We start from the raw sequence: 57410 nt of genomic DNA, 5'->3' as shown, positions 1-57410 counted from the left end.
CAACGGGCCTCAATGTCGGCTTCGTGCAGGACAACCACAGCCGTAGTGCCAGGGGCGTGCTGCGCGGCTTGCATTATCAGGTCCAGCAGCCGCAGGGCAAGCTGGTCCGCGTGGTGCGTGGCGCGGTGTTTGACGTGGCCGTGGATGTTCGTCCGGCTTCGCCTCATTTCGGCCAGTGGGTCGGCGCGGAACTGAGCGAGGAAAACCAACGCCAGTTCTGGGTGCCGCCCGGTTTTGCGCATGGGTTCCTCGTGCTAAGCGAGAGTGCTGATTTCCTCTACAAGACCACCGACTATTACGCACCGCAATTCGAGCGGTGCATCGCCTGGGACGATCCTGACCTGGCCATCGCATGGCCGGGCGACGTGACGCCGATACTGTCGGCGAAAGACAAGGCTGGCAAGAGGCTCCGCGAGGCGGATGCCTGCTGACGGGACGGCTGGGCAGGGTCCGCCATGCAAGGCGACTCGGGTCCGGCCATTTTTGCGGCTATCTATGATCAAGCACACTCGGAACCTTCTCTCTCTGGTCATGATCCAGGGGTCCAATGCAGCGTTGCCGCTGCTGGTGTTCCCGTATGTGCTCGGTGTGGTGGGTGCACAGCACTATGCCGATATCGTGGTCACCGAGGCGTTTTCGGTGCTCCTCATCACGGTAATCCTGTATAGCTTCGAGATTGACGGCGTGGCAGCGGTCACCGGACTCCGGCCCGAACGTGACCGGGCACAACTCTCAAAGATCTTCTCTCGCATTCTCGTCTTGCGGATGACGCTCTTCACGGTGGCGGCGCCCATGCTCGTGGCCGGCCTGTCGCTATTTCGGCCGGAACTGACGCATATCGCGGCATGGTGGATGCTGATCCCGCTCAGCTACGCCCTGCAGCCTACCTGGCTCTATCAAGGACTGCAGGCCAACGGCATACCAGCCGTCTGCACGTTGCTGAGCCGGGCAGTGGCAGTCGTGCTGATTCTTCTGTTGGTGAAGCGCCCCGATGATTTTCTGCTGGTGCCAGCGATCATGGGCGTGATGTATGCCCTGGGGTCGGTTGCCATGCTTGCGTTCGCCATGGCCGGCCTGGGTATTCGTCCGACGCGAGTCCGTTGGGGGGAGCTCATGCAGATGATCCGCGCCGGGAAGGAAATCTTCCTGGGCAATGTCGGCGTGGCGTTGTACCGGGATTCGAACGTACTGCTGCTGGGTTTCCTGGGCTTGCACGGCGCGCCGATCGCCGCCTATTCGCTTGCCGAGAAAACTACCAAGGCGGTGCAGGCGGTTATTCGACCGCTCAACCAGTTGTTCTTTCCGAAGGCCGTACTTGTGACGCAGGCAGCGAACAGTCCCAACCGCGATGTGTTCGTACGATTGTTGAGGCTGACCTGGCCGCAACTGGGAGCGCTTGTGACGATCTGGCTCGCGCTCATGGCGGCGGTACCGATTCTCAGGCAGCACGTTCCGGCAATCGGGCAGATTCAGGAGCTGGACCAGGTCATGCTCTTCATGTCGCTGATGGCGCTGGGCACCCTGTTCGGCGTCTGCAACTTTATGTTTGGCAGTGCTGGCCTGAATACCCTGGGGCAGAAACGCGCCTTGCTGGGCGGCATTCTGTTCGCGGCAGTGGTCAGCGTGATCGCAACCGCTACGCTGGGGGGGGTGTACGGTGCCATCGGCGCGGCCATCAGCTTCACGCTGTCAGAGGGCGTGTTGTTTGCGACGATTGCCCGGAAATATTATCGGGGCGAGCGCCTCGTTAACGTGGCGTCATGATGATGGAAAAGCTCATGGCGCTCTCATTCAGCCTGATGATCCTGGGCCAGGCAATGGCCTTGCGCCTCTACGCCGGTACGTGGATTGTCCCCGGTTGCATCTTTGGGCTGTTCTGGTTCCTGTATACGTTTGTACCATTACTATTCCTGTGGGATGTTCCGGCCAACGTATATGCCGTGGCGTATATTTTTGTGGCGTGCCTGGTGTTTTCCTTGGGCGCTCTTCCGTTTCGCTGGCGCCTGGGATTTGAGATGCGGGCCAAGAACGCCGGTGCACTGAACTACGGCAGTCCGTTCATGTTGCGAGCGTTCTATGTGACCAGCATGATCACGGCCGTCAGCCTGATCATCGACCTTCACATCCAGGGCGTCTCACTTAAGCAAGTCGTCACCAATCCGCTTGCCATCGCCGGCGCGATGACAGCCAAGCGCTACGGCGCCGAACTGGTGCCCAATCTTTTTGCGCAGCTAAGTTTCGTGCTGCAGTATCCCAGTGCAATTTTGGGCGGTTTCATATATTCGACGCGTGAGGTAGGTGTCCGCCGCTGGAGCATCTTATTACTTACGTTCCTGCCGTCCATCCTGGCGATGGTGCTGCAGGGCGCCAAGGGAAATCTGTTTCTCGTACTCGTGTTGTTCTGGGCGGCCACACTGGTCTGCAAGGTCAACCGCGGCAAACTTGCCTTGTTCGGGGTGCAGGACCTGCGCCGGGCCGCACCGTATGCTGCGGTCATCTTCGGACTCGTCCTTCTGGCGATGGCCTCCCGTGGGTTGCTCGACTCCTCCGGGGACGTCAAGGCGGCGTTGGTACGCTTGGTGGCGTCCTATGCCACGGCACACATGTATGCGTTCTCCGACTGGTTCGCCCATTTGGTGGGACACGGCGGCACGCTGCCATACGTGGATAATCTTGGCGATTACGGGATCTACACTTTTACACCGGTGGCGCGGCTGCTTGGCAATGACACGCCACTGCCAGCGGGTGTGTACGAGGAGTACTTTGCCTACGGCGATGTGATCCAGACCAACATCTACACGATGTTCCGGGGTCTGATCAATGATTTTGGCCTGTCGGGTTCGCTGATCGTCATGCTTCTGGCAGGTTCGGCAATCCACGTGGCGTACTGGATTTTTCTGATGTCGAAGTCGCCGTCTTTTTCGACGTCAATATTCATCCATTCGATTGGATATTTTTACACATCGTTCATTATTAGCCTCCTGATTTGGAACAGCATATACGCGAGCATTTTGATAACAGCGTTGCTCTGCTTCTTCGGTCGGTATTTCGGGGGTGGCGAGGTACCTGCACCATGCGGCCGCGGGCCAGCTGGCGGTTGAATTTCTGAGGAATGCGATGAAATTAGGTTATGTTTGCACCAATTATAATAACAGCGCCTTTACACGGACGGCCGTGGAGACGCTGTTGCGGAATGTCGGTCATGAAATCGAGGTGATGGTTGTCGATAATAACTCCGATGCTGCCAATGTCGAGCTGCTGAAGGGCCTTCAGGCGGATTTTCCTAACATCGAGTTGCAGTTGAATCAGGACAATCTTGGATATTTCCCGGGGCTCAATGTCGGAATTCGTGCCCTGCGGCAGCGCAGGCCGGATATCGAATGGATGGTGATTGGAAATAACGATCTGGAATTTGCATCGGATTTTATCGAAAGGCTGGACAGGAATACCGAGCGTCTCAAGGCGTATCCGGTAGTATCCCCTGATGTAGTGACGCTTGATGGTGAACATCAGAATCCTCACGTGATCGCGAGTATCAGCAAGTTGCGTGAATTGTTTTACGACGCTTACTACTCGAACTATCACCTCGGCATGGCGATGTTGAAGCTGGCCATGATGTTCCGCTCGGTATCCGACCGTACGGACGAGCAGCAATGGGAGACGGCCCAGTCGATCTATCAGGGGCATGGCTCGGTGTACATCATGGGTCCGGCATTCTTCAGGGAGTTTGGCGAACTCTGGGCTCCGACTTTCATGATGTCCGAGGAGTATTTCCTCAGCAAGCAACTATCTGACGCGGGGTATCAGGTTTGGTACGATCCCTGTCTTCAGGTGGTTCACCACTACCACGGGGCGCTTGCAACACTTCCAAGCCGGCGTCGGTGGGAGATGGCGCGGGACGCGCATCGCGAATACCGCAAGTACGTCCGGGTCCTCGGCTGAAACATCGCCTGTTTTACAGAAGAATTGAGTGTCCGCGCCAGGGATGGCGCGGGAGAAACTTTAGATCGGGATTTCTTATATGCGGCAGTATCAGGTTTGCACCAATTGTGTGATGGACACGAGCGATTCGCAGATCGTGTTCGACGATAAAGGCGTGTGCGATCACTGCAACGGCTTTAAGACCGATGTTTTGCCCAACTGGCATCCGGACGATACCGGCAAGGCGATGTTTCGCGAAGTCGTCGAGAAGATCAAGGCCGAAGGCAAGGGCAAGGAATTCGACTGCATCATGGGGATGAGTGGTGGACTGGACAGCTCGTACCTGCTGCATCTGGCTGTGAGTGAATTTGGCCTGCGCCCGCTGGTGTTCCACGTCGATGGTGGGTGGAATACGGACATTGCGGTAAACAATATTCAGGTCATCGTCGACAAGCTCGGTCTGGACCTGTACACCGAAGTGATCAACTGGCAGGAAATGAAGGATTTCCAGCTGGCGTTTTTCAAATCGGGCGTCTCGCATCTCGATATTCCGCAGGACCACGCATTCGTAGCTACGCTGTATCATTTTGCGAACAAGCACAATATCAAGTACATCCTCAACGGCGGCAATTTTGCCACCGAATGCGTGCGAAACCCCAAGGAGTGGCTGTACTACGGTACGGATATGGCCCAGCTGAAGGACATTCATCGCCGTTTTGGCACGCGTGAGCTGAAGACCTATCCGTTCAGCAGCATCCTGTTCCACAAGGTCTACCTTCGTTATATCAAGGGTGTGCGCGTGGAAAAGCCGCTGAACTACCTGCCGTACACGAAGGAAATCGCCTCCAAGACCCTCGCGGATGTCTATGGCTGGCGGCCGTATCCGCAAAAGCATTTCGAATCGCGGTTTACGCGCTTCTACGAGGGTTACTGGCTTCCTACGCGCTTTGGCTACGACACCCGGCGCGTGCAGTACTCCAGCCTGATCCTCACCGGTCAAATGACGCGGGAAGAGGCCCTGTCCAAGCTGGAGAAGCCAGCGTACGACCCGGTCACGATCGATGAGGATTTCGAGTACATCGCCACCAAGCTGGGTATTTCGGTAGACGAGCTGCGGCACTATCACGAGATGCCGAAGAAAACCTATCGGGATTATCGCAACCAGGAGTGGCTGTTCGACCTCGGTGCGAAGACGCTGAAGATGCTGGGCATCGAACGGGCGGTGAAAAGATGATAGCCATCATTGACTATGGTTCCGGCAACGTCAGTGCCATTGCGAATATCTACAAGAAACTGAAGGTCGCGCACGTCATCACTGGCGACGCGGCGGAGCTTGCCGCGGCCGAGCGTTATGTTCTGCCAGGCGTCGGCGCGTTCGATACGACGATGGATTACCTGCGCGATTCGGGCATGGTGGAACTGCTCAACGAACAGGTTCTTGTGAAGAAGAAAAAGGTACTGGGTATCTGCGTTGGTATGCAGATCCTTGCCGATTCCAGCGAGGAGGGCGTGAAGCCGGGACTGGGCTGGATTCCGGGGCGCGTGCGAAAGATCGACGCGAGCACGCTCACCAGTTCACCGAAACTGCCGCACATGGGCTGGAACTCATTGTCTACGAAGTCGGCCGAAGCGCCGTTGCTGCAAGGTGTGGACCTGCAGCAGGGCTTCTATTTCCTGCATAGCTTCTACTTTGATGCGCAGGATTCTGCCGATGTATCCGCCACGGTCCGCTATGGCTCGGATCTTCCGTGCAGCGTCTTCCGCGACAACGTCTTCGGCATGCAATTCCATCCCGAGAAGAGCCATGCCAATGGTGTGGCGGTATTCCGTAATTTTGCCGAGCTTTGACCATGTTGCGCTCCCGAATCATCCCATGTCTCTTGATGCATGACGGTGGCCTCGTCAAGACCCGGCAGTTCAAGGACGCAAAGTACGTCGGCGATCCGCTGAATGCGGTCAAGATCTTCAACGAGAAGGAAGTCGACGAACTGATGTTCATCGACATCGATGCCACGGTCGAAGGCAAGGTGCCGAATTTCGAGCTGCTGCGCAGCTTGGCGGTGGAGTCGCGTATGCCACTTGCGTATGGCGGCGGGGTTTCCAGCGCCGCCCAGGCAGCAAAGATCATTGCCCTGGGGTTCGAGAAGGTGTCGATCAGCGCGGCGGCCGTAGAGCGCCCGGAGTTGATTCGGGAGGTGGCTGAAGCCATTGGCGCGCAGAGCGTGGTCGTGACGCTGGACGTTAGGAAGAACAAGCTGCTGGGCGGCTATACCGTCTATACGCACAACGGCCGGGAAAAACACAAGCTGAACCTGATCGACTTCTGCCAGAAGGTGGCGGAACTCGGTGCGGGAGAAATCACGATCAATTCCATCGATCGGGACGGCGAGATGGCTGGCTATGATCTCGCTCTCGCCAAGCAGGTGCGCTCGGCGGTGACGACACCGCTGACATTCGTGGGCGGCGCGGGGAGCACCGACGACATGCAGGTGCTGATCGATTCGGTGGGCGTGGTTGGCGCGGCGGCCGGCAGCATGTTTGTATTCAAGGGGCCGTATCGCGCGGTGCTGATCAACTACGCGCGTCCAGCCAAGGGCGCCTGAGGCGATTTCCAGGAATTTCGATGAAGCAGATTTTGCAAGACATGGGCAAGGGCGCTACCTATATCGCGGAAGCGCCCGCGCCCTCAGCAGGCCGCGATGGTCTGCTCGTCCATACCTCTGTCAGCCTGATTTCCGCTGGCACGGAGCGGATGCTGGTGGGTTTCGGCCGCGCGTCGTATCTGGAGAAAGCACGCCAGCAGCCGGAAAAGGTTCGCATGGTGCTGGAAAAAGTCCAGACGGATGGCCTGTTGACGACCGTGGATGCCGTACGCTCGAAGCTCGCCCAGCCATTGCCGCTGGGATACTGCAACGTTGGCCGTGTGGCGGAGGTGGGCGTTGGCGCAGACGGATTCAAGACCGGCGATCGCGTGGTTTCCAACGGTCCGCATGCCGATGTGGTGAAGGTGCCCAAGAATCTGTGCGCCAAGGTGCCTGACGAAGTCGATGACGAAGCGGCTTCCTTTGTCGTAGTGGCCAGCATCGGTCTGCAGGGCATGCGTCTGGCCGCGCCAACGCTGGGCGAAGCATTTGTCGTCGTTGGTGCGGGATTGATCGGTCTGTTGACGGTGCAATTGCTGCGCGCTCACGGATGCCGTGTGCTGGCAATCGATTTCGACGAGAGCAAGCTGGAACTGGCGCGTCAATTCGGTGCGCAGACCTGCAATCCCGGTGCTGGTGAAGACGCCGTTTCTGCCGGCATGGCTTTCAGCCGTGGCCATGGCGTCGACGGCGTCATCATCACGGCCTCGACCAAGTCCACCGATCCGGTGACGCAGGCCGCGCGCATGTCGCGCAAGCGTGGGCGGATCGTGCTCGTGGGCGTCACGGGCCTAGAGCTGAATCGCGCGGATTTCTACGAGAAGGAATTGTCCTTCCAGGTCTCGTGCTCGTACGGACCGGGTCGATACGACCCGAGCTACGAGGAAAAGGGCAACGACTATCCGATTGGATTCGTGCGCTGGACCGAACAACGCAATTTTGAAGCAGTGCTGGACATGATGGCCAGCGGGCAGCTCGACGTAAAGTCATTGGTAACGCGCCGTTACGCCTTTGAAGAGGCAGCGCAGGCCTACGACCAACTGACGGCCGACAAGTCGGCGTTGGGCATCCTGCTGCAATACAAGTCGGCTCCTGAAACCCGCATGTTGCGTTCGGTGCCACTCGGTCCGAAGCCGGCCTATGACACGAAGCGGCCGGTGCTTGGTTTCATTGGCGCAGGCAACTATGCATCGCGCATGTTGATCCCGGCATTTAAGGCGGCCGGCGCGCAATTTCAGAGCATTGTCACCGCGGGTGGGGTCAACGGTGTGATCCACGGCGAGAAGGCTGGTTTTGCCGAAGCGTCGACAGATCTGGCGGACATGCTGGCGAACGACCAGATCAATACCGTAGCCATCGTTACCCGGCACGACACGCATGCACGGTTTGTTGCGCAGACCCTGGCCGCAGGCAAGCACGTGTTTGTCGAAAAGCCACTCGCCATCGACATGGATGGGCTGGCTCAGGCCCAGCGCGCCTTTGACGATGCGCGGGAACGTCAGCCTGAGCGCGCGCCGCAGATCATGGTGGGATTCAACCGCCGTTTCTCGCCGCAGGTCCAGAAGATGAAGGCGCTGCTGGCTTCGGTCAAGGAGCCCAAATCGTTCATCATGACGATGAATGCTGGCGCAATCCCGCCGAATCACTGGACGCAGGACAATGCCGTGGGCGGTGGCCGCATCATCGGCGAAGCGTGCCACTTCATTGACCTGATGCGCTTTCTGGCGGATTCGCCGATCGTCTCGGTCCAGGCGCGCCGGATGGGAGATACACCCGGTGTGGCGATCACCGAGGACAAGGCATCCATTACGCTGGGCTTCGAGGATGGCTCGTTCGGCACGATCATGTATCTGGCCAATGGCGCGGCCAGTTTTCCAAAGGAGCGGGTCGAGGTGTTTGCTGCAGGCCGTGTCCTGCAGCTCGATAATTTCCGCAAGCTCAAGGGTTTTGGATGGCCAGGTTTCCGCAAGATGAGTTTGTGGCGCCAGGACAAGGGCCAGAACGCCTGTGCAGCGGCGTTCCTCTCCGCAATCGAAAGTGGCACGCCGGCGATTCCGTCGGATGAGATTTTCGAGGTGGCGCGGGTGAGCATCGAGGTGGCGGAACTGCTCCGCCGCCAATGACACGAGCGATATGAACCGGCAGTGGATCAAGGCCCGTACCGCCATCGCGCTAGGGCTACCGAACATCGGTCGCGCGGTGGGATACCGCGTGGGTGTCCGCCTTGGCGTCAACAAGGTGCGACGCCTGCATGCGGCCGTCCCTGCCGCCCCGTTCTTCGCGGCATCGTCCCTCCCGCCGCTCGATGCGCCAGTGGTTTCCAACTGGGTGCACGAGGCGAAGTGGTTCGGCCGCTGGTCGGTGGCGGTCAGTGATACGCCTCCGGACTGGTTCGCCAATCCCATCACGGGAGCGCGCGTAGCCCGCCCTGAGTTGCCGTGGTGGCAGATCCCCGATTTCGATCCCCAGGTGGGCGATATCAAGGCGATCTGGGAGGCATCGCGGATGGATTGGGTGCTGGCATTCGCACAGCGCGTGCGCCAGGGTGATGCAGCGGCTCTCGCGCGCCTGAACAGCTGGCTGGCTGACTGGAGCAAACGTAATGCTCCGTACATCGGGCCCAACTGGAAGTGCGGCCAGGAAGCGTCGATTCGTGTGATGCACCTGATTGCCGCAGCCATGATGCTGGGTCAGGTGACGGCGATGTTGCCAGGGCTGCGCGCATTGATCGAACTGCATCTGCAGCGTATCGCGCCAACCGTGTCGTATGCGATGGCGCAGGATAACAACCATGGCACGTCCGAGGCCGCAGCGTTGTTTATCGGCGGCACCCTGCTTGCTCAGTACGGTGTGGCGCGCGCGCAAGGCTGGGCAACTGTAGGCCGCAGGATGCTGGAGAACCGCGCCGCCAGATTGATCGGCGAGCAGGGAACGTTCAGCCAGTACTCGGCCAACTACCACCGGCTGATGCTGGATACATTCAGCTGGGCGGAGACATGGCGGCGGCTCGTGAAGGCACCGGCATTCAGCGATACCTGGTATGCGCGAGCGCGCGCGGCCACGGCGTGGCTGCACGCCATGACGGACCCGAAAACCGGCGACGTGCCAAATGTTGGTGCGAACGATGGCGCGCGACTGCTACCGCTGAGCGACTCGCCCTATCGTGATTTCCGGCCCAGCGTGCAACTGGCGATGGCGGTTTTCGGCGGCAAGGCGGTGTATGCAGACTGCGAGAGGGCGATAGCCATGAGCAAGTGGCTCGGCGTGCCAGCGCGTACCGAAAACGCTGCCGAGCCTGGCAACCTGCAGGCCGACGACGGTGGCTTTGCTGTGTTGCGGCAGGGGCCCGCCATGGCATTGTTGCGATACCCGAGGTTCCGCTTCCGTCCGTGCCAGGCCGATGCCCTGCACGTGGATCTCTGGCTGGACGGTGCCAGCCACTTGCGCGACGCGGGTACGTTTAGTTACAACACCGAGCCGCGCTGGCTGGATTATTTCGGCGGCGTGCGCGGTCACAATACGGTGCAGTTCGATGAACGTGAGCAGATGCCGCGCCTCTCGCGCTTTCTGTTCGGCGACTGGCTGAAGACCGAAACGCTGGAGCCGCTGCATGGCGACACCTCCAAGGTCACGATGGCGGCTTCCTATGTCGACCGGCTGGGTGCCCGGCATAACCGGCATTTGTGCCTGGATGAAGCCCAGCTCGAAGTGCGGGACCAGGTCACCGGATTTGCGAAGCGTGCCGTCCTCCGGTGGCGTTTGCGCCCAGGCCAGTGGCGGCTGGAACCCAGCGCCACCGACGCGGGATTCGTGGCGCGCGGCGACCGGGGTGAATGCCTGGCGCTGACGGCTGACGTACCCGTGGTGCGTTGCGAGCTGGTCGAAGGTTGGGAATCTCTGCACTATTTGGAGAAGACGCCGGCGCCTGTGCTGGAACTCGAGATTGATCGAGGCGGCACATTGGTGTCCCGGTACTATTGGACAACATGAAAGTTCTGTATTTCCACCAGCACTTCGTGACGCCGCGCGGCACGGGCGGGATTCGCTCCTATGCGATGGCGCGCCGTCTCGTCGAGAGCGGACACGCCGTCACCATGGTGTGTGGCAGCTTTTCCGGCGGCCACACCGGACTGGATACCCCGTTTGTCGGAGGAATGCGCCGCGGCGTGGTCGATGGCATCGACGTTATCGAACTCGATCTGGCCTATTCGAATAGCGACGGCTTTGTGCGGCGTGCCATGACCTTCCTGAAGTTTGCGATGCGCAGCATCGGGATTGCGTTCACGGAAACCTATGACGTGGTGTTTGCGACGACTACGCCGCTCACTGCCGGCATTCCGGGCATCCTGGCGCGCTGGCTGCGCCGCAAGCGCTTTGTCTTCGAGGTGCGTGACCTCTGGCCCGAGTTGCCGCGCGCGATGGGCGTGATTCGGAATCCGGTTGTGCTGTGGGCCATGGGTGTGCTGGAGTTCGCCAGCTACCGGTCTGCGCACCGGGTGATCGGCCTGTCTCCGGGAATTGTCGAAGGTATTGCACATCGTGGTGTGCCACGCGATCGCATCGCCATGGTGCCGAATGGCTGCGACCTCGGCATCTTCGGTGCTCCGGCCAAGCCCTGGCGTCCGGAGCAGGTGGGCCCCAACGATCTCATGGCTGTGTTTGCCGGCACGCACGGCATGGCAAACGGGCTCGATGCCGTGCTCAATGTCGCTGCGGAACTCAAGCGGCGGGGCCGCAACGATATCAAGATTCTGCTGATCGGGCAGGGCAGGCTAAAACCGGCCCTGGAAGCGCGGGCTGCGCGCGAGCAACTCGATAACGTCGTGTTTCATGCGCCGGTGAACAAAGGAAAGCTTGCGGAACTGATGGCGGCGACCGACATCGGCCTGCAGGTGCTGGCAAATGTGCCGGCCTTCTACTATGGGACGTCACCGAACAAGTTTTTTGACTATATCGCGTCGGGCCTGCCGGTCCTGAACAACTATCCGGGCTGGCTCGCCGAGATGATTGAGAAAAACGCGTGCGGCTTCGCTGTGCCGCCAGCAGATCCGGCTGCCTTTGCCGATGCGCTGGAGCAGGCCGCGAATGATCGTGACGCCTTGAAGAACATGGGTAAGCGTGCGCGCGCACTGGCCGAGAGCGATTTCGATCGGACGTTGCTGGCGGGTCAGTGGCTGCAAACACTGGAAAGTGCGGCACCGCACGGCAGCGTGATGGCGCGACGCTGTGATCTCACATAACGAAGGGGAAAACGTGAGAGGAAATCGCAAGACCAGGGTGATGCTCGTTTTCGGTACACGTCCGGAGGCCATCAAGATGGCCCCGCTGTACCACGCGCTGCAGGCCCTGCCTGAAGAGTTCGAGACGCATTTTTGTGTGACTGCCCAGCATCGCCAGATGCTCGACCAGGTGCTGCGCGTGTTCGACATCAAGCCCGACATCGACCTGAACGTGATGCGGTCGGGACAGGACCTGTATGACGTGACGTCGGCGGTCCTGCTGGGCATGCGCGACGTGCTGCGCGAGCACAAGCCAGATGTCCTGCTGGTGCATGGCGACACCACCACGACGCTGGCATCAGCGATGGCGGCGTTCTATGCGGGTGTTCCAGTCGGCCATGTGGAGGCCGGGCTCCGTACGCACGATGTCTACGCACCGTTCCCCGAGGAGTTCAATCGCCAAGTGGTGAGCCGTGTGACGAAGTGGCATTTTGCGCCCACGGCGTACAGCCGCGAGAACCTGCTGGCCGAGCGTGTGGACCCCGCATCGATTGCCGTGACGGGCAATACCGTCATCGATGCGCTGTTCTGGGTGCTCGACCGGATCGAACAGTCTCCGGAACGGCGCGAAGGCCTGACGGCCCAGCTCGACGCCCAACTGCCCTTTGCCTGGCGCGACGAGCGATTCGTGCTTGTCACCGGCCATCGCCGCGAGAATTTTGGCGACGGATTCCTGCAGATCTGCGATGCGCTGAAATCACTGGCCGAGCGATATCCGGATGTCCATATCGTGTATCCGGTGCATCTGAACCCCAACGTTCAGAAGCCCGTGAATACCATTCTGGCCGGCCTGACCAATGTGCATCTGATCGAGCCGCTGGACTACGAGCCCTTCGTGTACCTGCTCAAGCACGCGCATATCGTGCTGACCGACAGCGGTGGCATTCAGGAGGAAGCGCCCAGCCTTGGCAAGCCGGTGCTGGTGATGCGCGACGTGACGGAGCGCCCCGAGGCTGTGGAGGCCGGCACCGTGCGCCTGGTGGGTGCAAATCGGGATGCGATCATCGCAAACGTGACGGTACTGCTGGATAACGAGGACGAGTACAAGGCCATGGCGCGTGCGCATAATCCGTACGGCGATGGGCAGGCGTGCGAGAAGATCATCAACGTATTGAGGACCTTGCAATGACGAAGAAGACTGTGTGTGTGGTTGGCCTTGGCTATATCGGGCTGCCGACTGCAGCACTGCTGGCCAGCAACGGATTCCAGGTGGTGGGTGTGGATCTGAACGTCCATGCCGTGGAGACGATCAACCAGGGGCGCGTGCATATCGTCGAACCGGACCTGGATGCGTTCGTGCGCTCGGCCGTCACGGCGGGCCGCCTGCAGGCATTCACCACGCCGCGCGCTGCCGATGTGTACATGATCTGCGTACCCACGCCGTTCCACGAAGGCGAAGGCATTCCGCAGCCGAACATCGATTACGTGCTCGCGGCAACGCGGAGCATTGCCGGCCTCGTCAAGGCTGGCGATATGGTGATTCTGGAATCGACCTCGCCGGTCGGTACGACCCAGCGCATGGCGGATGAGCTTGCCGCGGCCGGCGTCGACGTGGCGAACGTGCATATGGCTTATTGCCCCGAGCGCGTGCTGCCCGGCAAGATCATGACCGAGCTCGTCGAGAACGATCGTGTGGTTGGCGGTCTGAAGCCCGAGGACACACACGCTGTGACGGCCTTCTACCGGAGCTTTGTGCGTGGTGCGGTTCTTGAGACCGACGCCAAGACCGCCGAAATGTGCAAGTTGACCGAAAACAGTTTCCGGGACGTGAATATCGCATTCGCCAACGAGCTGTCGATGATCTGCGCGAAGGACGGCATCAATGTCTGGAACCTGATCCAGCTGGCCAATCGTCATCCGCGCGTCAACATCCTGCAGCCGGGCGCTGGTGTTGGCGGCCATTGCATCGCTGTCGATCCCTGGTTCATTGTGTCGCGCGACCCCGAAAACGCCCGGCTGATCCGCTCCGCGCGTGAGGTCAATAACTACAAGACCGAGTGGGCGATCCAGCAGATCAAGGTGGCCGTAGCCGATGCCTCGGCGCGTGTGGCTCGCAAGCCGAAGGTTGCCTGCCTGGGGCTGGCATTCAAGCCGGACATCGACGACCTGCGTGAATCGCCCGCAGTCCATATCGCCACCGCGCTTCAGTCGCAAGGTTATGATGTCGTGGCGGTCGAGCCGAATATCGAGTCGCACGATGCATTCCCGCTGATGTCGCTGGAGGATGCCATGGCCCAGGCCGATGTGCTGGTGGTACTGGTCAAGCATCGCCAGTTCGCCGATGAAGAGGTACGTGCAGCCCTGGCCCGGGCGAATGCGCTCGATTTCTGTGGCGTGCTGATGTAACGCCATCCTGCCTGACCCCGGTGATGGAGAGCGGCCTGCAAGGTCGCCTCCAGTGCCAGTAGCCACAAAAGAATCAGAATTTCTACAAATGAAGCGCCTCTTTGACCTCGTGCTGGCCAGTTTTGCATTGGCGTTGCTCGCCGTTCCCATCCTGGTCCTGATCTGGATGGTGCGCCGCAAGCTGGGCAGTCCCGTGTTTTTCCGCCAGGTCAGGCCGGGACTGCATGGCCAGCCGTTCGAGATGGTCAAGTTTCGCAGCATGACCGATGCGCGGGATGCCGCCGGCAACCTGCTGCCGGATGCGGATCGCCTGCCGACGTTCGGCCGGTTCCTGCGCGGCTCCAGCCTAGACGAGCTTCCTGAGCTCTGGAATGTGATCAAGGGCGAGATGAGCCTTGTGGGTCCGCGTCCGTTGTTGATGGAGTACCTGCCGCTGTACTCGCCGGAGCAGGCGCGCCGCCACGATGTGCGCCCCGGAGTGACTGGATGGGCCCAGGTGAATGGCCGCAATGCGCTGAGCTGGGACGAGAAATTCGCGCTTGATGTCTGGTACGTGAACAATCGCTCGCTGTGGCTGGACATTCGGATTCTCTGGCTAACGGTGCGCAAGGTGCTGGTGCGTGAAGGCATCAGTGCCGCAGGCGAGGCAACGATGTCGAAGTTCACGGGCAACAAGCCATGAAGTCATTGGCGCTGCTTGGCGCAAGTGGCCACGGCAAGGTCGTTGCGGATGCGGCGCTTGCGGCTGGCTGGCAGGAAGTCTTCTTCTTCGATGATGCCTGGCCGTCCCGCACCAGCAACGGTCGCTGGCCCGTGGTCGGAGACAGCGCGGCACTGCTGGCAAGACTGGACGAATTCGATGGCGTCATCGTTGCCGTGGGGAATTGCGAAGCGCGCTGGAAGTTGCAGGGCTTGCTCGAAAATGCTGGTGCCCGGCTCGCCACGGTGGTGCATCCGCGCGCGTATGTGAGTCCGTTTGCAAGTCTGGGTTGTGGCACGGTCGTCATGGCCAATGCCGTGGTCAATGCCGACGCTGTGATAGGGCCAGCCGGCATCGTGAACACCGGTGCAACCGTCGATCACGACTGCACCCTCGGCCATGGGGTCCATATCAGTCCGGGCGCCCACCTGTCGGGCAACGTGACGGTCGGAGACTGTAGTTGGGTTGGCGTGGGTGCCGCAGTACGGCAAGGTATTCAGATTGGGGACAACGTCATGGTTGGTGCCGGAGCGGTGGTGGTCCGCGCGGTGGAAAACGGGGTGACCGTAACAGGCTGCCCGGCGGAACCGCTCACGCGAGCGTGAGCGCCAGGTCTTGACGACGATACTAACGATTGATTCTTCGCACACTTATGCTAAACACCCCTTTTTCCCAATGGCCGAGTTTTACCTCGGAAGAGGCCGATGCCGTTCGCCAGGTATTGTTGTCGAACAAGGTGAACTACTGGACCGGCACGGAATGCCGTGAGTTCGAGCAGGAGTTTGCCAAGTGGACCGGTACGCGCCACGCCATTGCATTGTCCAACGGCACGCTGGCCCTGGACCTGGCGCTCAAGGGACTCGGCATCGGCCCGGGTGACGAAGTTGTGGTGACGCCAAGAACGTTCATTGCCAGCACGTCCTGCGTCGTCAACGCGGGCGCCATTCCCGTGTTTGCGGACGTGGAGGCTGCAAGCGGCAACCTTTCCGCCGAAACCATCGCCCGTGTGCTGACTCCGCGTACCAAGGCCATCATCTGTGTGCATCTGGCCGGTTGGCCGTGCGACATGGACCCGATCATGGAACTTGCCGAGACACATGGACTGAAGGTGATCGAGGATTGTGCGCAGGCTCACGGCGCGTCCTATCGCGGCCGCAAGGTCGGTAGCATCGGTCACGTGGGGGCGTGGAGCTTCTGCCAGGACAAGATCATGACGACCGGCGGAGAGGGCGGCATGGTCACCACCAACGACGAACGCGTGTGGCGTGACATGTGGGCGTTCAAGGACCACGGCAAAAGCTACGAGGCCGTGTACGAACGTCAGCATCCGCCGGGCTTCCGTTGGCTGCATGAGGGATTCGGCACGAACTGGCGCATGCTTGAAATGCAGGCCGTAGTGGGACGTATCCAGTTGCGCCGCATGGCCGACTGGACCGCCCGCCGGACAGCCAATGCCGAGCGCATCTGGAAGGCCGCAGCCCAATCGCCGCTTGTCCGGGTGCCTGCAGTGCCCGACGGCAGTGTTCACGCGCAGTACAAGTGCTACGTCTATGTTCGCCCCGACATGCTCGCCGAGGGCTGGACCCGGGACCGCATCGTCGAGACCATGGTCGCCGCAGGCGTTCCCTGCTATCAAGGCTCATGCTCCGAGGTGTATCTCGAAAAGGCATTTGACGGTACGGGATGGCGTCCTGAAACGCGGCTGCCCGTCGCACGCGAACTTGGCGAGACGAGCCTGATGTTCCTGGTTCATCCGACGCTGAAGGAAAGCGAGATCGGCAAAACGTGCTCGGTGCTGACAGAGGTGTTGGGGCAAGCATGTCGCTGAGTCGGATCGCCACGCCACTGCTGGCACTGCCGCGCCCTGCCAAGCGGCTGGTGGTGGTGGCGCTGGACCTGGTCTTGTCACTCGCCTCGGTCTGGTGTGCGTTCTACCTGCGCACCGAGCAGGTGGGCATGCCGGTATTGCAGCAGCCATACGTCTATCTGATTGCCCCGCTCCTGGCATTTCCGTTTTTTGTGCGGTTCGGCCTGTATCGGGCGATCTTCCGCTATACGGGAATGGCCGCGCTGGCCACGACCGCAAAGGCGGTGGGCTTCTACGGCGTCACGTTCTTCCTTGTACTGGTGCTTTTCACCTGGGAAGGCGTGCCGCGCAGCCTCGGGTTGATCCAGCCCATCCTGTTTCTCCTGTTCGTCGGCGCAAGCCGTGCCGTCGCCAGATACTGGCTGGCCGGTTGGTCGTCGGGGTCGATTGGCGAGGGACGCCTGCTGATTTACGGGGCGGGTGAGGCGGGCGTGCAAACCGCGTCCGCACTGGCCGTGTCGAGGCAGTTTGTATTGTTCGGCTTCATCGATGATGACCGTGCGAAGATTGGCGGGACGATCAATGGCCTGGACATCATGGGCCCCGAGGATGTGGAGAGTGCGGTGGAGCGGATGGGCATCACCGACATCCTGCTGGCTATTCCGTCGATGGATCGTGGCGGGCGCAACGCGATCATCGGACGCCTGCGCGATTTGCCAGTGCATGTCCGTACGCTGCCCGGCATGGCCGATCTGGCATCCGGACGGACTACGGTGCATGATTTCCAGGAACTCGATGTCGAGGATCTGCTGGGCCGGGCACCCGTCGCGCCAAATCCGCATCTGCTGGCCCGCAATCTCGCTGGCAAGGTGGTGCTCGTCACGGGCGCAGGCGGCAGCATCGGCAGCGAATTGTGTCGTCAGATCGTGCTGGAGCGTCCGTGCCAGTTGGTGCTGGTGGAACACAATGAATTCGGGCTGTACGCGATTCATCACGAACTCGTCACACTGTGTGCGGACCATGGGCTGGAAGTGGAACTGTTGCCGCTACTCGCCAGCGTCGGCAACCATGGGCGCATGCGTGAGATTTGCGAGCTGTATCGGCCAGCCACCGTTTATCATGCGGCAGCCTACAAGCACGTACCGCTCGTGGAGTGCAATCCGTCGGAAGGCGTGATGAACAACGTCTTCGGCACGCTGACTGCCGCACGGGTGGCCATGGAGACGGGGGTGTCCCTGTTCGTCCTAGTGTCTACAGACAAGGCGGTACGCCCTACCAATGTAATGGGAGCCACCAAGCGCGTTGCGGAAATGGTGCTCCAGGCAATGTCGGACAGTCCGGTCGTGGCGTTTCCGATACCGGGGGAGGCAAGCGAGCAGGAAGTGTCGAACCAGACGCTGTTCGCCATGGTGCGTTTCGGCAATGTGCTGGGGAGCAGCGGCAGCGTAGTTCCGCTGTTCCGCAAACAGATCCGTCTGGGAGGCCCGGTCACGGTGACGCACAAGGAAGTCACGCGTTATTTCATGACGATTCCGGAGGCTGCCCAACTCGTGCTGCAGGCCGGCGCGATGGCGCACGGCGGCGATGTCTTCGTGCTGGACATGGGGTCACCTGTCAAGATCGTGGACCTGGCGCGCCGCATGGTAAAGCTGTCCGGCCTTACCGTTCGGGACGAGTCCAATCCGGACGGCGATATCGAAATCAGCGTGACGGGTTTGCGCCCGGGCGAAAAGCTCTACGAGGAACTGCTGATCGGCAATAGTCCGGGCGGTACGGAGCACGAGCGGATCATGAAGGCGCACGAGGATTTTGTACCTTGGGCGAAGCTGATGCCGATACTGGCCGAGATGCGCCAGGCGGCGCTGGACAACAATCAGGAAAAAATGAAAAGCCTGCTGCGCACCCTTGTGCAGGGCTACGCTCCGGAGCTTGCAGGTGTGCCGGCCAACGTAGTGCCCATCGAGTCCCGCAAGGCGGGGCGCGTGTAAGCAGGTAATGGGTCGACAGTATTAGTGGAGAGCAGGCATGCAGGTGAGCAAGAAGCTGATCGCGGTGTTGGTGACGACGGCGGTTGGAGCCGCCATCGGCGCCGCATTGGGCTATGGGCCGTTGATCAAGTACAAGTCGGTGGGTGTCATTCACGTGGAGATGACTACCGGCGAATACAAGCGGATCGCCGAGCTGGCGAGTGACGCCGAGACGCTGCGCGAATTCGCCTCGGTGGTGCCCCCGAAAGATGTGACAGGCTACGATCGGGAAAAGCTGGTGCGATCGGTGGTCACCAGCGATTGGCAGACGCCGGTGCCGAAGATCAGCAAGATCGATTCGCGTGAACTGCCCGATCTGATTATCCAGATGGAGCAGGAGCGTTCGCGACAGCGCCAGCGACAGCGAGACAATCCCGATCAGGAACAGGAAGATAAGATTGTAGTCCCGACCTCCTACCTCGGTGTTCGACTTGCCGCGTTGGGTCCGACTCCGACGGAAGCCGCTGCCATTGCAAACTGGCTGGGCAGCTATTTTAAGGATATCGCCACGCGAGAGGCTGTGCGTGACCAAGTGTATCGTTGGTCGGCTCAGAGCCAGGAGTTTTCCGAGCGGGCCGCCGAGCGCGCACTGCAATTCGAATTTGCGATCGAACAGGCGAAGGTGCGTGCCGCTGCGCTGAAGCGAGTGGTTGCCGAGTATCCGGAAGCCGCGCGCCGTGAAGGGTCACAGGTCGTACAGTTGCGACGCGAGAATGAGAAGTTCATTTCTCCGCTTGCACAACTGGTGGGTGCTGAGTCGGAGATCATCGACTATCAGGCCAAACTCAAGGCCCTGGATCGGGAGCAGCAGCAGCAGGCGTTCTTCCGGACGATGTTGAGTGACGTGCAGAGTTCCATTGCTTCGGCGGCCAGTGGCGCCGATAGCGTCGTCAAGCTGTCGGCAGTGCTTGCTGCCCATGCGAAGAACGCGAAGACCGACGCCGAGCGTGAGAAAGCCGCAGCGCTCTCTGCGGATATTTCGCATATCGTGGCGCGCTTCCAGTCGCAGGCACAGTTCCTCGCAAAGCCTTCGATCCCCGGGCGTCCGGAAATGCCGACGCCGCCTCTGGTTTCGTTCGCCTTCGCGGTCTTATTCGGCCTGGTCGGCGCTGCATTCTTCTGGCGCAGAGAAGTCGTTCGATTTATCTCGTCTGGAAGTTTCCGGAAAGACTGACGCATGGTGACCGCATTGCATGCATGCGTGCGGTCACTCTCATAGCTCAAGCAGTGAAAGCCACGATTCGCGAATCCGTTCCAGCGTGAAGGCCGCGGCCGTCTGATGCGCTTTTGCCGACAAGTTCTGCCGCAACGGCTGCGCGTCGGGGCTGGAGAGTTTGATTAGCGCCGTGGCCAGGGCTGTGGTGTCTTCCACGGGCACCACCCAGGAATTTTCCTGATCGCACAGCAGCACTTTCGGCCCGGTTTCACAGTTGGTTGAAATGACGGGCAGGCCGTAGGCCATGGCCTCGATCAACACCAGTCCGAATCCCTCGTATCTAGAGCTCAGGCAGAAAAGCGATGCGGCCTCGTACTCGCGGGGCATGTCATCCGTGGTGCCGGGGAAGATCACCGAACCGTCGGTGATGCCGAGTTCTGCAGCAAGCGCTTCAAGAGCGTGCCGACATTCTCCTTCGCCAACGATCCGCAACTGCCACCCGGGCATGGAACGGCGGGCACTCGCCCATGCGCGCAACAGGACATCGAAGCCTTTGGACGAAGTCAGCCGTCCAACTGCCAGTACAATGCGGCTGTCACCCCCGGGGTCCGGCAACCGAGGGGGCGGCAGCGGAAAAGGCAACGGATTCGGTATGGCCACGAGACTCGCGCGAATCCGGCCGAGGCCGGCTTGCCAGAGCGCCTTGTCCCGTTCGGTGAGCACCACGACTGCCTGCGCCGACATGCCTGCCAGGCGGCGCGCAAATCGTCGTGCCGGCTTGCCAAGATCCTCATTGAAATGACAGTGCTCCCACGCAATCCTCCGCACGTTCAGTCCGAGCGTTGCGGGTAACGTGAACAGTGTCAGCATGGTGTCTACCTCTACCAGAACATCGACGTCGAGCTGCCGAAGAAATCGTCGAATCTGCGTGACGGTGGTCAGGTAGTGTCGCTTGAACGATGGTCGGATATCGAACACGGAGTGATGCACGATATCGGGATGCAATGGAAACACGCTCGCTCGGTCCCACAGGCTCAGTATCAGCACGCGATACCCCCGTTCCGCCAGCGCATTCGCAATGACTGCCGTCATGCGCTCAGCACCGGCGAAGGCGTTCAGCGTGCCGGTCAGGAAGCAGACGGTAGGGTGGCCGGATGCTTTCATGCCGATGCCATTTCACGAGCGGGGCGGTAGCGCCACCAGAATGCCGCACCGAATATCACTGCTACGGCGTTGCCGAGTGCATAGCCGGCGATGGCGCCCCAGCTTCCCATGCGCGGGATCATCATCAGGTCCCATGCGAGGATTGTTGCCAGCACGAGCGCCCACTTGATGGCTACCCAGCGAGGCTTGCGCAAATGCACGAACAGCAGGGTCAGTGCCACATCCGCAAAGACAAGCGCGGACGCCAATGCCGCGACGCGCAGCAACCCCACCGTGGCGCCAAAGGCATGTCCGTACAGCAGCGTAACGATCCACGGTGCGCAAGCGGCGATGGCGAGTCCGCCGGCCAAGCCCAGTCCGCCCAACGCCAATGCGATGCGTCCGATGTTTGCGTGCGCATCGTCCAACCGCTGCTGCGCATAGACATAGCTCGGCGCGATACCCGCCGCGAGAATCGTTGCCAGCATCGTGAAGTTGTCGAGAATCTGCATGCATGCCGCGTAGGCGCCGAACTCGGCGGCGGGTACGGCGGGCTGCAGGATCAATTGGTCCACGCGTCGCGCGCCCATCATGACGATAAAGCTAACCCAGAATAGTGCGCCGGCGCCGAATAGTTGCCTTGCCAGTTGCGGCTCCCATTGGGCGGCGGTGGCGGGTGTCTGCCGGAGATAGTAGCCGGCGAGCAGCGCGGCGAGCACGACCGCTTCCACCGCGAATGCCACCGCGTAGCCGTCTGCGGCTGTGACGTGCATGGCGAACAATGTGCCCACGAGCACCGCCTTGATGGCCAACGCGCCTAGGCTGAACAGAGTGCCGGGCCGATTGTTCGTATGGGCCTGCATCCAGGCGGTGAACACGCCGAAGGGCTCGCGCAGAAGGACGGCGATGCCAAGCCACAGAGCAACATGCCAGCTCTCCGCCACAGGCCCGGTGACCGCGAGGTATGCGCACATCAACATGTAGCCCGCGATGCCACCGGCAAGCCGCAGCACGAATGCGTGCCACAACAGCTGATGCTGCGCAGCGGGGGCGGGTGATGCCACAAGGCGGGGGACGATCACTTCGGCACTGCAGACGAGTGCAAACGATGCGGCAACCAGCACGATCGATTGCGCGTACTGGAAGTGCGCGAAGCCTTCCGGCCCCAGGGCTCGCGCAAGCATGGCCACGACGCCGATACCGACGCTCACCTGCAGGCCGCGCTCGGCCAGCATCCAGAGCAGATTGCCTGCCACGCGCTGGCGCATCAGGCGGTCTCCGTTGCCGGCACTACGGCACCCGAAGGCAGCCGCGCGTAAAGTGCCAGCCAGCGTTGTGCAACCGTGTCGATCGAGAACGTTAAAAGAACGCGGTCCCGGCGCGCGGCTTGCTCGGCATGTGTGCCGCGGCCGTCGCGTAGCGTCTTCGCCAAGGACATGGCCAGCGCTCGTACGTCGCCACGCGGCACCACGGTTCCGAGTTCGCCGACGACTTCGGCTACGCCGGGTGCGTTTGTCGAAACGACAGGGCATCCGCAGGCCAGCGCCTCCACGAGCACCATGGGCAGCCCCTCGACGTTGGATGACAGCGCGAAGGCGTCAGCAGCGTTGAGCAGCGCGGAGATGTCATCGCGCCGCCCCAGCAGGGTCACGCTCGACGCGAGACCGAGCGATGTCACCAGTTCGGATAGCGGCTGCCGCAGCGCGCCGTCGCCGGCGATGAACAGTCTGGCGCGGACAGCGGGATCGATCTGCGCAAACGCGCGGATCAACGTCTCCTGCGACTTCTCCGGCGCCAGCCGGCCAACATTGAGAAGGAGGCGGGTGTTGCCATCGATGCCGAGTTGTGCGCGTGTCGCGTGCCGCAGCGCCGGGTCCGGTTGGAAATGATAGGTGTCGATGCCATTGGGCATCACGACGATGCGCTGCGCGGGCACGGCGCCTGTCGCGATCATGCCCTGACGGCCATCGCTGCTGACATGGGTCGTCAGGCGGGTCCAGCGATCTGTGGCGCGGTACGCCAACATGCGCAGGCGGCCGCCCTCCCGGAAGCTGTGTCCGGTGCAGACCAGTGGCGGACATCGCGTGATGCGGGTCAGCGCACGGGCGAACAGATTTGCATGCACCATGTGGGCGTGCATGACATCGGGCCGCCAGTTGTGGATCAGCGCACGTGCCTGACCCAGGGCCCGGACCATGCCGGCCGGCGTCTTGCGCATGTTGAGTTCCACGACATGCGCATCGACTGGTGGCTCGATCTCACGTCCCGGAGACAAGCTGAGAATGGCAACAGTATGGCCGAGCCGCAGGAACTCGCGGGCCAGCGCCACGACCTGATGCTCGGCGCCACCCACTTTCAATCCGGTGACAACCAGGAGGATGCGCATGGGTGAGTTTGACGAGTGCGGAACGGCTGCCATCAACGCGCGCCGTAGCCGGTCAGCAACGTCCGTACGGTCTTCACTGCGATCAGCAGATCGAGCGCGAACGAGCAATGCTTGACGTAGTACAGGTCATAGCTGAGCTTGGTGACCGTTTCTTCATGCGTGCCGACGTAGCCTTGCTGGACCTGCGCCCAACCAGACAGGCCGGGGCGGACCAGGTGCCGATAGGGGTAGTAGGAAATCGACTCGGTGAACGATTCCACCAACGGTACTTGCTCGGGACGCGGGCCAATGAAGCTCATGTCGCCAACCAGCACGTTCCATAGTTGCGGAATTTCGTCTAGTCGGTACTTGCGGATGACGCGGCCTACACGGGTCACGCGTGGATCCTGCCGTGCGGCGAACTGGGCTGGTCCATGCTTGTCCACGCCCATGCTGCGGAACTTCAGCATGGTGAACGGCTTGCCAAACAGGCCAGTGCGGCGTTGGCGGAACAGTGCGCCGCCATGGCTCTCCATACTTACGGCCACTGCCACCGCAAGGCCCACTGGCACGGCCATCGGCGCAAGCAGCAGGACGGCTACGATGTCGATCAGCCGTTTGACGTTGTCGAACAGGTAATGGTCGGCGTAGTCGTCGAAGAAGTTCTCGTCGATATGGTCCAGCCCAACGCGGCCCGTCAGCATCTCGCCGATCCGCTCCACGGAATACATCCGAAGATGACCCAGGCGATATTCGGTGAGCAGCCGTGTACGCGCGGGATCGGCGGTCATGCCGCGCTCCACCAGGATGCCGTCGCAGTGCATCGCATCCTCGATCGAGCCGATCTGTTCGAAGCGAGTCTTGGTGGGCGGTGTGGCACCGGGCATTGCGATGATGCGATTCAGGTGCTGCAGGGTTTCAGGATCGAGGTAGCCGAACACTGGCACATATTGCTGAACGAAACGGCGATAGCCGAACCAGATCCACGCCAGTGTGGTGAGGTATCCCACCAGCACGGCTCCGCGTGAATACTCGATGTGAAAACCCGCGTAGACGATCAGCAGCACCGCAAAGGGCAGGCTGGTGGCCATGCCAACGATGCTGGTGCCTTCCATGGACGGAAGATGAAGCGCGCGATGCAACAGCAGGAAGGCCGCGAGGTAAGGCAGGATCGACCACAGCAGTGTACGCGGGAACACATATGTGACAAGGCCTGCCTGATGCGCGGCTTCGGACAAGGCCGCGTTGATGCCGAACAGCACCAGCCCAATGGCAGCCCAGCCCAGCATGCGGCTGGCGCGCCGGATCGTCTCCGAGCGCGCAGGGGTGCCTGAACCATGGCGCCGCAAGGATCTGCCGTGCAGGGTATTCATGATGCGGAAACGCGAGGATCGGCACGGCGGATTCCCGCCAGCACGTGTTGATAGACGGCCCAGGTCGCGTCAGCCATGCGCTCCAGGCCATACGCTTGTTCCCACCTGCGCCGGCTGGCCTCACCCGCGACGGCGCGTGCCGACGCATTGCCGGCTGTCTGGAGAATCGCGTCGGCAAAGCCGCGCCGATCGTTGCCCTTCACAAGCACCCCGCACAACCCGTCGCCAACCTGTTCGCGAATACCCGGAAGGTCGCTGGCGATGACAGGGAGACCGGCGCGCATGGCTTCCAGGATCGAAATGGGAAATCCCTCGTGGTCGGAAGCCAACAGGAAAAGCTGCGCACTGGCGAGCAGGGCGGGGATGTTGTCGACGCCGCCCGCAAAACGCACACGCCCCGGCGCCAGTTGGCTGGCGAGTCGCTCAAGGCTGGCGCGCTGCGGTCCATCGCCAGCGATTACCAGTTCGCAGTCGGGCAATTGCGCCGCGGCAAATGCTTCGATCAGGATGTCGGGTCGCTTCGGAGATGCCAATCGCATGACGGTCACCATACGGCGAAGCGGATCGGCCGGATGCGCGCGTTCCGCCACATCGGCAATGCCATTGGGGATCACGCTGATGCGGTCTTCGCGGATCGGCAACCGGTTTGCCATGGCCCGTTCCGCCTCCGCCACGCAGATGAAGTGGCTGGTCAGGGGCGCAAGCAGCCATTCGGCAACGTGCGCGATGGTGCGCTGCTTCCATGGTGCAGCGGGCTTGAAGGCGAAGCCGTGCACCGTATAGACGACGGGTATGCCGAGGAGCCTGCCGGCGATGCGTCCCAGGGCGCTGGCCTTGGCGCTGTGCGTATGCATGAGGTCCGGGGCTGCATCGCGCAGCGCACGCACGAGTTCCCGCAGGGCAGCAACGGCCTTGACCGGCGACAGCGCATTGTCCATGGTCGCCAGCCGGATGGCAGGAATGCCCAACTCGCCAGCCAGATCGAAAAGGGGGCCGTCACCGCCCGCCAGCAGCGTGATATCGGCCTGCCCGCGCAGGGCGCGCAGCAGGTCGGCAACATGGCTCTGGGCGCCGCCAGTCTCGGAATTGGTGATCAGACAGGCGATGCGTGGCCGTTCAGTCGGCGCAATCAAGGGCAAGGGTGGAGGTCTCTGACAGGGGGCATGCGCGGCCGATGCGACGTTCGCCTTCAGCCGCCACGTGACTGGATCGGTTGTTCCGAAGTTGTCCGAAGAAACGTGCGCAGGCGGACCGAAAACCGCTTGAATGGGACGAAAAATTCCTCCAGTAGGGCGGCTGACGGCGATTATAGCGCCTGCGCCACGCGCAATCCGGCACAATACGGTTTTTTGGCGCCCTGCCCGCGCCCCGTCCCGTATTTTTCTTGCTGCGGACGGTATCGCACGATGAACTCTGTCCTCGGGAAGCCACAATGCAAATTGAACCCTCGATCTTCAAGGCCTATGACATTCGCGGCATTGTCGGCAAGACGCTGACGCCGGAAGTGGCCCGTTTCATTGGCCTGTCATTTGGCTCGGCCGCCGTAGAACTTGGCGAAAAGGCCGTCGTGGTCGGCCGCGATGGCCGGCTGTCCGGCCCCGACCTGCTGGGCGGACTGGTGGAGGGCCTGCGGGCCGCCGGGCTGGACGTGATCGATGTTGGCATGGTTGCCACGCCGATGGTGTATTTCGGCACCAACATCGAGCTCGATGGCCGTCGCGCCACATCGGGGATCATGGTCACCGGTAGCCACAATCCACCCGACTACAACGGTTTCAAGATGGTGCTTGGTGGCAAGGCCATCTATGGCGACCAGATCCAGGCACTGCGCCAGCGCATCGAGGCCGGCAATTTCACGAAGGGTGGCGGCAGCTACAAGCTCGTCGATATCCGCCAGCAGTATCTCGACCGTATCCTCGGCGACATCAAGCTGGCCCGTCCCATGAAGATCGCCCTCGATGCCGGTAACGGCGTGGCGGGTGCCTTCGTGGGCGACCTGTTCCGGGGTCTCGGTTGCGAGGTGGTGGAGTTGTTCTGCGATGTCGATGGTCATTTCCCGAACCACCATCCGGACCCGGCGCATGTGGAGAATCTGCAGGATTTGATGCAGAGCCTGCGCGAGACTGACTGCGAGCTTGGGCTGGCCTTCGATGGCGATGGCGACCGGCTGGGCGTGGTGACCAAGGATGGCCAGGTCATTTTCCCCGATCGTCAGTTGATGCTGTTCGCCGAGGAGATCCTTTCTCGCAATCCCGGTCAGCAGGTCATCTACGACGTGAAATGCACGGGCAAGCTGGCACCGTGGATTCGCGAGCATGGCGGCGAGCCGCTGATGTGGAAGACGGGCCATTCGCTGGTCAAGGCCAAGCTCAAGGAAACTGGCGCGCCAATCGCCGGCGAGATGAGCGGCCACGTGTTCTTCAAGGACCGCTGGTACGGTTTCGATGATGGCCTGTACACGGGCGCGCGCCTGCTGGAAATTCTCTCGCGCCACGCCGATCCGAGCGCTGTGCTCAATGCGCTGCCGAACTCGAACTGCACGCCTGAGTTGCAATTGAAGGTGGCCGAGGGCGAGGCGTTCACGCTGCTCGACAAGATCCGCGCCAATGCCAAGTTCGACGGTGCGAAGGAAGTCATCACCATCGATGGCGTGCGCGTGGAATATCCCGATGGCTTCGGCCTGGCCCGACCCTCCAACACAACGCCCGTGGTGGTTATGCGCTTCGAGGCGGACAACGATGCCGCGCTGGCCCGTATCCAGGCCGAATTCAAGCGCGTAATCCTTGCAGAAAAACCGGATGCAAAGCTCCCGTTCTGAGTCCGTGGGACAGACTTCGGTGACGTCGCCGGCGCCAGTGGCGCCGGTTTCGTCATTTGCCTTGCCCGCACGGCCGCGCATCCTGATCGTCAAGGTCTCGTCGCTGGGCGATGTCGTGCACAACATGCCGCTCGTGCATGACCTGCGCGCACGCTGGCCCGAGGCCGAGATCGACTGGGTGGTGGAAGAGGGCTACGTCGATCTCGTGAAGCTGTTGCCCGAAGTGCGCCGCGTGATTCCGTTCGCGCTGCGCCGCTGGCGCAAGGGTTTCTGGAAGGGTGAGACCTGGGCGGAAGTTGGTGCGATGCGCGCGGCCATTCGCGAACACGCTTATGACGCCGTGCTCGAAACCCAGGGTTTGCTGAAGACCGCCATCGTTGCGCGCAGTGCGTCGCGCACGCGTAGCGCGCCGATCGTCGGTTTGGGCAATGCGACGCAAGGCTCCGGTTACGAGCCTGCCGCGCGGCTGTTCTATACCGCCCCGGTCAAGGTTCCGCGCCAGACGCATTCCGTGCAGCGCTCGCGTTTGCTCGGCGCGGCCCTGACCGGTGCCACGCCCGCCGAACCGCCCGCGTTCTTCGGACCATCGGCGCAAACGCTGCATGTCGATGATCCGCTGTGGGCCGATCTGCCTGCGCGATTCGCGGTCTGCTTTCATGCCACGGCGGGCGCGAAGAAGCGCTGGCCCGTCGCGCATTGGCATGACCTCGGCAAAAAGCTTCACGCCGAAGGACTGACCGTGCTGCTGCCGTGGGGCAGCGAATCGGAGCGGCGCGATGCCGAGGCACTGGCCGCAGGCATGCCCGGCGCGCAGGTGCTGCCGCGTTTCTCGGTGATGCAGGGATTCGGGCTGATCAATCGGGCCGAGGTCGTAATCGGCGTGGATACGGGTCTCGTGCATATCGCGGCTGCGCTCTGCCGGCCGACCGTCGAAATCTACACCGCCACCTGGCGATGGAAGACCGAAGGCTACTGGTCCGACCGCATTGCCAATGTGGGCGACGACGGTCAGGTGCCGTCAGTCGATGATGTCTACGCCGCTGCGCGGCGCGTGCGCGGAGCGAGTGTTTGATGTTGCGCTGGATTTATACATTGCTGTGGCTGGTCATCCTGCCCGTGGCGCTGCTGCGTCTGGTCTGGCGCTCGCGCAAGGAACCCGGTTACGTGCATCACGTGGGCGAGCGGCTGGGGCAGTACGAAGGCATCCCTGCTGCAGGACCGTGGCTCTGGGTGCATGCGGTATCCGTCGGCGAGACGCGCGCCGCGCAACCGCTGATCGATTCGCTGCTGGCCGCCTATCCGGGCCACCGTCTGCTGCTCACACACATGACGCCGACGGGCCGCCAGACCGGCGCGCAACTCTATGGCGACAATCCACGCGTGCAGCAGTGCTACCTGCCTTATGACATGCCGTGGCTGGTGCGCCGTTTCCTGTCCTACTTCCGGCCCGAAGCGGGGATGATCATGGAGACCGAGGTGTGGCCGAACCTCGTTCACGTGACCCGTCGCGCTGGTGTGCCGTTGTTTCTGGTCAATGCCCGGTTGTCGCCGCGCAGCTATCGACGGACGGCCCGTTTCGGCGGCGCGGCGGCGGCGTTGTATAACGATTTCTCGATGGTGCTGGCGCAGACCGCAGGCGATGCCGAGCGGTATCGCGCGCTCGGCGTCAGGTCCGTGCAGATCACGGGCAACCTGAAGTTCGACATGCAGCCGCCGGACACCGGCATCGCGCGTGGCCAAGCGTTGCGACAGGCGCTGGGTGGCCGTCAGGTGCTCGCGGCAGCGAGTACGCGAGAGGGCGAGGAACCGTTGATTCTCGAAGCGTTCTCGCGCTGGCCCGGCAAGCAGCGGCCGCTGTTGTTGCTGATACCGCGCCATCCGCAACGGTTCGATGAAGTGGCTGGCATGGCAACGCGCTCGGGCTTCTCCGTGCAGCGACGCAGCGCCCTCCACATCGACAGCGCCGGGGCAGAAGTCAATGCAGACGTGCTGCTGGGCGACTCCATGGGCGAGATGGCGATGTACTACGCGGCATCTGACATTGCCTACATCGGCGGTAGCCTGATTCCGCTCGGCGGACAGAATTTGATTGAAGCTTGCGCCATTGGCACCCCCGTGTTGATGGGGCTGCATACGTTCAACTTCGCACAAGCTACCGAGGATGCCATTGCGGCCGGCGCCTGCCTGCGCGTGGCCAATGCCGACGAACTCATGGCCGCTGCGGCCGGCGTGCTGGACGACCCATCGCGCCTCGCGGAGATGCGCGCCAATGCCCTGACATTCGCTGGTCTGCACCGCGGTGCGACGGCCAGGACACTTGGGATGCTCGCGCGAGTGTTGCGCTAAGACCCGCTAAGTCCCGGACACATTGAGTCGATCCGCTACAATTGCCGGTCGGTGTAAATGCATCAAACATAAGACAAATGAAAATGATGGGCGGAAAGACGCTTCGTAAGCTGGTATTGACTTCCCTTTCGTTGGCGATGCTCGGCGGAGCCGAGGCAGGTGTCGGGCTCGTTAATGTCGAGCCTGCCTCGATCCGGCAAAACGGCAGCCGCGTCAGCATCGATCTGGGCAAGGTATGGTTTGGCAATATCGAGATCAATGCGGGGATCTCGAATGCGGGGCGTTCCGTGTCGCTGATCATGAAGGAAAGCAGTCAGCCGGGACCGCTTCCGAGCACCGGCCCAGAAGCCATTGGCGTGCGTTTCTTCAAGTCCGACCTTACGCTGCGTGAGGGGACGAACAAGCCAGTGCTGCGTGAAGAGGACAAGCGCCTCATGCCGCCGGAAGTGGGCGCGGTCATGCCGTTCCGGTATATCGAGATCGACGGGTGGCAGGGTGCTTTCTCGAAGGCGAATATCCAGGTCAAGGCAGCCGTAGCAGACACGTGGCAGGAACGTGGCAGGATGGTCTTTTCAGGAAGCGCCGACGCCTACTGGCTGAACCGGATCTGGAGCCTTTCGTCCCACACGATGGCGGCCACGAGTTTTGCGGACATCTTTGTCGATGGAGACCGTGAGCGCCTTCCCTACGAGGCGGATGGCTACATCAATCAGCTTGGCTGGTATGCCACTGCCGGGGAATCATCGGTGCCCCGACGTACATTCGAATGGTTGATCGAGAATCCCAACTGGCCGACCGAATGGCAGTCCCACATGATCTTCATGGCCTGGGCGGACTACATGCACACGGGGGACATCGCATTCCTCCGAAAGCACTACGACCGTCTGGGTTTTCTGACGCTGCACGACCTCATCGGCCCGAACGATCTGATCAGCACGAAGAATATTACCGAGCGCTTCAAGAAGGAGTCGCGTCTGACTTATCCGATGGGCGATATCGTCGACTGGCCCAAGAACCAGCGCGACGGTTATGTCATGGGGGACGTGAACGCGGCTACAAATGCCATGGCGTATCAGGGCTTCGTGCTCATGGCGAAAATTGCGAAGGTGCTTGATAAGTCCGAAGATGAGCAACGCTGGCAAGCCGATGCGAAGCGAATCCGAACTGGATTGGAAAGATTGAGGCTTGCAAACGGATTTTATGCGGATAGTCCGGGTACGCAGCATACCTCCGCGCATAGCATTTTCTTGCCGCTGGCCTACGGTCTCGTCGAGGGAGCAGACAAGGCGCGGTATATCCGTAGACTCAACACAGTGATCAACGGGAAATTTCGCGGTGGTTTTCCCGGTTCGGTCTATACGGCGCCATATCTCCTGGAAGCACTGTTCGAAAACGGCCAGGATGACCTGGCAGTGGCGCTCATTCTGAACAACTCGGATCGCGGATGGCGGAACATGCTCCAGAAGTACGAGGCAACCGTGGCTCACGAAGCATGGGATGTGAAATTCAAGGATAACGAAGACTGGACGCATGCCTGGGGTGCCGCGCCAGCGTACATCCTTCCGCGGTATTTGCTTGGCGTTCAGCAACTGGTGCCGGGATGGGCGCGGTGGCGCATTCGTCCGTCCAAGGCGCTCAATGCGAGCGTGGAAGCGTGGCTGCCACTGCCCCAGGGCACGGCGTACGTGAAGCTCGACAAGAACAACGGCACGGCTACTGTGCGGGTGCCTGCGGGAACGGTTGCGGAATTCGTCGACGGTGGCGAGACCCGGAACCTTACGGCAGGTGAGCACGAGGTCCGCTGGAAATCGTATCGCTGAGATTAGCACGGCGCCACGGCCATGCATCGGACTCAGTGGTTGGTGCCGCTTACCAAATCACCAGAAATCTGGGACATGACGAGGCGGGCGCCACTCACACTCAGGTGATCGGCATCGAAATACATGGAGGTTCCGCCGATCACCGCGTTGCATTCCTTCGGGTCGCAGAGGATTGCAGCGGGATCGATGAGCGTCAGGTCGCTGCCCCATGGCAGCTGCCTCAAGTGGTCGAGCACATAGCGATTGCGCTGCTCGTACCATTGGCGCGTGACGCCTGCAAAATTGCCGGTGGTCGCCATACGCGGCGAGGCCGCGATCTCCTGCTGTAGCGGGCGAGGTATTTCGGGAATTGGCGCCAGGACGAATACGTGTTTCCCCGACTTTTGCAGTTCCGTGATGGTGGCGACGAGGTCGTCCCACATCAGTTGGCGCGACTGTGCCGTGTCCAGTCCGCCAATATGCAGTGGCCGGTCTGGAATGGCTGGGTAGCCGGGCAGATGGTCACCGAACAGATGCATGCTGTAGCGGAACGCGACAAGCACGTTCTTGATATGGGGAGATTGCTCGATGCGCGTTATCGCTTCACGTTGCCACTTCGAGCATCCGGGCGCGGGACTTTCGTAACGCGCCGCAGGCGCGCACGCGCTGAAGGTCAGATGCAGCAAGCCCTGGTCACGCATCGCCAGGGCTTCAGCCAGTGCGTAGGCCGGCTCGACGGCGTGGCTGTCGCCAATGACGGCCCAAGTGACGTTGTCTTTGAAGTACGTGCATGCCGCGGAAGGTGACTTGAAGTCCTTGCCCCAGGTATGGCATGCATCGCGCTTGCTACTGAACACGGCAGTTTCCAGGAGTTTTTGCCTGGCTGCATCGAACCGGTTCGGAAAGCCGTTTGCCACGATCGTGACTGCCCCCACTGCGACCATTGTCGCAGTGCCAATCGACGTCAGCGTGACGATCCCTTTCCTGGCTACCTGACGGGAATTCCGGAAATAGGTCTCGATGTATCGCCATGTCGGATATGCGAGCACGAATGACAGAAGCACCAGCATCCAGGACATGGAATGCGCGAGTTCGGTGGTCTGGAAATGCAAGCGTGCAAATGCAAAGATCGGCTGGTGCCACAGATAGGCGCTGTACGACATCAGCCCAATGACGATCAGGACTCTATTCGACAGTATCCGCGTCACTGCGGTTTGCGAGCTCGCAAATGCCAGAATCAATCCAGCGCCGACGGTGGGCAGCAAGGCCGCTACACCGGGAAACCGGGCGTCGTGCAGGCCGAATATTGAAATAAATATCAGCAGAAGGCCGACTGCCGAAAGCATCTGTTCATGCCGGCCGATCCAGCGAGGAACATCTCCCTGAAGTTTCATGCTGGCCACTATCGCGCCCACAAGCAACTCCCAGCTTCGGGTCAGTGGTGAATAGAATGCGGATTGGGGGCTGCTATGCAACGCCCATTCGGCGTAGATCAGGGAAATTACGCCGAGAGCGAGAAATATTTCGGTTTGCCGGGATTTTCCGTAGCGCCAGATCAATGCAATGACCAGTGGGCAGACGAGATAGAACTGTTCCTCCACGCCAAGACTCCAGGTATGTACCAGGGGCTTTTCGTCTGTCGTGGAATCGAAATAACTGGTGGTCAGTCCAAAGTATATATTCGAGGAAAAAGTCGCGGCTGCCATCACGCTTTTTCCAAATGCCAGAAATTCCGCAGGCGCCATCCAGGTCCACGCCAGCGGCACGGTCCCTAGTACTACCAGGATCAATGCGGGAAAGATGCGCCGGGCACGGCGTTCGTAAAAATCCCGGATACTGAAAGTACCGTTCGCCCGTGCCTCGACCATCATGTACGTAACCAGATAACCGCTGATCACGAAAAAAATATCCACACCAGAAAAGCCACCGCCGATCCATTTGAAGCCCGCATGAAACAGAATGACGGAAACAACCGCGATTGCGCGTAGACCGTCAATCTCAGGGCGATACTTCAGGTGTTTTATCTGGTTGTTCATATCACCGAGTGACTTGGGCGACGGCTGGTACCAGTCACTTTGCGGGACGGGCTGCTCAAAGGCTGGTGATCATAACATAGCCCGTACCCGATACCGTTGGCGCTGCCCTCCCGACGATTAATTGTCAAGCGGCGGGCGTCCTATATTTTGGTCCGAAACGAATTGCGTCTAAAGGTTTACCTGCAAATTGAAACGTGTAAATTGCGGGAATCATGGCTTTAATCGAAGGAAATCCGGCATGTCGAGATATCGCTTGTCCCGTCTCCTCGCAACCTCGCTGGGCACGGTTGCAATCACCGCAGTCACAGCTTGCGCCACGGGGCCCACTTCCGACAGCCCCTCGGCGGGCGCGAGCCTGGCAGAGACGCGTTCAAGCGGCCCGAGCCGCTGGGAGCTGACGCGCTGGCAGCGGGCTGATGGTTCGTTGCGCGACATACCGCACGGTGACAATAGAGAACCGATTGTGTTCAATTTCAGCGACGGGATCGATTCGTCTCAAGGCACTGTGAGTGGTACGACCGGCTGCAACCGTTTTACCGGAGGCTACGGAAAGACAAGTACCGGTATCCGGTTCGAGAGGGTCGCCGGCACGCGGATGGCATGTCCGGGTGCCCGCATGGAGTTGGAGTCGGCCCTGCTCACGGCAATGCAGGCGCCGTTCACTACGGTGGGAACCAAGCCTTCGGCGGACAACCTCGGGCGCCAGATCATCTGGAAGACCGGAAGCGGCGAATTGCTGCAGTTTGCGGAGCGTGAAGGGGTGGGTCGTCGTGGCGACAAGGTGGACCCGGCGACAGGTAACGTGCCGGGCCGTGAGAAGGTGGTCTATATCGATTCAAAGCGGGTGGAATGTACCGGAGTTGGGAAGATGCAGTGCTACCGATGGCGCGAGTCGCCCGGCGTTCCCTGGCAACTCTGGTATGGACCGATCGAAGGGCTGGACTACGAACCTGGTGTTACCTATCAGCTACGTGTGCGTGAGTACCGTGTGCCTGATGCGCCCGCTGACGCTGGGGCGGTTCGTTGGCAATTGATGAATGTGGAGTCTCGGTCGCGGGACAATTAGGATGATCAGCTAATATGTCGGGATGATCGTCGCCAGTTTGGCGAAGGTGCGCTCCTCTTACTATGAATCGCAGCACGTTACAACTTTCGCGGGCCGCTGACGCCTTGCTTTTTGCCTTCCCCATCCTGGTTCTCTGTGTTCCACGTGGGGCCGGCGTCTTCCTCGCGGGCGTTGGAATTCTCGCAATCGTGGGCTGGCGCAGGATGGAGAGCGCATGGCGCGACCATTCCACGATTCTCCGGCCCCTTACGCTGACAGTGGTGGCCTTCCTCGCTGTCTTCTTCTTTTCCAAGTTTGTTCACCAAACACCCTGGGATGTTATCGACAACCCCTCGCGCGTCCTGCTTGCGGTGCTGACCTGCTGGGTGGTGGTGCGTGCGCGGCCCGATTCCGCATGGCTATGGCGCGGTATCAGCGTGGCATTGTTTGTGGCACTGTTCATCGTCGCGTATCAGAAAGTGATGCTGAACGAGCCGCGCCCGGGAGCATGGATTCAGGCGATTGCCTTTGCCAACATGGTGGCGGCCCTGTCGCTGATCGGGTTTGCCCGACCTGGAGATACAAGGGAAGTGCATGGCCAGGCGTGGCTGAACATTCTCTGCGGCGCGGCCATCCTGATGCTCAACGGAACGCGTGGTGCCATGGTGGCGATGATGTTGACGCTCGTGCCGATGTTGATGATTCGCTATCGACGCGTTGGGTTCAGAATGTTTGCGGCCGCGGTGGCGGGCACAATCGTTCTTGCTGCGGCTGCTTATCTTGCGCCAGGTAGTCCGGTCTCGAACCGAGTGGACCAGGCGATTAGCGAAATCCAGCAGTTCAAACAAGGGAATTACGAGACCTCGGTCGGCGTTCGCCTGAGGATCTGGGAGATAGGGACCGACTATCTGAGGGAACACCCGTGGACCGGTATCGGTGTGGGGCAGTTCGCACGCATCCTGCACGCAACACCATACTGTCATGAGCGCCCGCACTCAGCGGTCTGCGTTCTTGAGCATGCGCACAACGATATCGTCGAGGTTGCCGCGACCACCGGAGTGTTTGGACTGACCGCCTTCCTCGCGCTGTTTTTTGTGCCTGCAGTCTTGTTCTTGCGTGCGATGTTGCAGGCGAGTTCCGTTGGCAGCGCACAGGGCATCAGCCTGGGCGGCGGCGGTCTTGGTTTTGTGTTGGCCTCGTTGATTTGCGGTCTGACGCAGGTCACGATGGCACACCAGGCCAATGTGGTGTTCTACGCTGGCGTCACAGGTTTGTTGCTGGGACTCGCAAGCTGCGAATCGCTTGCAGGGCGCAAAGTCGAGCAGGGTGCGAATCCGCGTTCCGCGCCTGCCGCGAGTACGGCTTGAGCTTTTGCTCGACTCGCAATCGTTATTGCGCGGCGTCTAACACGTCGCGATCAACTGCGCGGCGTGTTGGCAGTCACCGCACTCTCGCGCCGGCCGCCTGTGCTGCGGGCCGGCGCCACTGGCGCTACGCCCATCCGCGCCTTCTCCGGCAACCGATACATCGCCCCGCTCTGCTCAGTCAGCAACGTATTGATCCGCACCACGTCCTCTTCCGACAACACGCCTGTCGATGCCTTCAGCCGCATGCCGTTCATGATCGTGTCGTAACGCGCTTTGGCCAGGTCGCGGCGTGTCGAGAACAGTTGGGCTTCGGCGTTCAGTACGTCGATGTTGATGCGCACGCCTACCTCGTAGCCGAGCTGGTTCGATTCCACCGCACTCTGGGCCGAGCGTTCGGCGGCTTCGAGGGCCTTCACCTGGGCCAGGCCGTTGAACACGCCCGAGTAGGTCTGCCGTGCCTGCTGCGCGGCAGTGCGGCGTGCGTATTCGAGATCGCTACCGGCCTTGTCGGCGAGCGCGATGGTCTCGCGTACGCGTGACTGGATCTGGCCGCCGGCGAAGATCGGAATATTCAATTGCACGCCCACCACGCCCGAGTTATAGCGGCTGCCCACATTGCTGAGCTGGGTCGCCGTGCCCTGCGCGTTGGTGTAACCGTAGGAGGCCACGAGATCGACCGACGGCAGGTGGCCGGCCTTCGCCTTGTTGGTCTCGCGCTGGGCGATCTCGAAGTTGTATCCGGCCAGGCCCACCTGCGGATTGCTCTGCTCGGCCTGTGCGGCCCAGGCATTCACATCGGCTGGCATGGGGCCGGGGATCGTCGCTGCGGGGCGCAGGCCCATCAGTTCGTCCACCGGCTTGCCGGTGATCTGCTGCAGCGTGGCGCGCACCACCTCTAGCGCGCTCTGGGCGGCAATCTCGGTGGAGGTGGCGAGGTCGTAGCGAGCCTGCGCGTCGTTGGTGTCCGTGATCGTTGCGGTGCCGACCTCGAAATTGCGTTTGGCCTGTTCGAGCTGCTCGCCGATGGCCTTCTTCTGCGCACCGGCCAGGTACAGGTTGTCTTGCGCGGCAAGTACGTCGAAGTAAGCCTGCGAGGCGCGCGTGATCAGATCGAGTTGGGCCTGCTGGAAGGTGACATCCCCGGCCAGCGTGGCCAGTTCGCCCTGCTTGTAGGTTTCCCAACGGTCCCAACGGAACAGCGGTTGCGTCAGTTGCAGGTTCCAGGTGTTCGCGTTGAAGTAGCGGGTGGTATCGACCGGCGAGCTGTAGTCGGCCATGGTGCGCTGGGCGCCCGCCGTGCCTGCCACCTGGGGCAGCAACCCCGCGCGTGCCTGCGGCAAGCGCTCGCGCGTGGCCAGCAACTGTGCACGGGCGCTGGCGAACTGGGCGTCATTGGCTTGCGCGTCGTGATAGACCTGCAACAGGTCCGCCGCCGTGGCAAACGGCATGTGGAACCAGCTCAGCAAGGCAACCGCGAGCGCCAGGGGTTTCCTGGCCCCGGCGGGGACGGCGGACAGCGCAAAACTCATGACATCTCCAGCACGGCGGCACGTTCAGCGCCAATGTTCGGTTACGGCGACAAGCGATACGGCGGGGGCGAGGTACGGCGGGTCTTACACTGCGTCGGTTTTGTGACCGGGTACTGCAGCCTAGTATTGCGGAACGGACGGATCGACCTGGGTCGACCAGGCGTGGATGCCGCCGGTCAGGTTGTAAACCCTGGCGTAACCCTGGCGCTCCAGGAAGTTCGCCACCTGCATGCTGCGCGCACCGTGGTGGCAGATGCAGACGATCTCGGCTTCCTCGTCGATGTCGTTCAGGCGGGCCGGAATCTGACCCATGGGGATATGCGTGATGCCGGGCATGGCAGCGGTGCGGATCTCGAGATCCTCGCGGACGTCCAGCAGCACCGGCTTGGCGCGGCTGGCGTCGGCCAGCCATTGCGCCAGTTCGGGGGCAGTGATTACCTGCATGGCTGGCTCCGGTTCAGAACTTGAAGCGCGACGGCTGGGCAGCGCCTTGCAGCGGGCGGGCCAGCGTCTCGAACAGGTTCACTACCTTGTATTCGGTTTCGGAGACGCGCGTCACAAGGCGGGCTTCCATGACCGGGGCGGTGCCGACGATGGCGACGATACGGCCCCCCACCTTGACTTGCGACAGGATCGAGGACGGCAGCTCCGGCACCGAACCCGAGACACAGATCACATCGTAGGGTGCGGCCACGACCCAGCCTTCGGCGGCGTTGCCTTCGGCGACTTCCACATTGGTCACGCCTGCGGCGGTCAGGTTCTGGCGAGCCAGTTCCACCAGTTCGGGACGGATGTCGACGGTCAGCACGTGGCGGGCGCGATGGGCCAGCAGTGCGGCCATGTAACCCGAACCCGCGCCGATTTCGAGAACATTTTCATGCTTGCGGACGTTCAGTTCCTGCAGCAGGCGAGCTTCCACGCGCGGGGGCAGCATGTTCTCGCCGCCGGGCAGCGGAATCTCCATGTCGACGAAAGCCAGTGCAGCGTAGGCTTTCGGTACGAACTGCTCACGCTTGACCACGGCCAGCAGGTCCAGGATTTCCTGGTCCAGCACGTCCCATGGGCGGATTTGCTGTTCGATCATGTTGAATCGGGCTTTTTCGAGATCCATCTTGCCTTTCCTTCCAGATACTTGCGGGGGTGCGATGCCGGGCGAGACTCGCCTCGCCGTCAGCGCTGTCATGTCGGTCGGTACCAGTTGCACGCCGTCCCGGGCGTGGCAGAGGCCGCCGTCTGCCGGGAAGTTGCACAAAAGCCCGCTATTTTACTCCGGCGCACCGCGTCGGCTCGTTTACAGAAAATTGGCGTTGCATCGGGACACACCCGGCCGCTGACGGCGCCATGCGCGGTCATGGCACGGCACCGTCCGCCTCGTCCTGTGAGGCTTGCGCCGCACGTTGGGCCATGAGTTCGTCGCGGATACCTTCCCAGACCCAGGGGCCTTGCTGCACCGGCAGGGGCGTATCGCGCGCCGGGCCAGTGGTCAGGCCGAATAACAGCATGTGCAGTAGCTGATCGACATAGGCGTCGGGATCGATGGCCGGCACGTTCAACTGACTGAACGACTGGCGCCACAGCATGAGGAACATCAGCGGCGCGCAGAATAGCGTGGTTGTCGGGTTGGCGGGAACGCTGCGGAATTCGCCGCGCTCCACGCCGCGCGCCAATACCCGGGCGAACAAGGCGTCGCCGGGTCCCATGACTTCGTCCTGGTAAAACTGTGCAATATCCGGAAAATTGCCGGATTCGGCGATGATCAGCTTGGTCAGGCCCGCTACCTGCGTGGCACCGATCAAGCCCCACCAGCCGAGCAGCAACTCGCGGAGCAGTGCGGGGGTGGAACCCTCGTAGGTATCGACGAGGTCTGTACCACGGGCCAGTGCGGGCACCAGATTCTCGCGCACCACCGATTTGAACAGTTCTTCCTTGTTGGCGAAATACAGGTACACCGTGCCCTTGGACACCCCGGCTGCCGTCGCCACGTCCTCCAGCCGCGTGGCGGCATAGCCGCGCTCCACGAACAGGTCCAGCGCAGCCGCTACCAGTTCCTGGGGACGGGCGGCCTTGCGCCGGCTCCATCGCCGGGTGTCGGGTTCAGTCTTGGGTGAGGCAGGGGTCACGGGATGACGGATTGCCGCCGCCAGGCAGCGACGTAATTAATAACTGGTCGGTCAGTAATGTAGAGGACTGCCTGCACGCGGTCAAGCCGCGTCCGGTGCGGCGCCAGGTTGCGCTTTGTTTCAGGTCGATCATCCGTGCTGAGGCACAATGAGCGCCTGCTTTTGGCAGTCGTGCCGTGAATGTCGGCATTCGATGATGAACCTTGATGATGTCCCGCGAGTCTGAACTCACTTGTCGGGCCGGATGTGGCGCCTGCTGCATCGCCCCGTCGATCACTTCCCCATTGCCGGGCATGCCGCAAGGCAAGGCGGCCGGCGAGCGTTGCGCCCAGTTGCTGCCCGATATGCGATGTGGCGTGTTCGGGCAGCCGGCGCGGCCGGGCTTTTGCGGCGGATTGCGGCCGTCGGCCGAGATGTGCGGCGATTCGCGCGAGGTGGCGTTGGCCTGGCTGACGCGTCTTGAGATCGCCACAGCGCCTGCTCCCCGTGTGACCGTTGTTTGATGGAGATTCACGCATGATCGCTTTGACGCGCCGGCGCTGGCTGGCCGTGGCCGCGGCAACGACTGCGGCTGCCGGGCTGGGCCTGGCGGGCTGCAGCGTATTCCGCAGTGAATATACGTTTTCCCAGGATCAGCTCCAGTCGGCGCTCGAGCGGAAGTTTCCGTTCAACAAGCGCTATATGGAACTGTTCGATATCCAGTTGGCCAATCCACGGCTGGCGCTCGATTCCGCGCGCAATCGCGTGACGGTGACGTTCGATGCCACGGTGGATAACCGGCTGTTTTTCCGGCAGCCGCTGACGGGTCAGTTCGCATTGGACAGCGCGCTTCGCTACGATCCGCCAAGCCATTCGCTGGTGCTGCAAGATCCTGAAGTGAAACAATTCGAGGTGAAGGGCGTGCCTGCCCAGTTTGCGCGGCAACTCAATGCACTGGGCGGCATTCTCTCCGAGCAACTGCTGCAGAATTATCCGCTGTATACATTCAAGCCCGAGCAGCTTCGGCTGGCTGGCAGCAGCGTCGAACCCGGTACAATCACGGTCCTGTCCGACGGTATCAACGTCAAGATCAATCGCCCGTAAATTCAGACGAACAATAATGCCGATGCGCCAATGACGCATGGCTTGCGGATCCGACATTCCGCCTTTTCGCCTCCGTGCCTACTTTTTTGAGTCCATATGGATATTGCACTCGCCCTCAAGGCTGTCATTCTCGGGATCGTTGAAGGACTGACCGAATTCCTGCCCATCTCCAGTACCGGTCACCTGATTCTTGCGGGCCAGTTACTGGATTTCAACGACGAGAAGGGCAAGATTTTCGAGATCGTGATCCAGTTCGGCGCGATCCTGGCCGTTTGCTGGGAATTCCGCAAGCGGATTGCCGCTGCGCTGGGCGGACTGGCGTCAGACCCCACGCAACAACGTTTTGCCGTCAACGTCGTGGTCGCCACCTTGCCGGCCATCGTTCTCGCGTTCGTGTTCGGCAAATGGATCAAGGCACACCTGTTCAATCCGATCACCGTGGCGATGGCATTCATCATCGGCGGCGTGGTGATCCTGCTGGCCGAATGGCGCGAGGCGCGTCGCGGCACGGTTTCGCATCCGCAAGGCAATGCGCTGCTGGAAGCGGCCAAGGCCGGTGCGCCGCGTGTCGAATCGATCGACGATCTGAACTGGCGCGATGCCCTCAAGGTCGGGTTTGCCCAGTGTTTCGCGCTCGTCCCGGGCACATCGCGCTCGGGCGCCACGATTATTGGCGGCATGCTGTTCGGGCTGTCGCGTCAGGTGGCCACCGAGTTCTCGTTCTTCCTGGCCATCCCCGTGATTTTCGGGGCGACGGTGTACGAACTCTACAAGGCGCGTGCGCTGCTGTCGGTCGATGACATCGGCATTTTCGGCATCGGATTTGTCTTTGCGTTCCTGTCGGCGTTCCTGTGCGTACGCTGGCTGCTGCGATTCGTTGCGACGCATGATTTCAAGCCGTTCGCCTGGTACCGCATTGTTTTCGGCGTGATCGTGCTGCTGACGGCTTGGACCGGCATGGTGGCGTGGCACGCTTGATTTCCTGAGCGGTAAAAGAAGAAGGGGGCCGAATCGGCCCCCTTTTTTATGCTTGCGATGCTTTGCGCTTACTGCTTGCGGAATATCACATCCCAGACGCCATGGCCGAGACGCAATCCGCGCTTCTCGAACTTGGTGACCGGACGATAATCGGGCCGCTCCGCAAAGCCGCCTTCGGCTTGCGACGTGTTCTTCAGGGTCGATTCACCGGAGAGCACCTCGATCATCTGGTGTGCGTATTCTTCCCAGTCGGTCGCGCAGTGCATATAGCCACCTGGCTTCAAACGGCTCGCCAGCAGTTTCACCAGCGGTGGTTGCACCAGGCGGCGCTTGTTATGGCGCTTCTTGTGCCACGGATCCGGGAAGAAGATATGCACGCCGTCCAGCGAATCTTCAGTCAGCATGTGCGCAATGACTTCGACGGCATCGTGATTCATGATCCGCACGTTCTGCAGGTCGCGTTCGCCGATCAGCTTGAGCAACGCGCCGACGCCCGGTTCATGGACCTCGCAACCCAGGAAATTGTCCTGCGGACGCACCCCGGCGATGTGCGCCGTGGTCTCGCCCATCCCGAAGCCGATCTCCAGAATGGATGGCGCGTCGCGCCCGAACGTCGCCGTCCAGTCGAGTGGCTGCGGCGCGTAGGGGACGATGAACTGAGGGCCCAGATCGTCGATGGCGCGCTGCTGGCCAGTGGAGGTGCGGCCCGCACGCCGCACGAACGAACGGATGCGGCGCGGATGTGCAACGTCGGCAGGGGCCGTCGCTGACGTCGCGTCGGAAGGCTGTTGCGGGTCGCCATCGGCGTCATCGCCCGGCAGCGTGTCGGTTTGGGTGTCTTGGGGAAGCATGGCAACAAAAAACCGCCCGGCGATTGCCGGTCATCGTTCGACCGGGTGCCAAAGGCGGCTTGTCAATGAAACGTGGAGCGGGCGATGGGAATCGAACCCACGTCTTTAGCTTGGGAAGCTAAGGTAATGGCCATTATACGACGCCCGCTATGGCTTACTGGGGGCGGATTGTAGCATGGGTGCGGGTGGATGCCTCCGGCGTCGCTCCCAGCCTGCTGCGGCATTTTTCCAACCGCATCTGCCCTCTCGGGTCGGTGCCGAGGGCACAATATCGCTTGCCCCCATTTCACGCCCGTCGCCCCCGTGCATCCCAATCCTGCCCAACGCTTCACTGCCGAACTGCTTCCGCGCATCATCGAGCGTTTGCACCGGCTGTCTCACGGCACGCTGCACGGCGAAGTCTTGCCACCCGAAATTCCCAACGAACCTGGGCGGCTGCGAGTCTGGGCGCCCGCGCGGGCCAATGCCGGACGATTTGCCTATCCGCTCGACATTACGCTGTCGTGGGATAGCTGGGAGGTCGATCGGCTGTTTGCGACCGGAGGCGAGACGCGCTTTGCGGAGTATCTCGACGCGCTGGCAGGCAAACTCGATGCCTGGCAGGAGCCCCGGCAGTTCGATATCAACACCCGCACGCAGGCCGATCCCACCGTGCTGATCGGTGGCCTCGATTTCGAGCATCTGATGCGCTAGGGAGGGACAGGCGTTGGCGTTATGGCGTTACCGGATGGTCAGCGTGCAGACTGCCGACTCCTCCGATCCCGCTGCGATCCATCGCAATCCCTGTCGATGGTCTACGGCATTGGGCAATCCGAGCCACGGCTCGACGCAGTAGAAATCCGAATCCTCGCGCTCGGTCCATGTTGTCACCGCATACCAGGGCACCGAGTGTGCCGCGTCGGGCGCGGTGATCTCGATCGTGCGGGCAGGGAGCGTCACGGTGACTTCGCCCGGCGCTTTCAGCACATGGAAGGTGTCCTGCAGCCGGGGATCGTCGAGCGCATAGTCGGCCTCGCCCGGCTCGGCATCGGTCAGGCTTCCGTCCTGGCGTTGCCGCATACGTGAGGCAGCCGGCAGCGTAATGTGGCTGCGTGAGCGGTCGCCATGGGGCAGGGCGAAGTAGAAGTGATGTCCGGCGTAGTAAGGCAGCGGCCGGGTGCCGGTGTTGGCGGTGCGCAGCGTGACCTCGAGCCCTGCGGCCACCAGTCGGTACGTCACCGTGAAAACGAATTCGAACGGATAGCCGGCCCGCGTGGCATCGGACGAGGCCAGTGACAGACTCACTGCATCGTCCGAAATGTCCGAGATCAGGAAGGACAGGTCGCGTGCGAAGCCGTGCTGGGGCAGGGCGTGTACCACGCTTTCCTCGTCTTGCCACTTGCCCACCTCGCCGTCCACGAAATGCCGGCCGATGAACGGAAACAGAAGTGGATTGCCGCCGCGCACCTTTGACAGACGCGACCAGTCGGCTGACGCCGGCCAGTACAGGATGTCCTCGCCCCGGTGGACCCAGCGCACCAGCCGCCCGCCATGTTCGGGAGCCAGTAGCAGATAGTCATCGTTCTGACCGATCTTGAGCAGATCCTGGTCCTGAAAGCGCTGTGTCGTGGTCATCGTGGCGAGGGTATCGGGCATGGACGTTGGGAGGCCACAGCGTAGCGCAAGTTGGCATGGCGCTTGCGAACTTGCGATGACGTGCGAGCCGGATGTACCGGACGCGCCGCGATGCACCTTGAAGGTGCGCCGCGCGGCGCAAACTGGCGAAATGCGGCGTCGCCACCGATACTGCAAGCGAACGACTCCATCCAAACATTGCGCCCGCCACCGGCGGAGGGAGGCACGTGTGGCCGAGACGACCCTGACCATCAGCAGCAAGACTTACTCCTCGTGGTCGTTGCGCGGCTGGCTTCTGACGCGCTTTGCGGGACTCGAATTCCGGGAGGTGCTCGTGCCGCCTGACGATCCCGCAGTGCGCGCGGAAATCCTGTTGCTCTCGCCCTCTTTCCTGGTGCCTTGCCTGCGTCATGAAGGCGTGACGGTCTGGGATACGCTCGCTATCGGCGAGTATCTCAACGAGATCCGGCCGCAGGCCGGCTTGCTGCCAGCCGATCTGGTGGCGCGTGCGCACTGCCGCGCCATCTGCGGCGAGATGCATTCCGGCTTCGCCGCCATGCGGGCGGCCTTGCCAATGAACCTGAAAGGACATTTCCCGGGCCTCAAGGTGTGGTCCCGTGCGCAGGCCGACATCGACCGGATCGCCACGATCTGGCGCGATTGCCTGGATCGTTACGGCGGCCCTTACCTGTTCGGCGCGCACCGCACGATGGCCGATGCGATGTATGCGCCCGTGGTTACGCGCTTCATCACCTACGGCGTGAAGCTCGATCCGCAGTTGATGGACTTCTGCAAGACCATCCTCGCCATTCCCGAGTTGCAGGAATGGATTCGCGCGGCGCGCGACGAGCGCGACGAGATCAACGAACTCGATGTCGATGCCTGAGCGGCGCGCGTAGTCGTCCCCTTCATCGCGCACGTCTCAGGCAACGCGTGACTGACGCGCCAGATAGCTGGTGGCGTAGGCGAAGTACCAGTCCAGGCAGCCTGGGTTGGCCATGGCATCGGGATTGGCAATCTTGTCCGCTGCATGGCCCAGCAACAGCTTCTTGATCGGCACCTCCATCTTCTTGCCCGATAGCGTGCGCGGCACGCCGGGCACCTGCACGATCTCGTTGGGCACGTGGCGCGAAGAAAGCCCCGAGCGAATGCGTGCGCGCATCGTGTCACGCAGTGCCTCGTCCAGTTGCAGGCCCTCTCGCAACACCACGAACAGCGGCATATAGGATTCGCGGCCAAGGTATTCGAGATCGACCACCATGCTGTCGAGCACTTCAGGCAGTTCTTCCACCACGCGATACAACTCGCTCGTGCCCATGCGGATGCCGTGCCGGTTGATCGTGGCATCCGAGCGGCCGTAGATGACCGCACCGCCGCGTGGCGTGATGCGTATCCAGTCTCCGTGGCGCCACGCGTGGGGATACACGTCGAAATAGCTGTCGCGATAGCGCTTGCCGTCAGCGTCGCCCCAAAGGAACAGCGGCATCGACGGCATGGGCTCGGTGCAGACCAGTTCGCCCACTTCGTCGATCAGCGCGTGGCCGCCATCGTCGAATGCCTCCACCTTGGCGCCGAGGCATCGGCATTGCATTTCGCCCGCATGCACGGGGAGCAGCGGACAGCCTGCGACGAACGAGCCAGCGAAGTCGGTGCCACCCGACATCGGCGCGAGCCATACATCGTGTCGCACGTGTTCGTAGATCCACGCATAGGCTTCCTCGGGCAACGGCGAACCGGTGGAGCCGATGCCGCGCAGGCGGGACACATCCGCGATCTGCGCCGGCTCCACGCCGGCCTTCATCGCATTGGTGAAGAATGCGGCGCCGGCGCCGAACATCGTGACCTTTGCCTCGTCGACGAAGCGCCAGAGCACACCGGCATCCGGCCAGGCAGGGTTGCCGTCGTAAATCGCAATCGTGGTGCCCAGCAGCAGCCCGGCGATCTGCGCGTTCCACATGATCCAGCCGCTGCTGCTGTACCAGTGGAAGACATCGTCGCGGCCCAGGTTGTTGTGGAAGGCCATGAGCTTGAGTTGCTCGATCACGATGCCGCCGTGGCCATGCACGATTGGCTTCGGCATACCCGTGGTGCCCGAGGAATAGACGATCCACAGTGGGTGGTCGAACGGCACAGGCTCCATGCGCAGCGGCACGTCATGTGCCAGTACATCGGCCCATGCATGCCGACGCACGCGTGCATCGATCTTGATGTCGGCATCAGTGTCGCCTGACGGCACGATGACGATATCGGTCAGCGAGGGCAGGGCGGCCACCAGATCGGCAATGACTGGTGCCCGGTCGTAAGCCTTGCCGCCGTAGCGATAGCCATCCACGGCGATCAGCACCTTGGGTTCGATCTGGCGGAATCGATCGATGACTGCCACTTGCCCCATGTCCGGCGCACATCCGGACCACACCGCGCCAAGGCTGGCCGTGGCGAGGAATGCAATGACCGTGGCCGGGATGTTGGGGAGATAGCCAGCCACGCGGTCGCCACGTGCCACGCCCATCTCGCGCAAGGCGTGCGCCATGGAGGCCACCCGGTGTTCGAGATCACCCCAGGAGATGTCGGCCAGCGGCAGGCCCTCGCCCGCGTGACGAATGGCCGTGCGCTGAGCGGCATCCTGCTCGCGGGCGTGGCGAAAGACCTGTTGCACGTAGTTCAGCGTGGCACCCTCGAACCATCGCGCGCCCGGCATGGTGCGCTCGGACAGTACCGAGGCAGGCGGCGTGTCGAAGCGGACATCGAAGTAATCGACGATGGACTGCCAGAACGCTTCGATCTCGGTGACGGACCACTGCCAGAGGCTGCCGTAGTCCGGGAAATCGAGCCCGCGCTCGCGGTGCAGCCAGTCCATGTAGGCGGCCAGCTGGCTCGCCTGGGCGAACGCCGGCGAAGGCGTCCTCATCAGCTTCCCTGCTTCGAGGGTCATGTTGTCTCCTCCGAGGCCCGTCTGACGCGGGCCATGAGAGTGATGGCGTGATGGATGGTCGACAGATGATAGCCGAGCGTCTGCCAGCCTGCCGGTGCCAGCCTTTACGTGCCGGCTTCGAACAGCGTGCCCCAGATCTCGTCGACGCGCGTCTTGATGGCCGGATCCATCTTGATCGGCGTACCCCACTCGCGTGTGGTCTCGCCGGGCCATTTGTCGGTGGCGTCAATGCCCATCTTCGAGCCCAGGCCCGAGACCGGCGAAGCAAAGTCGAGATAGTCGATGGGGGTGTTGTCGACCATCACGGTGTCGCGGGTCGGGTCCACGCGCGTGGTGATGGCCCAGATCACTTCCTTCCAGTCGCGGGCGTCGATATCGTCGTCCACCACGATGATGAACTTCGTATACATGAACTGCCGCAGGAAGCTCCAGACGCCAAACATCACGCGCTTGGCGTGCCCGGCGTACTGCTTCTTCATGCGGACCACCGCCATGCGGTAGCTGCACCCCTCGGGCGGCAGGTAAAAGTCAGTAATTTCGGGGAACTGCTTCTGCAGCAGCGGCACGAAGACCTCGTTCAGCGCCACGCCCAGCACGGCCGGTTCATCGGGCGGCTTGCCGGTGTAGGTGGAGTGGTAGATCGGATCACGGCGCATGCTTATGCGGTCGATCGTAAAGACCGGGAACCAGTCCTGCTCGTTGTAGTAACCGGTGTGGTCGCCATAGGGTCCTTCCAGCGCATGCTCGTAGCCCGAAGGGTGTTCGGGGTCCGGCTGGATATGGCCCTCCAGCACGAACTCCGCCGAAGCCGGCACGGAAAGCTCCGACAGGCTGGGCGTGATGCATCCCGCCAGCGCCGTGCGGCTGCCGCGCAGCAGGCCCGCAAACTGGTATTCCGAGAGCGTGTCGGGTACTGGCGTCACCGCCCCGAGGATCGTGGCGGGATCGGCGCCCAGCGCCACGGCGATCGGGAAGGGCTTGCCCGGATTGGCCAGTGCGTGCTCCCGGAAGTCGAGTGCGCCGCCCCGATGCGCGAGCCAGCGCATGATGACCTTGTTGCGGCCGATGACCTGCTGGCGATAGATGCCGAGGTTCTGGCGCTTCTTGTGCGGCCCCTTGGTGATGACCAGTCCCCAGGTGATCAACGGCGCCGCATCTCCCGGCCAACAGGTCTGGATCGGCAGGCGGGCCAGATCCACATCGTTGCCTTCCCAGACTACTTCCTGGCACGCCGGGCTGCTGACCCGCTTGGGTGCCATGTCCCAGACGGACTTGACCAGTGTGAACAGCTTGCCGGCTTCGCGCAGTCCCCGCGGTGGTTCCGGCTCCTTGAGCGCGGACAGCACGTGCCCGATATCGCGCAGATCCGACAGCGACGACGCGCCCATGCCGAGTGCCACTCTTTGTGTCGTCCCGAACAGATTTGCCAGCACTGGCACTTTATAAATATCGCCATCGTCGCGTCGCGGCTGTTCGAACAGCATGGCCGGCCCCTCGGCGCGCAGGACGCGATCGCAGATCTCGGTCATCTCGAGGTTGGGCGACACCGGCGCGTGGACGCGCTTGAGGTCGCCGCGCTGTTCCAGTTGCCCGATGAAGTCGCGTAAGTCTTTGTATTGCATGGTGAAATCCGGTCAGAATGTGGCGCCGCGCCAATCTCCGGCGAGTCGTCGCGGTGTGTGTGACGATACACATGACCCCTCATCGGCGCAAAAAAATCGTGGCAGCCCAAGCATGAAATTGTAAAGAAATTACGAATTGGCCCGAAGGGGTGGCGGCACGCGAGACTAGGCAGGGTATGCGTTTCGAGGTTCTTGGACCCCATATAAGTGTCGTAAAAAGCCTAGTTACAAATAGCTAAAAGTAGTAGGTTTTTGATTCATTATTCTTGACGGGTTATAAAAGCGTTCCTACAATCCGGTCTGCTCTGTGGGGTGTTGCGCTGCACCATGGCTTCCCTGTCTCTGTCAAGAGGCGGAAACGAAAAAAGCAGCGTCGATACTTCCACACTGATCGTCACCACGGATTCCCGGGAGGAGTCCGGTGCGGTCCCCTGGCGGGATGCCAGGTAATAGGAGTTCTTAGTGGCAGGGTGCAGCTCCCCAGGCTTGTATCCTGCTTCCCGTTGGGCGCATGGGGAGCGCCCGCCAACAGATGCTTGGACACCCCTGCTAGGTGGTCGCAGCATCCTTACTTGAGTACGTTGAGATCGGGCACGCGCAGCAAGTCTGGGCGCGCGCAACGGGGCAGCGGATGGAGGTAAGTATGAGCGGTTGGAAAACCCTTCATCTTCCCGGCATCGGGCGGGCATTGCAGGTCCGCGTCAGACAGCCGGTACCCGGTGTAAGCCGCGCACTTCAGGTGCGACTGGCCCATCCGGTGGCAGGTCGCGCCTTGTTGCGCGGCGGCCGAACGACTTTGAAGTACACCTTGAATGCACTCGGGGTGCTGTCCGTGGCCGCAGCGGTCACGCTTACGCTCAGCCCGCAGTGGCGGACGTCGCTTGCCGGTGCGCTGGCGGGGACCGAAGCGCCTGCCGTGCTGGTGGACGCTGCCGTCAGCAACGCCGTGGCCGAAGAGGCCAGCCTTGTTGGCGCCGTGCCTGCGGTGTCGGCGGATGTGGCGGCTGCTCGTCTGCTGGCTACTGTGTCGACGTCGGGCAAGGGTCTGCCGACCGTGTCGGGCGTGGACGAGTGGAGCCACACGCCGGCCGGCAAGGTGCCGTCCGTGGCCCATCTGGCCGCACAGATTCCGGTGCAGCGGGTGGCGATGGATGCGCGCTATACCAGTGCGCTGGGTTCCGCGCGTGAACAGGCTGCCGTGGCCGACTACATCGCCCGCAAGTACCGCGTGGCGACGCAGGCGACGGCACAACTGGTCAAGGCTGCATACATGACGGGCCGCGAGGTCGGTATCGACCCGCTGCTGATCCTGGGCGTGATCGCCATCGAGTCGAGCTTCAATCCGTACGCCGAGAGCGGCGTCGGTGCGCAGGGCTTGATGCAGGTGATGACCAAGGTGCATTCGGACAAGTACGAAGCAGTGGGCGGCGTGGCCGCGGCGCTGAATCCGTATGCCAACATCAAGATCGGTGCGCTGGTGCTGAAGGACTGCATCGCCCGCGCCGGTACGATCGAAGGCGGCCTGAAGTACTACGTGGGCGCCACGACGCAGACCGATGGCGGCTACGGTGCCAAGGTGCTGGCCGAACGCGGACGCCTGCGTGCGCTGCTGGGCCTCACCGGCGCGGAAACCGTCAAGGCTCCGGTGGATCGTCACCAGAACGGCGAGAAGCTGGAAGCTGCAAGCGGTACCGCGCAGGCGGCTTGAACGTCAACGCTGGTCAAACAGAAAGGGCACCCCGAGGGGTGCCCTTTCTGTTTTGGTGATAACCGGCTGGCGGTTCTTCAGCGAAGGAAATGATGCATCCGGTCCATCGCTTCCTCGATATTTGCCATCGAGGTGGCGTACGAGATGCGGATGTAGTCGCGCGCGGTATGGGGGCCAAAATCGGTGCCCGGTACCATGACCACGCCGGCGTCATGCAGGATGGCCTGTGTCAGCTTGTCCGCGTCGCCTGCGGCAGGATGGTTGACGTGGCGGCAATCGGCGTAGACATAGAACGCGCCGTCGGGCTTTACCGGCACCCGCAGCCCCAGCGCCTCCAGGGCGGGCAGGATCGCGTCGCGGCGGCGATGGAATTCCGCCTTGCGCTCGTCGTAGATGGCTAGCGCCTCCTTCGAGAAGCACGCCACGGCTGCATGCTGTGCCACGGCCGATGCGCAGATGAAGAGGTTCTGCGCCACCTTCTCGAACGCCGGCACCAGCGAATCTGGCACCACCAGCCATCCCAGCCGCCAGCCCGTCATGTTGAAGTACTTCGAGAAGCTGTTTACGGTCACCACGTTGTCGTCGAGGGACAGTGCCGACACGGGCGGCGCGTCATACGACAGGCCCTGGTAGATCTCGTCGACGATCGCAAAACCCTGGCGCTTGCGGACTTCGTCCAGAATCGACTTCAGTTCATCGGGCAGGATCGAAGTGCCGGTTGGGTTCGACGGCGTGGCAAGCAGTACGCCGCGCGTCTTCTCATTCCAGTGCTGCACCACCTGAGCGGCGGTCAGCTGGAAACGCTCGGCCGGACCGCTCGGGATCATCTTCGCCTGCCCGTCGAAGGCCGCCACGAAATGCCGGTTGCAGGGGTAGCTCGGGTCAGGCATCAACACTTCGGCGCCGATATCGACCAGCACGGCGCAGGCCAGCAGCAGTGCACCCGAGGCGCCCGCGGTGACGATGACGCGACGCTCCGGGATATCGAGGCCGTATGCCGTCTTGTAGTGGCCCGCAATGGCCTCGCGCAGCGCGTGGATGCCCAGGGCGCCAGTGTATTGCGTGACGCCACGCCGCATGGCGGCCTCCGCAGCATGTACCACCGGGGCGGCCGCCGTGAAGTCGGGCTCACCGATTCCCATATGGATGATGTGCCGTCCGGCACGTTCGAGCTCGGCCGCCTGCTTGGCCAGCTCCATGACGTGGAAGGCTTCGATATTGGCCAGGCGGGACGCGGTGGCGATGTGCTGGAGGTTCATGGCAGATTAGGCAGGCCGTCGGGAAAGAAACCGGTGCAACATTGGGTGAGTGCGCCTCGACATGATAGTCGGCATGAAAAAACCCGCCGAAGCGGGTGTCGTGGTCCAGGCTGGCCGCCGCACGAAGTGGCGCGTCGGCAGTGGGCGCCAGGATCAGCGGCGTGCGGCCACTTCCGGTGCCCGCACCTGCGCGGCCAGCTTGTCGAGTACGCCGTTGACGTACTTGTAGCCTTCCACGCCGCCGAACGTCTTGGTCAGTTCCACGGCTTCGTTGATCACGACCTTGTACGGGATGTCCAGGCAGTGCACGAGCTCGTAGCTGCCCACCAGCAGCGCGGCACGCTCAACTGGCGACAGCTCGTCGACTTTCCGGTCGAGGAACGGCTCGAACGCTGCCGTCAGGCGCGCTTCCTCTCGCACGGCGCCGTTCAGCAGGGCGTTGAAGTGTTCGGTGTCCGCCTTGTTGAAGCCCTGCGCGTCATGCAGGTGCGCCTGGATCGTGCCGATGTCGTTGCGGTTCAGCAGCCATTGGTAGAGCCCTTGCAGCGCCAGCTCGCGCGAACGGCGGCGCGCACTCTTCGGCGGCGCCTTCGGCTCGGTACGCGGCTTGGCGCCCGACGGCTTATCGCCGGTGTCGTTCACATCACTCATCATCTTCACCGTCGCCAGCTTCGTTCTCGCGCAGCGAATCCAGCGCGACCACCAGGTTTGCCATTTCCACGGCGGTACGGGCGCAATCGCGGCCCTTCTCGCGCGTGCGGGCGTGGGCTTGCTCGTCCGTATCCACGGTCAGGATGCCGTTGGCAACCGGAACGTTGAAGTCCAGGCCCACGCGGGTGATGCCAGCGCCCGATTCGTTCGATACCAGTTCAAAGTGGTAGGTCTCGCCGCGCACGACGGCACCCAGTGCCACCAGTGCGTCGAACTGGCCGCTTTCGGCCATCTTTTGCAGAGCCAGCGGCACTTCCAGCGCGCCGGGTACGGTCACCAGCAGCGTGTCTTCACCTTCGACGCCGAGTTTTTCCAGTTCGGCCATGCAAGCCTCGCGCAGCTCGTTGCAGACGGGCTCGTTGAAGCGGGCTTGCACAATCCCGATACGCAGGCCTTCGCCGTCGAGGTTCTTCTCGTAGAAGCCGTGATCCATTGTCAATTCTCCGTAGATTCGTTCAGGCACTGGCAGGCGCCAATGCCCATGATTTCTGTGTGCCTGCTATCCGGACAGGCCCAACCGTCAGTCGCAGTTGGCTTCGCCTTCCATGGCATGGCAGCCGACGATTTCGAGGTCATAGCCCGTCATGCTCGGCATCTTTTGCGGCGAACCCAGCACGCGCATCTTGCCCACGCCCACATCGCGGAGGATCTGCGCCCCCATGCCATAGGTGCGCAAGTCGGGCTTGCGGCGCGGACGGTCGTTCGGGGCGTCCAGCGCCGCAAACTGCGTGAACAACTGGTCGGGCGAGTCGTCGCAGTTCAGCAGCACCATGACACCGGTATCGGCGCCGTGCAGCGCTTCCAGCGCAGCGGGCACGCTCCACGAGTGCGTGGTGCGGCCGGCTTCCAGCACGTCCAGCACCGACAGCGGCTCGTGCACGCGTACCAGCGTGGCGCGATCCGGATGCGGCTGGCCCTTGATCAGCGCCAGGTGCGCGCGGCCTGTCGGCTTGTCGCGGTACATCACGCTGCGGAACGTGCCCCACGGCGTCTGCATGTCGCGCTCGCCCACACGTTCGATGATGCTCTCGGTGCGGCTGCGGTAGTGGATCAGGTCGGCGATGGTGCCGATCTTGAGATCGTGCTCGCGCGCGAACTCCACCAGATCGGGCAGGCGAGCCATCGTGCCGTCGTCCTTCATGATCTCGCAGATCACGGCGGCGGGCGTCAGTCCGGCCAGCGCGCCGAGGTCGCAGCCGGCTTCGGTGTGGCCGGCGCGGATCAGCACGCCGCCGGGCTGGGCGGTCAGCGGGAAGATGTGTCCCGGCTGGACCAGGTCGGCAGCGCGGGCGTCCTTGGCTACCGCGGCCTGCACGGTGCGGGAACGGTCGGCGGCGGAGATTCCGGTGGTGACACCTTCGGCGGCTTCGATCGAAACCGTGAAGTTGGTGCCATGCACGGTGCCGTTGCGCGACACCATCGGATACAGCTCCAGTTGCCGGCAGCGCTCGGCCGTCAGGGTCAGGCAGATCAGGCCACGGCCAAACTTGGCCATGAAGTTGATGGCTTCCGGCGTCACGAAATCGGCTGCCAGGACGAGATCGCCTTCGTTCTCGCGGTCTTCCTCATCGACGAGGATAACCATGCGGCCGGCGCGAATGTCGGCAATGATGTCTTCGGTACGGGCGATAGTCATGGCTGGGGCGACGTTTGATGACAGGCGGGTGCGGATGGCGGGCAGGGCCGGTACCTTGGGGTTACCGGCGAAATCAAGGCCGCTATTGTACGCCAAGGCGTGTGCCAGCGCCCTCGGCGGTGGGCCACAGCCATCGGGTTCTTCCCGGTTGCGCGCAAGTGCGGCGCACGGCATATCCATGGCAGATGGCATTGATCGGAGAGAAGCGCATGACTGCACCGCTGCATGGCATTCGTATCGTGGAATTCGAAGGACTCGGGCCGGGACCGCTGGCGGGCCGGATGCTGGCCGACATGGGCGCCGAGGTGACCGTCATTGCCCGCCGGCAGCGCGGGGCGGTGGCCGAACTGCTGGGTGGCGACAAGCCGAGCCCGTTGCGTCGCGGCAAGCGCATCGTGCCGCTCGACCTGAAACAGGACGCCGACCACGCCGAAGCCTTGCGCCTGGTAGCGGATGCCGATGCCTTGATCGAAGGCAATCGCCCGGGTGTGATGGAGCGGCTGGGGCTTGGGCCCGCTGACTGCGCCGCACGCAATCCGCGGCTGGTCTATGGCCGCATGACCGGCTGGGGCCAGACAGGTCCGCTGGCGCAGTCTGCGGGGCACGATCTCAACTACGTGGCGCTGAGCGGTATGTTGTCGCTGTCGGCGCGTCCCGGCGAAGTGCCAATGACCCCACCCACGCTGCTGGGCGATGCGGGCGGCGCGCTGGGACTGGCCTTCGGCATGGCGTGCGCCATGCTCGAGGCGCGGATCTCGGGCCGTGGCCGGGTAGTCGATGCGGCAATTGTCGACGTGGTGACCATGCTCGGCGGCATTGCGCTCTGGGTTCGCAACAACGGCCAGCTCGACGGCGCCGAGCCCAGCCCGTTCCATGCATCGCCGTTCTACGATGTCTACGCGTGCGCCGATGGCGGATACATCACGATCGGTGCCCTGGAGCCGCAGTTCTATGCGTTGCTGCTTGGCAAGCTGGGACTGCACGACATCGATCCCGCCCGGCAGTACGACACCGCGACCTGGCCGGCGTTGAAGCAACGATTCGCCGCGCTGTTCCTGAGCCAGCCGCGGGAATACTGGGATGCGCTGCTCGGGGGCACCGACGTCTGCTATGCGCCGGTCCTCAGCATTGCCGAGGCCGCCCGGCATCCGCACAACGTGGCACGCGGGTTGTTCGTCGAGCATCCCAACGGGACGCTCGATGCGGCGGGCGCGCCGAAGTTCGGTCCTGCCGGAGACTGAGCGGCAGGGTCAGCCGAGCGTCGCCTCGCCCGAAGCCGACAGCATCCGCTCGACGTATCGCGCGATCAGGTCGATTTCCAGGTTCACGCGCTTGCCCGCCGCGAGTTCGTTGAGCGTGGTGACTTCCACCGTGTGCGGGATCAGGTTGATCGAGAACACGCAGCCGTCGGCTTCGTCGCTGACCGTGTTGACGGTCAGCGATACGCCATTCACGACCACCGAGCCCTTGTAAGCCAGATAGCGGCCAAGTTCGCGCGGCGCGCGGATGCGCAACTCGTGCGACTCGCCCACCGGGGCAAAACGGACCACCTCACCCAGGCCATCGACATGGCCCGACACCAGATGGCCGCCGAGACGGTCCGCCAGGCGCAGCGCCTTTTCCAGGTTGACGCGACCCGGCTGTGCCAGACCGACGGTCTTGTCCAGCGATTCGCGCGAGACATCCACGTCGAAATGGCCGGCTTCCAGCGTGACCACGGTCATGCAGGCGCCCTGGATGGCGATGCTGTCGCCGATGCCCACGTCCGAGAGGTCCAGGCCGCCAGCGGCCACGCGCAGGCGCACGCCCGCAGTGCTATCGCCGAGCGGGGAAACGGATTCGATGCGGCCCACTGCCGCCACAATGCCAGTAAACATATTTGCCTCTGTCTGAATACGATGAAGTCGGTCGTTAGTCCTTGCTGTCGGCGCGACGTGCGATCAGGCGCAGGTCGTCGCCGATCTGCCGCACTTCGTGCCAGCGGAATGCGGTGGCGTCTTCCAGTTTGGTCAACGGCGGCAGGTTGAACATGCCCTGCGCGTCGCCCAACAGGCGGGGCGCCAGATAGACCAGCAGTTCATCGGCACACCCTTCGCGGATCAGCGAACCGTTGAGCTTGAAGCCGGCTTCTACGTGGAGTTCGTTGATGCCGCGCTGTCCGAGCGCTTCGAGCATGCGGCGCAGCTCGACCTTGCCATGGCGGTTGGGCAGGACCACGACCTCCACGCCGCGCGCTTCAAGCGCACGCTGGCGGGCCGGGTCCTCCACCGCGCAGAAGACCAGCACCGGCTTGGCGAAATCACCACTGTCACGGTTCAGGATCTGGGCGTCGAGCGGCACTTCCAGCCGGGAATCGACCAGTACACGTTGCGGCTGTCGCGGTGTGTCGATAGCGCGGACGGTCAGCGCCGGGTTGTCGTCGCGGACGGTACCGATGCCGGTCAGGATGGCGCAGGCGCGCGCGCGCCACGCATGGCCATCATCGCGCGCCGCCTGGCCGGTGATCCATTGACTTGTGCCGTCATGGAGCGCCGTGCCGCCATCGAGCGAGGCCGCCACCTTGACGCGAACCCAGGGCAGGCCCCGCGTCATGCGCGACACGAAGCCGATATTGAGATCGCGTGCCTCTTTTTCCAGCAGCCCGCAGCGCACGTCGATGCCGGCGTCGCGCAGCCGTTGCAGGCCACGTCCGGACACCGATGGGTTGGGATCTTCCATCGCCGCCACCACGCGGGCGATTTTCGCGCGCACCAGCGCATCGGCGCACGGCGGGGTACGCCCGAAGTGGCTGCACGGCTCCAGCGTGACATAGGCGGTGGCGCCAGCGGGATCGTGCCCGCGCGCGATGGCATCCTTCATCGCCTGGATCTCGGCATGGTCGTGCCCGGCCGGCTGTGTGAACCCCTGTCCGATGACCTGACCGTCCTTCATCAGGACGCAGCCGACGCGCGGGTTTGGCGTGGTGGTGAACATGCCACGGGCGGCGAGCGCCAGGGCCTGCTCCATGGCGGTGTGATCAGATGCGGAGAACATGGCTGGTGAGTCGGATCCTGAGGAGGCGTCGGGGCAGTCAGCGTGCAGCGGACGGGGCCGGATTCGTAGATTCCAGTGGGTCGCAATCGATATCGACACCGGGTCGGCAAGTCCGGATACGCCCTTGCGCGCCAAGCCTGACCTGACGCTGTGCGGTATGGCAA

Annotated in this window: 51 protein-coding genes and 1 tRNA gene (2 of these 52 running past the window's edge); 30 read left to right on the top strand and 22 right to left on the bottom strand. The window is 62.2% G+C overall.

From position 1 onward, the window contains the following. The 17 genes from rfbC to GA566_RS12225 all read left to right on the top strand — a co-directional run. Positions 1–431 carry the 3' portion of a dTDP-4-dehydrorhamnose 3,5-epimerase gene (rfbC, locus tag GA566_RS12305; RefSeq protein ID WP_137927254.1) on the top strand. Its footprint begins 112 nt before the window's first position, so only the last 431 of its 543 coding nucleotides appear in the window; its start codon lies off the left edge, out of view; it ends in the stop codon at positions 429–431. Continuing rightward, positions 421–1764 carry an oligosaccharide flippase family protein gene (locus GA566_RS12300; protein ID WP_137927253.1) on the top strand — a complete coding sequence of 448 codons (1344 nt, stop codon included), beginning with the start codon at positions 421–423 and terminating at the stop codon, positions 1762–1764. The genes rfbC and GA566_RS12300 overlap by 11 nt, the downstream gene beginning before the upstream one ends. Further along, entirely contained in the window at positions 1761–3101 is a 1341-nt protein-coding gene (locus tag GA566_RS12295) for an O-antigen polymerase (RefSeq protein WP_137927252.1), read from the top strand. The genes GA566_RS12300 and GA566_RS12295 overlap by 4 nt, the downstream gene beginning before the upstream one ends. Before the next feature lie 16 nt (positions 3102–3117). Further along, positions 3118–3942 carry a glycosyltransferase family 2 protein gene (locus tag GA566_RS12290; RefSeq protein ID WP_137927251.1) on the top strand — a complete coding sequence of 275 codons (825 nt, stop codon included), beginning with the start codon at positions 3118–3120 and terminating at the stop codon, positions 3940–3942. A gap of 79 nt (positions 3943–4021) precedes the next feature. Next, positions 4022–5155, top strand: coding sequence for an N-acetyl sugar amidotransferase (locus tag GA566_RS12285; protein ID WP_137927250.1), 1134 nt, complete (start codon positions 4022–4024; stop codon positions 5153–5155). Further along, on the top strand, positions 5152–5769 hold the full coding sequence (gene hisH, locus GA566_RS12280) for an imidazole glycerol phosphate synthase subunit HisH (protein WP_160472878.1): 618 nt from the start codon (positions 5152–5154) through the stop codon (positions 5767–5769). The genes GA566_RS12285 and hisH overlap by 4 nt, the downstream gene beginning before the upstream one ends. Before the next feature lie 2 nt (positions 5770–5771). After that, entirely contained in the window at positions 5772–6524 is a 753-nt protein-coding gene (locus GA566_RS12275) for an AglZ/HisF2 family acetamidino modification protein (RefSeq protein ID WP_137927248.1), read from the top strand. Between the two features lie 20 nt (positions 6525–6544). Next, positions 6545–8686, top strand: coding sequence for a bi-domain-containing oxidoreductase (locus GA566_RS12270; protein WP_160472877.1), 2142 nt, complete (start codon positions 6545–6547; stop codon positions 8684–8686). 10 nt (positions 8687–8696) lie between these two features. Continuing rightward, entirely contained in the window at positions 8697–10553 is a 1857-nt protein-coding gene (locus tag GA566_RS12265; protein ID WP_137927246.1) for a heparinase II/III-family protein, read from the top strand. Then, positions 10550–11803 carry a glycosyltransferase family 4 protein gene (locus tag GA566_RS12260; protein WP_160472876.1) on the top strand — a complete coding sequence of 418 codons (1254 nt, stop codon included), beginning with the start codon at positions 10550–10552 and terminating at the stop codon, positions 11801–11803. Before GA566_RS12265 ends, GA566_RS12260 begins: the two co-directional genes overlap by 4 nt. 40 nt (positions 11804–11843) lie before the next feature. Then, positions 11844–12971 carry a non-hydrolyzing UDP-N-acetylglucosamine 2-epimerase gene (wecB, locus tag GA566_RS12255; protein ID WP_137927244.1) on the top strand — a complete coding sequence of 376 codons (1128 nt, stop codon included), beginning with the start codon at positions 11844–11846 and terminating at the stop codon, positions 12969–12971. Then, entirely contained in the window at positions 12968–14188 is a 1221-nt protein-coding gene (wecC, locus tag GA566_RS12250; RefSeq protein WP_137927243.1) for a UDP-N-acetyl-D-mannosamine dehydrogenase, read from the top strand. The genes wecB and wecC overlap by 4 nt, the downstream gene beginning before the upstream one ends. 88 nt (positions 14189–14276) lie before the next feature. Continuing rightward, complete coding sequence (locus tag GA566_RS12245) at positions 14277–14870, top strand: sugar transferase (RefSeq protein WP_137927242.1); 594 nt, start codon at positions 14277–14279, stop codon at positions 14868–14870. Then, a complete protein-coding gene (locus tag GA566_RS12240) occupies positions 14867–15493 on the top strand; it encodes an acetyltransferase (protein WP_137927241.1) in 627 nt (208 codons plus the stop codon). Before GA566_RS12245 ends, GA566_RS12240 begins: the two co-directional genes overlap by 4 nt. A gap of 47 nt (positions 15494–15540) precedes the next feature. After that, positions 15541–16716, top strand: coding sequence for a DegT/DnrJ/EryC1/StrS aminotransferase family protein (locus tag GA566_RS12235; RefSeq protein ID WP_137927240.1), 1176 nt, complete (start codon positions 15541–15543; stop codon positions 16714–16716). Beyond that, positions 16707–18683, top strand: coding sequence for a nucleoside-diphosphate sugar epimerase/dehydratase (locus GA566_RS12230; RefSeq protein WP_160472875.1), 1977 nt, complete (start codon positions 16707–16709; stop codon positions 18681–18683). The genes GA566_RS12235 and GA566_RS12230 overlap by 10 nt, the downstream gene beginning before the upstream one ends. A 37-nt stretch (positions 18684–18720) precedes the next feature. Then, positions 18721–19896, top strand: a complete 1176-nt coding sequence (locus GA566_RS12225) for a hypothetical protein (protein WP_137925099.1) — start codon at positions 18721–18723, stop codon at positions 19894–19896. Between the two features lie 39 nt (positions 19897–19935). Here GA566_RS12225 and GA566_RS12220 read toward each other — a convergent pair whose 3' ends face one another. Genes GA566_RS12220 through GA566_RS12200 form a run of 5 tightly spaced genes read right to left on the bottom strand, consistent with a single transcriptional unit; the run spans position 19936 to position 25898 of the window. Further along, positions 19936–21042 (bottom strand): glycosyltransferase family 4 protein, encoded by a 1107-nt coding sequence (locus GA566_RS12220; RefSeq protein ID WP_137925100.1) that lies wholly within the window; start codon positions 21040–21042, stop codon positions 19936–19938. Further along, on the bottom strand, positions 21039–22289 hold the full coding sequence (locus GA566_RS12215) for a lipopolysaccharide biosynthesis protein (RefSeq protein ID WP_137925101.1): 1251 nt from the start codon (positions 22287–22289) through the stop codon (positions 21039–21041). Before GA566_RS12215 ends, GA566_RS12220 begins: the two co-directional genes overlap by 4 nt. Next, on the bottom strand, positions 22289–23407 hold the full coding sequence (locus tag GA566_RS12210; RefSeq protein ID WP_137925102.1) for a glycosyltransferase: 1119 nt from the start codon (positions 23405–23407) through the stop codon (positions 22289–22291). Before GA566_RS12210 ends, GA566_RS12215 begins: the two co-directional genes overlap by 1 nt. A 32-nt stretch (positions 23408–23439) precedes the next feature. Beyond that, complete coding sequence (locus GA566_RS12205; RefSeq protein ID WP_370459292.1) at positions 23440–24759, bottom strand: exopolysaccharide biosynthesis polyprenyl glycosylphosphotransferase; 1320 nt, start codon at positions 24757–24759, stop codon at positions 23440–23442. Beyond that, positions 24756–25898 (bottom strand): glycosyltransferase family 4 protein, encoded by a 1143-nt coding sequence (locus GA566_RS12200; protein WP_137925103.1) that lies wholly within the window; start codon positions 25896–25898, stop codon positions 24756–24758. The genes GA566_RS12205 and GA566_RS12200 overlap by 4 nt, the downstream gene beginning before the upstream one ends. Before the next feature lie 293 nt (positions 25899–26191). On the opposite strand from GA566_RS12200, the gene GA566_RS12195 reads away from it, so the two are divergent. The 4 genes from GA566_RS12195 (at position 26192) to GA566_RS12180 (ending at position 31743) form a co-directional block, all read left to right on the top strand. Continuing rightward, a complete protein-coding gene (locus GA566_RS12195) occupies positions 26192–27577 on the top strand; it encodes a phosphomannomutase/phosphoglucomutase (RefSeq protein ID WP_137925104.1) in 1386 nt (461 codons plus the stop codon). After that, positions 27558–28649, top strand: a complete 1092-nt coding sequence (gene waaC, locus GA566_RS12190) for a lipopolysaccharide heptosyltransferase I (RefSeq protein WP_137925105.1) — start codon at positions 27558–27560, stop codon at positions 28647–28649. The genes GA566_RS12195 and waaC overlap by 20 nt, the downstream gene beginning before the upstream one ends. Beyond that, positions 28649–29923 carry a lipid IV(A) 3-deoxy-D-manno-octulosonic acid transferase gene (waaA, locus tag GA566_RS12185; RefSeq protein WP_160472874.1) on the top strand — a complete coding sequence of 425 codons (1275 nt, stop codon included), beginning with the start codon at positions 28649–28651 and terminating at the stop codon, positions 29921–29923. Before waaC ends, waaA begins: the two co-directional genes overlap by 1 nt. Before the next feature lie 77 nt (positions 29924–30000). Beyond that, the gene (locus GA566_RS12180; protein WP_137925107.1) at positions 30001–31743 is read left to right on the top strand and encodes a family 78 glycoside hydrolase catalytic domain; all 1743 of its coding nucleotides are present in this window, start codon (positions 30001–30003) and stop codon (positions 31741–31743) included. A gap of 32 nt (positions 31744–31775) precedes the next feature. Here the strand turns inward: GA566_RS12180 and GA566_RS12175 are convergent, their stop codons facing one another. After that, complete coding sequence (locus GA566_RS12175; protein ID WP_160472873.1) at positions 31776–33758, bottom strand: acyltransferase family protein; 1983 nt, start codon at positions 33756–33758, stop codon at positions 31776–31778. 238 nt (positions 33759–33996) lie between these two features. Between GA566_RS12175 and GA566_RS12170 the strand changes: the two genes are divergently transcribed. Next, the gene (locus tag GA566_RS12170; protein ID WP_160472872.1) at positions 33997–34824 is read left to right on the top strand and encodes an META and DUF4377 domain-containing protein; all 828 of its coding nucleotides are present in this window, start codon (positions 33997–33999) and stop codon (positions 34822–34824) included. Positions 34825–34886: 62 nt separating this feature from the next. Then, positions 34887–36170 (top strand): O-antigen ligase, encoded by a 1284-nt coding sequence (locus GA566_RS12165; RefSeq protein ID WP_137925110.1) that lies wholly within the window; start codon positions 34887–34889, stop codon positions 36168–36170. Positions 36171–36220: 50 nt separating this feature from the next. On the opposite strand, the gene GA566_RS12160 is transcribed toward GA566_RS12165, so the two are convergent. The 4 genes from GA566_RS12160 to GA566_RS12145 all read right to left on the bottom strand — a co-directional run bounded on the left by GA566_RS12160 (position 36221) and on the right by GA566_RS12145 (position 39819). Continuing rightward, a complete protein-coding gene (locus tag GA566_RS12160) occupies positions 36221–37699 on the bottom strand; it encodes a TolC family outer membrane protein (protein WP_160472871.1) in 1479 nt (492 codons plus the stop codon). A 120-nt stretch (positions 37700–37819) separates the two neighbouring features. Then, positions 37820–38143 carry a rhodanese-like domain-containing protein gene (locus GA566_RS12155; RefSeq protein WP_137925112.1) on the bottom strand — a complete coding sequence of 108 codons (324 nt, stop codon included), beginning with the start codon at positions 38141–38143 and terminating at the stop codon, positions 37820–37822. Between the two features lie 13 nt (positions 38144–38156). Next, positions 38157–38810, bottom strand: a complete 654-nt coding sequence (locus GA566_RS12150; protein WP_160472870.1) for a protein-L-isoaspartate O-methyltransferase — start codon at positions 38808–38810, stop codon at positions 38157–38159. A gap of 238 nt (positions 38811–39048) precedes the next feature. Further along, entirely contained in the window at positions 39049–39819 is a 771-nt protein-coding gene (locus tag GA566_RS12145; protein ID WP_160472869.1) for a TetR/AcrR family transcriptional regulator, read from the bottom strand. A gap of 209 nt (positions 39820–40028) precedes the next feature. Between GA566_RS12145 and GA566_RS33220 the strand changes: the two genes are divergently transcribed. The 3 genes from GA566_RS33220 (at position 40029) to GA566_RS12130 (ending at position 41880) form a co-directional block, all read left to right on the top strand. Beyond that, positions 40029–40322: a YkgJ family cysteine cluster protein gene (locus GA566_RS33220; protein WP_237380330.1), complete on the top strand. Its 294-nt coding sequence runs from the start codon at positions 40029–40031 to the stop codon at positions 40320–40322. Positions 40323–40335: 13 nt separating this feature from the next. Beyond that, a complete protein-coding gene (locus GA566_RS12135) occupies positions 40336–40902 on the top strand; it encodes a DUF1439 domain-containing protein (RefSeq protein WP_137925115.1) in 567 nt (188 codons plus the stop codon). Positions 40903–40998: 96 nt separating this feature from the next. Next, complete coding sequence (locus GA566_RS12130; protein ID WP_137925116.1) at positions 40999–41880, top strand: undecaprenyl-diphosphate phosphatase; 882 nt, start codon at positions 40999–41001, stop codon at positions 41878–41880. Between the two features lie 68 nt (positions 41881–41948). On the opposite strand, the gene trmB is transcribed toward GA566_RS12130, so the two are convergent. Further along, the gene (gene trmB / locus GA566_RS12125) at positions 41949–42731 is read right to left on the bottom strand and encodes a tRNA (guanosine(46)-N7)-methyltransferase TrmB (protein ID WP_160472867.1); all 783 of its coding nucleotides are present in this window, start codon (positions 42729–42731) and stop codon (positions 41949–41951) included. A 73-nt stretch (positions 42732–42804) separates the two neighbouring features. After that, positions 42805–42879 (bottom strand) — tRNA-Gly (locus GA566_RS12120). A gap of 155 nt (positions 42880–43034) precedes the next feature. Between GA566_RS12120 and GA566_RS12115 the strand changes: the two genes are divergently transcribed. Further along, a complete protein-coding gene (locus tag GA566_RS12115) occupies positions 43035–43424 on the top strand; it encodes a DUF5594 family protein (protein ID WP_370459291.1) in 390 nt (129 codons plus the stop codon). A gap of 27 nt (positions 43425–43451) precedes the next feature. On the opposite strand, the gene GA566_RS12110 is transcribed toward GA566_RS12115, so the two are convergent. Beyond that, positions 43452–44366 (bottom strand): aldose epimerase, encoded by a 915-nt coding sequence (locus GA566_RS12110; RefSeq protein WP_237380159.1) that lies wholly within the window; start codon positions 44364–44366, stop codon positions 43452–43454. A 208-nt stretch (positions 44367–44574) separates the two neighbouring features. On the opposite strand from GA566_RS12110, the gene GA566_RS12105 reads away from it, so the two are divergent. Further along, positions 44575–45231: a glutathione S-transferase family protein gene (locus GA566_RS12105; RefSeq protein ID WP_137925118.1), complete on the top strand. Its 657-nt coding sequence runs from the start codon at positions 44575–44577 to the stop codon at positions 45229–45231. 36 nt (positions 45232–45267) lie between these two features. On the opposite strand, the gene GA566_RS12100 is transcribed toward GA566_RS12105, so the two are convergent. Together GA566_RS12100 and ubiD are read right to left on the bottom strand one after the other, a co-directional pair. Beyond that, on the bottom strand, positions 45268–47277 hold the full coding sequence (locus GA566_RS12100) for an acetoacetate--CoA ligase (RefSeq protein ID WP_160472865.1): 2010 nt from the start codon (positions 47275–47277) through the stop codon (positions 45268–45270). Positions 47278–47381: 104 nt separating this feature from the next. Next, complete coding sequence (gene ubiD / locus GA566_RS12095; protein WP_160472864.1) at positions 47382–48899, bottom strand: 4-hydroxy-3-polyprenylbenzoate decarboxylase; 1518 nt, start codon at positions 48897–48899, stop codon at positions 47382–47384. Positions 48900–49542: 643 nt separating this feature from the next. Here ubiD and GA566_RS12090 point away from each other — a divergent pair. After that, entirely contained in the window at positions 49543–50607 is a 1065-nt protein-coding gene (locus tag GA566_RS12090; protein WP_160472863.1) for a lytic transglycosylase domain-containing protein, read from the top strand. 77 nt (positions 50608–50684) lie between these two features. Here the strand turns inward: GA566_RS12090 and GA566_RS12085 are convergent, their stop codons facing one another. The 4 genes from GA566_RS12085 to ribBA form a co-directional block, all read right to left on the bottom strand. Continuing rightward, positions 50685–51866: a pyridoxal phosphate-dependent aminotransferase gene (locus GA566_RS12085; RefSeq protein ID WP_137925122.1), complete on the bottom strand. Its 1182-nt coding sequence runs from the start codon at positions 51864–51866 to the stop codon at positions 50685–50687. A 153-nt stretch (positions 51867–52019) separates the two neighbouring features. Next, positions 52020–52517 (bottom strand): transcription antitermination factor NusB, encoded by a 498-nt coding sequence (gene nusB, locus GA566_RS12080; protein ID WP_137925176.1) that lies wholly within the window; start codon positions 52515–52517, stop codon positions 52020–52022. Further along, entirely contained in the window at positions 52510–53010 is a 501-nt protein-coding gene (gene ribH / locus GA566_RS12075) for a 6,7-dimethyl-8-ribityllumazine synthase (protein ID WP_137925123.1), read from the bottom strand. Before ribH ends, nusB begins: the two co-directional genes overlap by 8 nt. Before the next feature lie 87 nt (positions 53011–53097). After that, positions 53098–54213: a bifunctional 3,4-dihydroxy-2-butanone-4-phosphate synthase/GTP cyclohydrolase II gene (gene ribBA / locus GA566_RS12070; protein ID WP_137925124.1), complete on the bottom strand. Its 1116-nt coding sequence runs from the start codon at positions 54211–54213 to the stop codon at positions 53098–53100. Positions 54214–54422: 209 nt separating this feature from the next. Here ribBA and GA566_RS12065 point away from each other — a divergent pair, with 209 nt between their 5' ends. Further along, positions 54423–55454 carry a CaiB/BaiF CoA-transferase family protein gene (locus tag GA566_RS12065; RefSeq protein ID WP_160472862.1) on the top strand — a complete coding sequence of 344 codons (1032 nt, stop codon included), beginning with the start codon at positions 54423–54425 and terminating at the stop codon, positions 55452–55454. A gap of 9 nt (positions 55455–55463) precedes the next feature. Here the strand turns inward: GA566_RS12065 and GA566_RS12060 are convergent, their stop codons facing one another. The 3 genes in view from GA566_RS12060 to GA566_RS12050 are tightly spaced (at most 37 nt apart) and all read right to left on the bottom strand, a layout consistent with a single transcriptional unit that may run on beyond the window. Next, positions 55464–56090 (bottom strand): riboflavin synthase, encoded by a 627-nt coding sequence (locus GA566_RS12060; protein WP_137925126.1) that lies wholly within the window; start codon positions 56088–56090, stop codon positions 55464–55466. Positions 56091–56124: 34 nt separating this feature from the next. Next, positions 56125–57246 carry a bifunctional diaminohydroxyphosphoribosylaminopyrimidine deaminase/5-amino-6-(5-phosphoribosylamino)uracil reductase RibD gene (ribD, locus tag GA566_RS12055; RefSeq protein WP_160472861.1) on the bottom strand — a complete coding sequence of 374 codons (1122 nt, stop codon included), beginning with the start codon at positions 57244–57246 and terminating at the stop codon, positions 56125–56127. Between the two features lie 37 nt (positions 57247–57283). Beyond that, a protein-coding gene (locus GA566_RS12050; protein WP_160472860.1) for a Tfp pilus assembly protein FimT/FimU crosses the window boundary here: on the bottom strand, positions 57284–57410 show its 3' end. Its footprint extends 455 nt past the window's final position; the window shows 127 of its 582 coding nt (coding positions 456–582); its start codon lies off the right edge, out of view; its stop codon occupies positions 57284–57286.

Origin of the sequence: Cupriavidus sp. SW-Y-13, assembly GCF_009793345.1 — a bacterium.
Taxonomy (GTDB): domain Bacteria; phylum Pseudomonadota; class Gammaproteobacteria; order Burkholderiales; family Burkholderiaceae; genus Cupriavidus.
Note: the sequence above shows the minus strand (reverse complement) of the source record. Positions and strands in the feature narration are given on the sequence as shown.

Excerpts from the sequence above, each read along its gene's own strand:
- GA566_RS12300 (WP_137927253.1), top strand. The coding sequence starts at position 421 with ATGCCTGCTGACGGGACGGCTGGGCAGGGTCCGCCATGCAAGGCGACT.
- GA566_RS12295 (WP_137927252.1), top strand. The coding sequence starts at position 1,761 with ATGATGATGGAAAAGCTCATGGCGCTCTCATTCAGCCTGATGATCCTG.
- GA566_RS12290 (WP_137927251.1), top strand. The coding sequence starts at position 3,118 with ATGAAATTAGGTTATGTTTGCACCAATTATAATAACAGCGCCTTTACA.
- GA566_RS12285 (WP_137927250.1), top strand. The coding sequence starts at position 4,022 with ATGCGGCAGTATCAGGTTTGCACCAATTGTGTGATGGACACGAGCGAT.
- hisH (WP_160472878.1), top strand. The coding sequence starts at position 5,152 with ATGATAGCCATCATTGACTATGGTTCCGGCAACGTCAGTGCCATTGCG.
- GA566_RS12275 (WP_137927248.1), top strand. The coding sequence starts at position 5,772 with ATGTTGCGCTCCCGAATCATCCCATGTCTCTTGATGCATGACGGTGGC.
- GA566_RS12270 (WP_160472877.1), top strand. The coding sequence starts at position 6,545 with ATGAAGCAGATTTTGCAAGACATGGGCAAGGGCGCTACCTATATCGCG.
- GA566_RS12265 (WP_137927246.1), top strand. The coding sequence starts at position 8,697 with ATGAACCGGCAGTGGATCAAGGCCCGTACCGCCATCGCGCTAGGGCTA.
- GA566_RS12260 (WP_160472876.1), top strand. The coding sequence starts at position 10,550 with ATGAAAGTTCTGTATTTCCACCAGCACTTCGTGACGCCGCGCGGCACG.
- wecB (WP_137927244.1), top strand. The coding sequence starts at position 11,844 with ATGCTCGTTTTCGGTACACGTCCGGAGGCCATCAAGATGGCCCCGCTG.
- wecC (WP_137927243.1), top strand. The coding sequence starts at position 12,968 with ATGACGAAGAAGACTGTGTGTGTGGTTGGCCTTGGCTATATCGGGCTG.
- GA566_RS12245 (WP_137927242.1), top strand. The coding sequence starts at position 14,277 with ATGAAGCGCCTCTTTGACCTCGTGCTGGCCAGTTTTGCATTGGCGTTG.
- GA566_RS12240 (WP_137927241.1), top strand. The coding sequence starts at position 14,867 with ATGAAGTCATTGGCGCTGCTTGGCGCAAGTGGCCACGGCAAGGTCGTT.
- GA566_RS12235 (WP_137927240.1), top strand. The coding sequence starts at position 15,541 with ATGCTAAACACCCCTTTTTCCCAATGGCCGAGTTTTACCTCGGAAGAG.
- GA566_RS12230 (WP_160472875.1), top strand. The coding sequence starts at position 16,707 with ATGTCGCTGAGTCGGATCGCCACGCCACTGCTGGCACTGCCGCGCCCT.
- GA566_RS12225 (WP_137925099.1), top strand. The coding sequence starts at position 18,721 with ATGCAGGTGAGCAAGAAGCTGATCGCGGTGTTGGTGACGACGGCGGTT.
- GA566_RS12220 (WP_137925100.1), bottom strand. The coding sequence starts at position 21,042 with ATGAAAGCATCCGGCCACCCTACCGTCTGCTTCCTGACCGGCACGCTG.
- GA566_RS12215 (WP_137925101.1), bottom strand. The coding sequence starts at position 22,289 with ATGCGCCAGCGCGTGGCAGGCAATCTGCTCTGGATGCTGGCCGAGCGC.
- GA566_RS12210 (WP_137925102.1), bottom strand. The coding sequence starts at position 23,407 with ATGCGCATCCTCCTGGTTGTCACCGGATTGAAAGTGGGTGGCGCCGAG.
- GA566_RS12205 (WP_370459292.1), bottom strand. The coding sequence starts at position 24,759 with ATGAATACCCTGCACGGCAGATCCTTGCGGCGCCATGGTTCAGGCACC.
- GA566_RS12195 (WP_137925104.1), top strand. The coding sequence starts at position 26,192 with ATGCAAATTGAACCCTCGATCTTCAAGGCCTATGACATTCGCGGCATT.
- waaC (WP_137925105.1), top strand. The coding sequence starts at position 27,558 with ATGCAAAGCTCCCGTTCTGAGTCCGTGGGACAGACTTCGGTGACGTCG.
- waaA (WP_160472874.1), top strand. The coding sequence starts at position 28,649 with ATGTTGCGCTGGATTTATACATTGCTGTGGCTGGTCATCCTGCCCGTG.
- GA566_RS12180 (WP_137925107.1), top strand. The coding sequence starts at position 30,001 with ATGAAAATGATGGGCGGAAAGACGCTTCGTAAGCTGGTATTGACTTCC.
- GA566_RS12175 (WP_160472873.1), bottom strand. The coding sequence starts at position 33,758 with ATGAACAACCAGATAAAACACCTGAAGTATCGCCCTGAGATTGACGGT.
- GA566_RS12170 (WP_160472872.1), top strand. The coding sequence starts at position 33,997 with ATGTCGAGATATCGCTTGTCCCGTCTCCTCGCAACCTCGCTGGGCACG.
- GA566_RS12165 (WP_137925110.1), top strand. The coding sequence starts at position 34,887 with ATGAATCGCAGCACGTTACAACTTTCGCGGGCCGCTGACGCCTTGCTT.
- GA566_RS12160 (WP_160472871.1), bottom strand. The coding sequence starts at position 37,699 with ATGAGTTTTGCGCTGTCCGCCGTCCCCGCCGGGGCCAGGAAACCCCTG.
- GA566_RS12155 (WP_137925112.1), bottom strand. The coding sequence starts at position 38,143 with ATGCAGGTAATCACTGCCCCCGAACTGGCGCAATGGCTGGCCGACGCC.
- GA566_RS12150 (WP_160472870.1), bottom strand. The coding sequence starts at position 38,810 with ATGGATCTCGAAAAAGCCCGATTCAACATGATCGAACAGCAAATCCGC.
- GA566_RS33220 (WP_237380330.1), top strand. The coding sequence starts at position 40,029 with ATGTCCCGCGAGTCTGAACTCACTTGTCGGGCCGGATGTGGCGCCTGC.
- GA566_RS12135 (WP_137925115.1), top strand. The coding sequence starts at position 40,336 with ATGATCGCTTTGACGCGCCGGCGCTGGCTGGCCGTGGCCGCGGCAACG.
- GA566_RS12130 (WP_137925116.1), top strand. The coding sequence starts at position 40,999 with ATGGATATTGCACTCGCCCTCAAGGCTGTCATTCTCGGGATCGTTGAA.
- trmB (WP_160472867.1), bottom strand. The coding sequence starts at position 42,731 with ATGCTTCCCCAAGACACCCAAACCGACACGCTGCCGGGCGATGACGCC.
- GA566_RS12110 (WP_237380159.1), bottom strand. The coding sequence starts at position 44,366 with ATGCCCGATACCCTCGCCACGATGACCACGACACAGCGCTTTCAGGAC.
- GA566_RS12100 (WP_160472865.1), bottom strand. The coding sequence starts at position 47,277 with ATGACCCTCGAAGCAGGGAAGCTGATGAGGACGCCTTCGCCGGCGTTC.
- ubiD (WP_160472864.1), bottom strand. The coding sequence starts at position 48,899 with ATGCAATACAAAGACTTACGCGACTTCATCGGGCAACTGGAACAGCGC.
- GA566_RS12090 (WP_160472863.1), top strand. The coding sequence starts at position 49,543 with ATGAGCGGTTGGAAAACCCTTCATCTTCCCGGCATCGGGCGGGCATTG.
- GA566_RS12085 (WP_137925122.1), bottom strand. The coding sequence starts at position 51,866 with ATGAACCTCCAGCACATCGCCACCGCGTCCCGCCTGGCCAATATCGAA.
- nusB (WP_137925176.1), bottom strand. The coding sequence starts at position 52,517 with ATGAGTGATGTGAACGACACCGGCGATAAGCCGTCGGGCGCCAAGCCG.
- ribH (WP_137925123.1), bottom strand. The coding sequence starts at position 53,010 with ATGGATCACGGCTTCTACGAGAAGAACCTCGACGGCGAAGGCCTGCGT.
- ribBA (WP_137925124.1), bottom strand. The coding sequence starts at position 54,213 with ATGACTATCGCCCGTACCGAAGACATCATTGCCGACATTCGCGCCGGC.
- GA566_RS12065 (WP_160472862.1), top strand. The coding sequence starts at position 54,423 with ATGACTGCACCGCTGCATGGCATTCGTATCGTGGAATTCGAAGGACTC.
- GA566_RS12060 (WP_137925126.1), bottom strand. The coding sequence starts at position 56,090 with ATGTTTACTGGCATTGTGGCGGCAGTGGGCCGCATCGAATCCGTTTCC.
- ribD (WP_160472861.1), bottom strand. The coding sequence starts at position 57,246 with ATGTTCTCCGCATCTGATCACACCGCCATGGAGCAGGCCCTGGCGCTC.